The organism is Pseudomonas syringae group sp. J254-4, assembly GCF_032586855.1.
GTDB lineage: Bacteria > Pseudomonadota > Gammaproteobacteria > Pseudomonadales > Pseudomonadaceae > Aquipseudomonas > Aquipseudomonas amygdali.
Map to the genome: position 1 here is coordinate 115,034 of NZ_JAWHOO010000009.1, position 57,413 is coordinate 172,446.

The following is a 57,413-nucleotide window of genomic DNA, read 5'->3' on the forward strand; positions in this document are numbered from 1 at the left end:
CTGGTTGCTGTTCATGCTGGGTATCACACTGGCGACCCTGAGCAAGGGCGTGCTGGGGCTGGCAATGCCGGGCGTGGTGATTTTCGCCTGGCTTGTTTGCGAGTCAGTGCAGAACAAACGCATTGTTATTGCTCACTGGTTGCGCCCGGCAATGCTCACCCTTGTGGCCCTGATTCCGCTGCTCGTGTGGCTGTGTTTCCTGTACGGACAGGGTGGCATGCAGTCAGTGAAGGACGTGCTGTGGACCAACAGCGTTGGACGATTCAGTGGTTCGTTCGAAGAGGCGGGTCATTACGAACCTGCCTATTACTACCTGACAAAACTGCCTGAGGCATTCTTGCCATGGAATATCCTGGTTTATCTGGGGCTGTGGCATTTTCGAAAGCAGTTAATGGCCAATCGTTATCTGCTGTTCTTCGCCCTGTGGCTGGGCGCGCAGTTCCTGTTGTTGTCGCTGGCCTCCAGTAAACGCATGGTTTATCTGATGTCGCTGGCACCTGCGGCGGCAGTGATTGCTGCGGAATATGCTTTTGTTCTGGCTGAGCGATTGCAGGCTCGGTCGGGACGCTCATTTTTTGCGGCGTCTATCGTGAGGAATGGAAAGGCGCTCATGGCCGCAGGCGTTATGCTGGTTGTAGCGAGCTATCTAAGTGCAGCCCTATGGCTCGCGCCACAAGCCGACAGGCAGTTGTCATTTCTGCCGCTGACCGACAAAGTCCATACCTTGCAGGTGCAGGGACGGCAGGTTGCCTTGTTCCAGCCCAGCGAACGGCTGGCGGGGGCCAGCGTGTTCTATAGTCAGAGCCTGCTGAAAACACTCACTAGCAACGCTGAATTGACTGGTTTTCTTACCCGCGCTGACGGCAATGTCGCTGTGATGGAAAGCATGCAGCCACCCGAACCACCCCTGCGGATTGTTGACAGCGTAAAGGTCGGGGATCGTATCTACTATTTCGTCAGTCAGGCACCGCTGGCAGTGGCTGTCAGTCACTGACAGCCACTCTGCACGGCGAGCGTCGCAGGTTTGTTATACGGCCTGACTGCTCGCCACTTGATCATGCGGTATCCACTGCTTCTGCGGGATCGGCAGATCGCACGATTCACCACGACCGATGGGGAAGTAGTGAAAGCCGCGTTTTGCCAGCCGTTCAGTGTCATACAGATTCCGGCCGTCGAAGATGATCGGCGCATTCAGCCGCTGCTGTATCAGATCGAAATCCGGGGCTTTGAACTGCTGCCATTCGGTGCAGATGATCAGTGCATCGGCATCGTTGAGCGCGGACTCAGGTGTTCCCATGAGAATCAGGTCCTTGCGATGACCATAGATACGCTGGGTTTCCTGCATGGCCTCGGGGTCGAATGCCCGCACACTGGCACCGGCTTCCCACAGAGCTTCCATGAGCACGCGGCTGGGAGCGTCGCGCATATCGTCGGTATTGGGTTTGAACGCCAGCCCCCATAAAGCAAACGTCTTGCCGCGCAAGTCGCCTTGGTAGAACGCATTGACCCGTTCGAACAGCTTGCCCTTCTGCCGCTCGTTAATTGCCTCGACCACAGACAGCAGGTCGTTGGAGCAATGCGCCTCTCTGGCGCTGTGAATCAGGGCGCGAATGTCCTTGCCGAAGCATGAGCCGCCATAGCCGCAACCGGGGTAGATGAAGTCGTAACCAATGCGTGAGTCGGCACCGATGCCCAGCCTTACGGACTCGACGTCTGCGCCCAGATGTTCTGCCAGCTCGGCGATCTGGTTGATAAAGCTGATTTTGGTCGCCAGCATGCAGTTGGCGGCATACTTGGTCAGTTCGGCGCTGCGCAGGTCCATGAACATGATCCGGTCATGATTGCGGTTGAACGGCGCATACAGCTCGCGCATGACTTTGCGTACCGCCTCATTTTCGCAGCCGATGACAATCCGGTCCGGGCGCCGGCAATCGTTGACCGCCGAGCCCTCCTTGAGAAACTCGGGGTTGGACACTATATCGAACTGCAACAGCCGACCGGCCTGACGCAATGCCTTGTCGATATGGCTGCGCAAGGCGTCGCCACTGCCGACCGGCACGGTGGACTTCTCGACGATGATCAGCGGCTCGCAGCGATGCCGGGCAATGGCTTCGCCCACCGCGAAAAACCCGCCGAGATCGGCCGAGCCATCTGCTCGGGAAGGCGTGCCGACCGCGATGAAAAGCACCTCGGCATGCTCCACCGCCAGTCGCTCGTCGGTGGTGAAGTGCAGGCGTTCATGGTCCAGGTTGTCACGTACGAGATTGGCCAGTCCAGGCTCGTAAATGTGTACCTGACCCTGACGCAGTTGATCGATTTTGGCCTGGTCAATGTCCATACAGACAACATCATGGCCGACTTCGGCAAGTACGGTCGCTTGTACCAGACCTACATATCCGCTACCGAAAACGCTGATTCTCATGGGGAAGATCCTGAAGTGACGGGCTGGAGATGCGCCGCAGGTTGATGGTCAAGACACCTGCCACGATCAGCGTGACACCCACAGTTTTCGATACCGTGAACGTCTCATGGAAAAATGGCAGGGTTGCAGCCAGCGTATAAACCAGTGCATAGCTGATACTGAGGAGCGAATAGGCACGGCTGAGGGGCAAATCACGTAGCGCCAGCAGCCAGAAAAGCATGGAGAGTGCATAGGCTGTGATCGAGGCGCAGATGACGGCGACGGCACTGGACTGAACCTGCCCGATATCCTGCAGGTCGAGCCATTGCTCAGGCGAGGGCATGCGGCTCATGCCCCAGCGCATGCCCAATTGCGCCGAACTGACCAGCACAACACTGGTCATGGCGTACATCGTTGCGCTACGGCGGGTCATGCCTGGCGTCCCAGCTGAAATACGCCGACAAGGATCAGCGCAATACCAAGCCAGTGCTGTGGGTCAACCGGCTCTTTGAAAACATAGCGTCCCGCCAGGGTGATCAGCACGAAGTTGAGGCCCAGCATGGGGTACGCGATGCCTACATCCATGCGTTGCAGCACCAACAGCCAGACCAGCAGACCCAGCCCGAGGCAGGCAATCGCCAGCCACAGCCATATCGAACGCAGGGCAGCCAATACGCCGGGAAATGTCCCGCGCCAGCCTTCCACAGCGTACTTTTGTGCGATTTGGCCCAGGCACGTCAGCAGGCATGCGCTAAGGAGCATCAGCCACGTCATAGCGCTGACTTCTCATAAATGAGGATGGCCAGGTTGCCTTCGTCGTAACGCTGGCCGTCCTTGGGAAGCATTTCAAGCTCCTCCAGCTCATCATCACTCTTGCCACGCATGATCACGCCGACCCTGCCTTCGCTTCGGGCTTTTGTAATCCAGGCGTCGATGTCCTGCAGACGGACTTGGCGGCCCTGTACATCCGGATAACCCAGGCCGTATTCAAGCTCGCCCCAAGTATTGAAAAGCGCGATGTCCGGTCGTTTCAGGCGCCACGACATGGCAGAAGCAGCGCCCAGATCATTGCTCAGCAAATGTGTACAGGCTGCCAGCTCCGTTTGATGCCTGGCGACAAACTGGTCGGGAGTCTTGTTGTACACCACGTCGTTTGGTAGTGCCGCAGGCAGCAATACGATCAGTAGCCAGCTTCCCACCGCTGGCAGAGCCCAGAAGGTCAAAGGGCGGATGCCTTGCAGGGCGTTGGTGAGCGTCCATCCGGTAAGTACGATGACCGCCAGCAACAAGTGCATCGGTTCGTTTTCGTACACGGGCTGTTTCAACTGCACGTAGATCAGCGCTGAAAGCCCGAGCAAGGTCAATGCTGCGTTAACTATTCCGTTAACACGCAACGCCGTGCCACGGCCTTGATTGAGACGTTCGACCAGAGCGTCAGCCATGAGCAATGCCAGCGGCAGCAGGCAAGGCAGTATGTAGGTCGGCAACTTGCCTTTGCTCAGGCTCAGAAATGCCAGCGGCAGGACCAGCCATAGCAGCAGAAAGGCGGTATCGGGCCTGCTTTTCTGTTGCCAGGCTTGCTTCAATGTCACGGGCAGCAGCAGCGCCCAAGGCAGGCAGGCCGCGATCAGCAGAGGCAGGTAGAACCACCAGGGTTGGGCATGCTGCGCATTGTCCCCGGCAAACCGGCGAATGTGCTCGTGCCAGAAAAAGTAACGCCAGTAGTCGGGCTCTTGCTGGTGTACCGCCAGCGCCCACGGCAGACAGACCGCAATGGCAATCACCACCGCAAGCGGGCCGAACCTGAGCAGTTCGGTCAGGCGTCTTTGCCATAGCATGTAGGGCAGGGTGATGATGACCGGCAACGCCCAGGCGAGAAAGCCCTTGGTCATGAACCCCATGCCGCAGGCTACGCCGACCACCGCCCAGGCTAGCAGGCGGGCTCGGCCGATGCTGTGCACTGCGTACCAGAACGCTACCAGCGTCAAGTTTGTCCAGAGGGTGAATTGCGGGTCGAGATTGCTGTAACCGGCCTGGCCGGCGACGAAACCGAAACTCATGAACAGCAGTGCGCTGGCGAAGCTTTTGCGCGGGTCGCGCCAGATCTTTCCCGCCAGCAGGTAGGCCAGCAAGACACTTAAACCGGTGCTTATCGCCGAAGCAATGCGCACGCCGAACAGGTTCTCGCCAAACACCGCCTGGCCCAAGGCAATCAGCCAGTAACCGGCAGCCGGTTTTTCAAAGTAACGCAAGCCCATGAAGTGCGGCGCGATCCAGTTGCCGCTGTGAAGCATTTCCTGGCTGATCTGGGCATAGCGGGTTTCATCGGGAATCCACAAACCATGGAAACCCAGCGGCAGCAGGTAGGCCAGTAAGAATGCCGCTAACAGGAGTGCGCCATCACGGTATCTGGAGTGCATCACTGTTGCACCCCCAGCCAGCCTTCGCGACCGGGCAGGTGACCGCGAACAACTTGCCCGCAAGGCAGTTGCTCGATGGCTTCCGGCAGCAGCCGGCCCAGCGGTTTGAACTCGATTTCCCGGGCGTTGGCCTGCTGTAACAGCTGCCTGAAACCGTCTGCCATGACAATGCCCTCCACTTCAGCATGAATGGTATAAACGTTGAGCCGCCGCGCAGCGAAGCGGTTGAGAATGTAGTCGTTGAAGGCCCCCGGCTGGAGTTGCGGGCCGACGATCTCATCGAAGGTCGGCAAGTCCACTGGAATCTGTGGCGTGCCGGGGCTGCCATCAGCCAGTAACGGGCGAAACAGGGTGGCACCGCGACAGTCGCTGTTGTAGCGGAAACCAAACGCCTGCTTGGCCTGCACGACGTGCTGGTCGGCACGCCAGCCTGCTGCTGCGGAGCAGATCACCGGGTTGCCTAAAATGTCGCTCAGGCAGTCGACCCCACGGTGTATCTGTGCGGTCAACTGGCGATCGTTCCAGCGTCCGGCATTGGCTTGCCAGCCATGGTGATCCCACGCATGCAGGCCGACCTCATGGCCTGCATCCAGAGCACGACGCATCAACGGACCGAGGTCACGCCCGATCGGCTTGCCCGGCCACGCCGTACCCGCCAGCAAAATATCCCAGCCATACAGGCTCGCGGCTCTGGAGCGAAGCATCTTCCAGAAAAACGTCGGCCGTGCGAGACGCCACAGGTGACGTCCCATGTTGTCGGGGCCGACACTGAAAAAGAACGTCGCCTTGACCTCAGCTTCATCGAGTATGTCCAGCAATCTGGGCACGCCTTCACGGGTGCCCCTATACGTGTCGACATCGATTCTTAAGCCTGCCTGCATCAGCGCATATCCGCCTTTTCAGCCATGGCTTCGCGAAGGAAGAAGTCCAGGGTTTTGCCAATCGTTTCGCTCAGCTCGATACCTGGTGTCCAGCCAATCAACTGTCGGGCGTTGTCGATGCTCGGTTTGCGATGGCTGACATCCTGATAACCCTTGCCATAAAAGGACTGGCTTTCTACTTCGCGAAAGCCTGCGAATGGCGGGAAGTTGTCGCGCAACGGGTGCGCTTCGAACTGGCGCAGCAGCTCTTCACCCAATTGGCGAATGCTGGCCTCATTGTCGGGGTTGCCGATGTTGATGATCTGACCATTACAGCGCCCATCGCGATTTTCGATAATCCGCGCCAGCGCCTCGATGCCGTCGACGACATCGGTGAAACAGCGCTTCTGGGCTCCGCCATCCACCAGCCGAATCGGCGTACCTTCCACCAGGTGCAAAATCAGTTGGGTGATGGCCCGCGAACTGCCGATACGCGCCGAGTCCAGTCGGTCCAGGCGTGGGCCCATCCAGTTGAACGGGCGAAACAGGGTGAATTGCAGGCCTTTCTGACCATAAGCCCAGATCACGCGGTCCAGCAGTTGCTTGGACACCGAGTAGATCCAGCGCTGCTTGTTGATCGGGCCAACGATAAGGTTCGATGTGTCTTCGTTGAAGCTCGCGTCCTGGCACATGCCATAGACTTCTGACGTTGACGGGAAAATCACCCGCTTGTTGTACTTCACGCAGTAACGGACGATCTTCAGGTTTTCTTCGAAATCCAGCTCGAACACCCGCAGTGGGTTGCGGGTGTATTCAATCGGTGTAGCGATGGCCACCAATGGCAGCACTACATCGCATTTCTTGATGTGATACTCGATCCACTCGGTGTGGATGCTGATGTCGCCTTCGATGAAGTGAAAGTTCGGCTTGGTTCGCAGGCGCTCGATAGCGTCTGAACCGATGTCCATGCCGTAGATTTCGTAACGATCGTCCTGCAGCAGACGCTCCGACAGATGATTGCCGATGAAACCGTTGACGCCGAGGATCAGCACGCGGGTACGGCGGGCCGGGCGGCGCTTTTCTGTATCGAGCAGTTGCGAGCCTTCCACCAGACCGAACTCGCGGGCCAGCTGTGCGCCACTGAGGTACAAGCCGGTGTCGCCGCGCTGTCCTGCGTTGATCACCAACGAACCCTCACCGCAGGCGATACGCAACGGGTCGTGGCTGATGACCGTGCCAGGTGCTTCGCCGTTATTGCCTGCCTCGGCACTGGCGGCCCAGACAATCAACTTGTTCTCGCCTACCGGGCAGAATGCGCCGGGGTAGGGCTGCGTGACTGCCCGTATCAGGTTGTACAGTTGCGTGGCCGGAAGCGACCAGTCGATCAAACCGTCGGCCGGGGTGCGGCGACCGAAACAGGTTGCAAGGGATTCGTCCTGCGGCGTGCCTGAAAGTTGCCCGAGGGCAAGCAGGGGTAGCGTTTCACTAAGCAGGTCAGCGGCGGCTTCACGCAGTTTGCCGTGGAGCGTCAAGGCTGTATCGGTGGAACTGATCGAGACGCGTTGCTGAGCAACTATCGGCCCTGCATCGGCGCGCTTGACCATCTGATGCAAGGTCACGCCGGTTTCGCTCTCACCGTTGACCAGCACCCAGTTTGCCGGCGCTCGTCCGCGGTAGCGTGGTAACAGCGAGCCATGCAGATTCAATGCGCCCTTGCTGGCACACGCCAGTAGAGGCTCACCGAGCAACTGGCGGTAATAGAAGGAAAAGATGAAGTCAGGGGCCAATTTGCCGATGCGCTCCACCCACAAAGGGTGGTTAGGGTCCTCAGGAGCATGCACGGGAATGCCGTGTCGCGCACACAGCTGCGCCACGGAACCGAAGAAGGTTTTTTCCTTGGGGTCGTCGGCGTGAGTGAAAACTGCAGCAATTTCATAACCTGCGCCCAACAGCGCTTGCAGGCCGACACAGCCAATATCGTGATAAGCGAAAACGACAGCTTTAGGGCTCATGGCGCAACCTTGTTCATATAGGGAGTTACAGAGGAATCAACGCTTTCGCTGGCAACTTCGGACGAGCTGCGCACGACTTTTTCGATGAAGAAGCGCGGACGCGCACGGACATCGCTGTACATTCGGCCCAGGTATTCACCCAGCAATCCCATGCCGATGAACTGCCCCCCGGTGAATACGAACAGCACCGCAAACAGCACGAACGTGCCATCACCGGCCCATGACGCACCGAAGATCAGGCGCAGAACGATCAGTACCGCAGCGAACAGCACGCCGAGCAGTGCCATGCTGAAGCCGATAATGCTGAGCAGGCGCAAGGGCGTAGTGGTCATGCAGGTGATCAGGTCAAACATGAGGTTGACCAGGCGCATGGGGCTGTATTTCGAGTCGCCATGTTCACGTTCGGCGTGATCGACCAATACCTCGGTCGTGTGCCGCGCGAAACTGTTGGCCAGAATCGGAATGAAAGTGCTGCGCTCGCGGCAGGCCAGCATTGCATCGACAATCGTGCGCCGGTACGCGCGCAGCATGCAGCCGTAATCGTTCATGGCCACGCCTGTGGAGCGCTGTACTGCCAGGTTGATGAGCTTGGATGGCCAACGTCGCCAGGCAGAGTCCTGACGATTGCTGCGCACTGTGCCGACAACGTCATATCCCTGCTCTGCAAGCGCCACCAGCCGGGGAATTTCCTCGGGAGGATTCTGCAGATCAGCGTCGAGGGTGATCACCACATCACCTTTGCACTGCTCGAAACCGGCCATGATCGCTGCGTGCTGACCGTAGTTACGATTCAGAATCACCGCAACGAAGGGGCTGCCAGGCTGATGTGCGGCCTGTTGAAGAATCTCTGCCGATTCATCACGACTACCGTCATCCACCAGCACGATTTCGAAGCGGTGATTCAATTGTTTACAGGCCGCGTCAGTACGCCGTAGCAACTCGGGCAAGCTCTGGCGCTCGTTGTAGACAGGGATGACAATCGACACAAACTTGATTGGGTAGGGTCTCAATGGCTGGATTCCACGGTCGATTCAATGGCACTGACAACCCGCTCGACATCATCCAGCGTCATGTCAGGGAACAGGGGGATAGAGCAAAGCCTTGATGAGTTCCATTCGGTGTCTGGCAGGCAGACGTCAGGGAAACGCTTGCGGTAATAGCTGTGCAGGTGAGTCGCAATGAAGTGGATGCCGGTGCCGATGTTTTGAGCCTGCAAGGCCTTCATGAACGCGTCGCGATCCAGCCCGCAGCGCTCGGGGTCAATGCGCAGAATGAACAGATGCCAGGCGTGGTGCTGGGCGTAGCGGGGCAGGGCGAGGGGAAGGACCGGGCTCGCGGCCAGCCGTTCGAGATAGTGGCTGGCGAGCGCCTGACGCTTTGCATTGATTGCGTCAAGGCGTTGCAACTGCACCAGGGCAATACTCGCATTCAGGTCGGCCAGGTTGTATTTGAAGCCTGGCTCCATGACTTCTGCCTGTGGTTTGCGACCCAGCGTCAGTCGGTCGTAGGCGTCGACACCCAGACCATGGAATTTAAGTTGGCGCACCCGATCAGCCAGTTGCGCGTTGTCGGTGACGAACATTGCACCTTCGGCACAGGTCATGTTCTTGATCGCGTGAAATGAAAATATCGCGGTGCCCTGATTGCCGACCGGACGACCCTTGTAAGCGGTTCCGGTCGCATGGGCAGCGTCTTCTATCACAGTAATGCCATGCCGATCCGCCAGCGCATAAAGCGGATCAAGATCGAATGCGGCGCCAGCGTAATGCACCGGTACTATCGCTTTGGTTCGTGGCGTGATGGCTTGCTCTATCAGCGCTGCGCTGCTCATCAGAGTGCCACGGTCGACGTCGACAAAAACCGGAGTGGCCCCCAGCAGGCAAATCATGTTGGCCGTCGACACCCAGGTCTGCGAAGGCGTAATCACTTCATCGCCAGGCCCCACACCCAGTGCCAGTAGCGCAACATGCATCGCCCCGGTAGCAGACGACAACGCAACCGCATGTTGCGCGCCAACCCGCACCGCAAATTGCTCCTCAAGCTTCTGACATTCCGGCCCGGTTGTGATCCACCCGGAACGCAGCACACGAGTCACCGCAGCAACTTCTTCATCGCCTATGGAAGGCCGTGAAAAAGCAAGAAAAGCCTGGCTCATAGATATTTTTCCAATTTACGTTTCATAGCCAATATAGCCAACACAGAAAAAAACGCATGACACGGGGGCACAAACATAGACGTGCATCAACGGCGAGCTGCCAAGACGGGAATACCGGTAGCGGCTGCAAGTGGCGCAATGTGTATGGGCACATTCGCTGGACACCAGAAACGGCCTGCTGACGAAAGCAAGTGTCGCGAAGATAGGGGCTCAAACATCAAAATATTGTCCAGACGCCGTTGGTTTTTTGTGGCGCATTGCAGCGCTTGTGAGCCATAGGGTAGGGCGGGTTATATGGGGATAACAATGTCGTCATGACAATATGTAGAATTATTAATGTGGTGTTCAGCTTTCATTTAGGTAATCGCAGACAGACAGCTTGAGTTCAGCTTGGTCATGCTAATTGTGGGAGTTTGTAAGTGACGTTACGTATGGCAACGCCATTGGAATTTAATGAAGCTTTCATGACCAGAGTGCGAATTTATATGGCTGGGTGCAGGCAACAGCTTGAGTGCCCGTATGCTTGGGCCGGGGTGATTGTGCCTGTGTGGCGGTAGGCTGCCTTGCGGCTGTCGGCAGCGCGTTTGACAGTTTGCTCAGGTCAGTTGGTGGAGCGAACGAAGGCGTGGAGGACCAGGCGTTATCTGGTTATTAATATAACTCAACTAAATGTCTGTTTAGTTGAGTTATATGAGAGTGTGCCCATTGTATAAGTATAAACAGGCGAGGGTTGCCGTTCCAAGCCTCGGCACTGTCATATTTATCACCTATTAGCTCATCAGGCTACAGGGCGGGTATTGGCAGAGCTGTTAAATGCCTTTCATACACTTGCGTACATCATCGTCTATAACGTTGCCTGGTTTGATGCAGTCCCTTAGCGGCTTTTCATCTTGCATGTCTTCAAACTCAGCTTTGGCCCGGTTTCGGCACTGTTTGTTTACAGCCTTGCCCAGCGGCGATGTGTCGCCTTTGTAGGGCTCGCATGTCGCTGCATTGGCAGCTTTTTGCATCTGCACGACCATTGGCAGGGTCGCGGGATCTACAGCCCATGCAGGTGAGCTTATGCAGGCAATTAAAATCGCTATTGTCCGTTTCATCATCAGTCCTTGATTTCAGGTCTAGCGGGCGCTGGTACCGTCGCGGACACTTTACCGTAAAACGCTTTGAATTCGAGTGGTGACTTGGGTTGCTGATTCGATGTGATCCGCGCGCAATGGCTCGGTCCGTCATTGATCGTCTCAAGCTGGCGATCACGATGTGTTGAAGCTCACGCTGCGATTGGGTCGGATACTGAAGTGTGAGGGGCTTCGATGTTCACGTTGTTGAATAGCCAGGAGGCAGTTCTCGGGCTTCAAATCTGGTGGCCAGGGCTCACAAAGGACGTATGTATAGGTACGCATAATGTGTGGACGTTATGGTACTTGCGGCCAACGGCCAGAATCGATTGTCGGGACCATTGCGCAGCCCCCGGCGATCGATTTACCCATAACGTCAATTATGCGTGGCACCACCTCTCCTGATCGCGTGTGACGCTCTCAGGCCCTCTGCAAGATCACTTCGCGCCATGATCACTCAGCTTTACCGCAACGGACCCATAACGCACAGCACAGTCGGTTGTCGGGTCCCGGAGGTCGTTTCTTGCAGCACCTGGCTATCTCAGGATTACTTTCAAGTCATGAAGGTAGATCTGCCAGGCAACCATCGCTATCAGCGCCTGTATCGTTGCCAGCGTCATGCCGCCAATGATGATGCCAATTGCTATTTCGTATGCCAGACGGCGTTCACGCTTCTTCTGAGTGCGTACCGTGTCGTCCTGATCGCGTTCTGCGCGCATTTTCTGTCCCTGTTGTTTTCGAGCCGAGCGGGTGGGGGTGCTGTTACACCCCCACTTTACCGTGGTATCCCACGGTCTACCGGTCACTCAGAATCGATAATCACATCTCCTGATTCTGAAAGCCTTGCGTAAGGCACTGATTTTTCAAGGATTTTGTGCACCAGTTCGCTGTCGCGTAATGGCTGCTTTCCTTGTTTGATCAGTATCTTATTGAATTCTATAGCTTTTTGCCGAATAGCTTCCTGCTCTGCAGTTGTCAGTCTTACGTTCGTGGCCATGCCATCACCGTTCATCAAATTCCCTCCAATAATACATGTGTGCACGTTGACACGTATTGACGTGTGCAGTTCCACATGTGTACATTCCTCCCCCATGTTACTTGTGTGCATGTGTAAGGACGCTCCGCATGATGATCGACTGGCTCACCGTTTCTCAGGAGCACGACCACGACCTACCTGTGGTCTGTGACGTTTTTACGTTGACCATCGATTCCAACACCAATGAGGTCCTGAGCACTCGCCAGCCTCGTTTCAAGCATGAAGCCAGCCATTCCACTTCCGTGACGATCCATGTACAGGGTCGAAAGGTTCGTGTCGAAGGCAATCCCAGTAGAGTAGGTCGCCTTGATAACCTTTTTGGCTACACCTCAGTTGAACAGTGCATATCTGTCTACAACTCGTTATTGCGTGAATACGGGCTTCCTGCTTTCACCCGTTGCACACGCCTTGAATTGCGCCAAGGCGTATCAGGCGCTAAATCGAGTGATCTCGTTGCCGATGGCGCCAAGATTGAACGAATCGACCTGACAACTAACATCGCTCTAGGCGAGGGTAATGTTCTTGCTTATCTTCGTGGTGTATCTAGTCAGCGTATTGGGCATTCAATAGGTTTCTTATATCCAAATGGCCGAACTGTTTCTTGGACCCCAAAGGGTAATGGTCAGGGCGGTCGTCTCCAGTATCGGAAGGGTTACGATAAGGCATTTGAAATGGATCAGAATCTTTTGCCTAAGATAAAACGTCTTTATGGTGAGGACTCCGAGCAATTCAAGTATGTTCTTGACCTTCGCAATTACTGTTTCCATAACGGTGTTGTCCGTATGGAACAAGAGTTAAAGAGTGAATTCCTCCAGCGTGAGGCCCTGTGCTATTGGGGTATGTTTAATGAGAGCCGATTTGGCGAACTCCACCGCGAGTTTCTTAAAATAGACGAAAGGTTAAAGGTGACAGCTATGGATATAGTTAGCATCAGTGAGCAATTGGTTTCTGAAAAAATCGTTGACTCTACTCGATCTGCGAATACTACAGCTATGTATGCAATCCAGTGGATGCATGGTCAGGTCTTTGACTTTAATAAAAAGCAGGTTCAGACTCACGCCGCTCGTCTTAATCGAATTGGTATCAATATTCGTAATGCTTGCGACACTTCGCGTTTCGCCCCTGTATTTGTTCGTCAGTGTCGCGAGGTATCCAAGTCCGAACTTGCTGTTCCTCTTTGGTATCGTCGTGCTAATCACTTGAAGTTGGCCGCATGAAGACTGTAAGCCTTCAAGGCATCCAGCTTTCACCTGGGCAACGTCGCATGCTTGACCAGCAGCGTCACGTCAAGCAGTTCATGAATCCTGTTCTGACCCAGCAAGTAGCAGAAACACTTGCTGTAATTCAAGTTCGTAAAGAGCAGGGCTTTAAACCCGAAAAGATATGGTTTCATGATCGCGAGTCGAGTTGGCAAGGTACTATTTCTGTTGCTGAATGGATGGGTTACTAATGGACAAGTCCCAATATCAAATTCTCCGTTATTCCGTCGAGGCCGAGATTGCCAATTTTAACTCTGGCAACATTGATGATTCTGCTTTCGCTAGTTCGCTTATGCGTCTGTTTTTACAGGCTTCATCAGCTGAACAAGTACGCTCGCAAATAGCCAAGCGACAGTTTCTTACGTTTCGCCGTGTACCTAATTTAACACCGCCCAGCTGGGCATACTCCAATCCGAGCTTAAGTTCTCGGCTTCCCAAACTTTAAAAGGGCACCATTATGTCTCTCAAATTCCCTACTCTTATGGTCGAAGTTTCTGGCATTTCCCGTAGCGGCATCGCTAAGCAGTCCAAGAATCCCTATACCATGTATCAGGCTTTTGTTCACCTTCCTGGAATCCCTTATCCTCAGAAGGTTGAATTCTATGCACAGCAACAGTCCGAAGTTCCTCAGCCTGGCACTTATGAGTGTGACGTTGTCTGTGATGTTCGCGATGGTCGTCTTCAATTCGATGTTGACCCTCGTCAAGGTCGTCGCAAGAACATTCCTCCGCTTTCTGATGCAATGAAAACTGCTTGATATGACAGCTTATCTTGTCTGTGAGGGCACTATAGCCATCAGTCCTAACAGGGGTGCTGCTACTTGTGCTGGCAACACTATGTCGGTTTATACGCCGTCTCAAGCTGAGCTATCAGATACAAAGATTCAATGGCTGACGCCGGAGATAGTTGTAAGTCTCTTCACGTTAGCTTTGATGTACTGGGCGAGTAACTTCGTCTTTAAGCAAATAAAGAAAGCCATCGAGCAATAATGCTCAACACACTGGAGTAACAAAATGGACGTAGCAGAAGTAATCTCGATCCTCACCACTGGCCTTACCGCTGTTGCTGCAATCGGTGTCGCCTCCCTCGGTCTTGCCGCAACCGTGAAGCTCTATAAGATCGTTCGTGGTGCGCTGTAACTAAAACGGCACGTGTCGTTTTATAAACCCTCGTTTTCTTTCGGGGGTTTTTTTTACCTATAGTTCATCGCCTGTGAAGCCGAAGTATGAGGCTCATTGGCGATGAACTTCTGTTTGTAATCTCTAAGGTTTGAATTATGAACTATTCTCGATATTTGCCGTTTTTATTATTTTTTTCTTCTTTTTTTTCCTTCGCTCAAGACTACTACTGGATTGATCAGTCAACGCAAATTACCGCAAAAACCCCTATTGAGGTTTGCGAGAGGTCTGCTGCTGCTCAATTTCCCGGCCCTACTGCAATTACTTCTGTAGTTATGAACCCATCGGGTTATGACGCAACTTGTCAGGGATCATATAAACATGGCTACTTTCAGGATTTTAATATTTCTCGAAGGGGTGATTCCTGTCCTAGTGGATCACTTTATAACCCAATCAATGGTAAGTGCGATAAGCCTGATTGTGCTGATACCACTGGTACAACTTCAATTTCTTTAAGTTCCGCTTCTAAGCAATCGGGAGGAGTTATACCTGTCAATAATAAGATGTGTAATAACTCCTGTCAGTTTGTTTACACTTCCGGTGGATCCGCTACCTGTGGCCCCTTAAAGGCTAATCCTGATAGTTACTACTGTATATTTAATTATACTGGCAATGGTCAGTCTTGCGATGGTAGTGAGGAGGCTTCTAACTCTGGCGCTCCTGCTACTACAGTTCCTCCGACAAACCCCAATGATCCTACCGATCCTGCTAATAATTGCCCACGTGGTTATGCTTGGTCTGGAACAACCTGTGTTAAGTACTGGGAAGATGAAAAAGATACTTCCACTACTCCTAAGCCCCCTACAGGTGGTGGCGGTTCTGGCGGTTCTGGCGGTGGCAGTAGTGGTGGTGGCGGCGCTGGTGGTGGCACTGGCACTGGTGACGCTCCTTCTCCTGGCACTGAGAATAACGGCGGCGGTGGTGCTGGTGAAGGTAAGGATGACGATAAAGACATTGAAGCTTCATCCTCTCAGGATTGTAAAAAACCTCCTGCATGTGATGGTGATGTTTTCTCATGTGCCATATTGAACCAAAGTTATTTTGACTCTTGTAGGCTTATATCTCTCCCTACTGAGAAAGAAAAAATTGGTCGCGATAAAGAAATAGACATACAGCAAGACCTTATGCAGGAAAGCCAAGATCAACTTGATTCTCAGGTTTCCGGTTTTCTTTCTAAGTTCATGTCTGCTGGTTCTGGCAATTATGGGGGAGGGAAGTGCTATCCAGATAAACAGGTTTCAATAGGCGGTCATACACTTCAATTGCCTTTTTCGCAAATATGCGATCCGCTAGTTATTTTGCGTTATGGATTAATTGCTGCTGCCTATCTTGCTGCCGCACGAATTCTTTCTAAGGAGGTATAACCATGTTTCAGGTACTTTTTGTTGCGGGTCAGGCAATTGCAATGTGGGTCCTCCCTCGACTGTTTGCAGCCTTGGGAGTTATGACCGTTTCTAGCACTGTGATAATGCCCATTTATAATTGGGTTGAGGCCAAGATATTAAGCAATCTTTCATCTGTTGGTGCAGATGCATACGGTTTTTTGCAATTTCTTGGCGTCCCTAATGCAATTGCCATTATCTTTTCAGCGTATGCACTTCGCGTTTCCATATCCGGCGCTAAAGCAGCGATGAGCAAAAAGGCGGTGTCTTAATGTTTAAGTTAGTAACTGGCCTTCCGGGTGAGGGCAAAACATCTAATGAGCTGTGGGATTTTTTGAACAACCCAGCTTATAGCGGACGTCCAAAGTACTGCACTCCCATTAATGGTTTTGATCCTTCCGCACATGGTGTAGTTGCCATTGATCACATTAAAGGATGGCAAGAGTTACCAGAGGGTTCTGTTATCTTCTGTGACGAGGTCCAAGACTTCTGTGGTACTGATATTCCCCGCGAGCCTCCTGAGTGGATCAAGAAGCTTGCACGTCATCGGCATGGTGGTTATGACTTTATCGTAACTACCCAAAGCCCTATGTATTTGCATCCTTTTGCCAGAAAGCTGGCCAAGCCCCATGTTCATTATCATCGTCCTTGGAACATGAAGATGGTCCGTTATGAGTTCGAAAGTGCTCAAGGCGATCCATTAAGCAAGTCTGCAAAGGCAGTAGGCCAGAGAAAGTTTGTCACCCCGAATCCAGAGGTATTCAAACTATATACCTCAACAGTTCTTGATACTCACAAGGCTAAGCCTCCTAAGAAACTCATTGGTCTTATACTTATTGCCTTACTTATGATTTGCGTAGGTGGCTATTTGGGTCTTAGGCAGGTTAATAGTCTTTCTAAACCAAAGGAAGATTCTGTCCTTTCTACTCATGCTGCTAAGCCTGCTGAACAACCTCAGCCTCAAACCTCTATGTCGTTTTCACCCCCCGTAGTTAATTTGCAGGCTGAACCATCAACTTGGAATGCAGAGTCAATAAAGCCACGTATCGCAGGTCTTCCACACACAGCACCGATTTATGATGCCTTAACGGCTCCTACAGATTTCCCCAGGGTTGCTGCCTGTATGTCATCTGCTGAGCGAGGCACTTGCAAGTGTTATAGCCAGCAAGGTACGCCGCTCGATGTTCCTGTCTCAGCGTGTTTTGTTTTCGTTAAGGTTGGTACTTTCGATCCCTGGCTTTCTGGTCGACATCAAGATCAACAGGATCACTCACAGCAATCTGTTGCTCAGGCCGCTCCTCAGACAGTTCCTATTGATGCGTCACAGGTGCCGGTTAAGAACAAGGGTGCGCAGTTCACTGTCGTTGCTGACAGCAGCCGGCCAGCTCCAGCAGCCAAGCAGTGATATAACTCGACTAAACGGTAATTTAGTTGAGTTATGCTTTTTGGTGATTAAAAGGACTGTACATCGAGGCCGGCATGGAATCCAGAGGTACGCATAATGTGTGGACGTTATGGTACTTGCGGCCAACGGCCAGAATCGATTGTCGGGACCATTGCGCAGCCCCCGGCGATCGATTTACCCATAACGTCAATTATGCGTGGCACCACCTCTCCTGATCGCGTGTGACGCTCTCAGGCCCTCTGCAAGATCACTTCGCGCCATGATCACTCAGCTTTACCGCAACGGACCCATAACGCACAGCACAGTCGGTTGTCGGGTCCCGGAGGTCGTTTCTTGCAGCACCTGGCTATCTCAGGATTACTTTCAAGTCATGAAGGTAGATCTGCCAGGCAACCATCGCTATCAGCGCCTGTATCGTTGCCAGCGTCATGCCGCCAATGATGATGCCAATTGCTATTTCGTATGCCAGACGGCGTTCACGCTTCTTCTGAGTGCGTACCGTGTCGTCCTGATCGCGTTCTGCGCGCATTTTCTGTCCCTGTTGTTTTCGAGCCGAGCGGGTGGGGGTGCTGTTACACCCCCACTTTACCGTGGTATCCCACGGTCTACCGGTCACTCAGAATCGATAATCACATCTCCTGATTCTGAAAGCCTTGCGTAAGGCACTGATTTTTCAAGGATTTTGTGCACCAGTTCGCTGTCGCGTAATGGCTGCTTTCCTTGTTTGATCAGTATCTTATTGAATTCTATAGCTTTTTGCCGAATAGCTTCCTGCTCTGCAGTTGTCAGTCTTACGTTCGTGGCCATGCCATCACCGTTCATCAAATTCCCTCCAATAATACATGTGTGCACGTTGACACGTATTGACGTGTGCAGTTCCACATGTGTACATTCCTCCCCCATGTTACTTGTGTGCATGTGTAAGGACGCTCCGCATGATGATCGACTGGCTCACCGTTTCTCAGGAGCACGACCACGACCTACCTGTGGTCTGTGACGTTTTTACGTTGACCATCGATTCCAACACCAATGAGGTCCTGAGCACTCGCCAGCCTCGTTTCAAGCATGAAGCCAGCCATTCCACTTCCGTGACGATCCATGTACAGGGTCGAAAGGTTCGTGTCGAAGGCAATCCCAGTAGAGTAGGTCGCCTTGATAACCTTTTTGGCTACACCTCAGTTGAACAGTGCATATCTGTCTACAACTCGTTATTGCGTGAATACGGGCTTCCTGCTTTCACCCGTTGCACACGCCTTGAATTGCGCCAAGGCGTATCAGGCGCTAAATCGAGTGATCTCGTTGCCGATGGCGCCAAGATTGAACGAATCGACCTGACAACTAACATCGCTCTAGGCGAGGGTAATGTTCTTGCTTATCTTCGTGGTGTATCTAGTCAGCGTATTGGGCATTCAATAGGTTTCTTATATCCAAATGGCCGAACTGTTTCTTGGACCCCAAAGGGTAATGGTCAGGGCGGTCGTCTCCAGTATCGGAAGGGTTACGATAAGGCATTTGAAATGGATCAGAATCTTTTGCCTAAGATAAAACGTCTTTATGGTGAGGACTCCGAGCAATTCAAGTATGTTCTTGACCTTCGCAATTACTGTTTCCATAACGGTGTTGTCCGTATGGAACAAGAGTTAAAGAGTGAATTCCTCCAGCGTGAGGCCCTGTGCTATTGGGGTATGTTTAATGAGAGCCGATTTGGCGAACTCCACCGCGAGTTTCTTAAAATAGACGAAAGGTTAAAGGTGACAGCTATGGATATAGTTAGCATCAGTGAGCAATTGGTTTCTGAAAAAATCGTTGACTCTACTCGATCTGCGAATACTACAGCTATGTATGCAATCCAGTGGATGCATGGTCAGGTCTTTGACTTTAATAAAAAGCAGGTTCAGACTCACGCCGCTCGTCTTAATCGAATTGGTATCAATATTCGTAATGCTTGCGACACTTCGCGTTTCGCCCCTGTATTTGTTCGTCAGTGTCGCGAGGTATCCAAGTCCGAACTTGCTGTTCCTCTTTGGTATCGTCGTGCTAATCACTTGAAGTTGGCCGCATGAAGACTGTAAGCCTTCAAGGCATCCAGCTTTCACCTGGGCAACGTCGCATGCTTGACCAGCAGCGTCACGTCAAGCAGTTCATGAATCCTGTTCTGACCCAGCAAGTAGCAGAAACACTTGCTGTAATTCAAGTTCGTAAAGAGCAGGGCTTTAAACCCGAAAAGATATGGTTTCATGATCGCGAGTCGAGTTGGCAAGGTACTATTTCTGTTGCTGAATGGATGGGTTACTAATGGACAAGTCCCAATATCAAATTCTCCGTTATTCCGTCGAGGCCGAGATTGCCAATTTTAACTCTGGCAACATTGATGATTCTGCTTTCGCTAGTTCGCTTATGCGTCTGTTTTTACAGGCTTCATCAGCTGAACAAGTACGCTCGCAAATAGCCAAGCGACAGTTTCTTACGTTTCGCCGTGTACCTAATTTAACACCGCCCAGCTGGGCATACTCCAATCCGAGCTTAAGTTCTCGGCTTCCCAAACTTTAAAAGGGCACCATTATGTCTCTCAAATTCCCTACTCTTATGGTCGAAGTTTCTGGCATTTCCCGTAGCGGCATCGCTAAGCAGTCCAAGAATCCCTATACCATGTATCAGGCTTTTGTTCACCTTCCTGGAATCCCTTATCCTCAGAAGGTTGAATTCTATGCACAGCAACAGTCCGAAGTTCCTCAGCCTGGCACTTATGAGTGTGACGTTGTCTGTGATGTTCGCGATGGTCGTCTTCAATTCGATGTTGACCCTCGTCAAGGTCGTCGCAAGAACATTCCTCCGCTTTCTGATGCAATGAAAACTGCTTGATATGACAGCTTATCTTGTCTGTGAGGGCACTATAGCCATCAGTCCTAACAGGGGTGCTGCTACTTGTGCTGGCAACACTATGTCGGTTTATACGCCGTCTCAAGCTGAGCTATCAGATACAAAGATTCAATGGCTGACGCCGGAGATAGTTGTAAGTCTCTTCACGTTAGCTTTGATGTACTGGGCGAGTAACTTCGTCTTTAAGCAAATAAAGAAAGCCATCGAGCAATAATGCTCAACACACTGGAGTAACAAAATGGACGTAGCAGAAGTAATCTCGATCCTCACCACTGGCCTTACCGCTGTTGCTGCAATCGGTGTCGCCTCCCTCGGTCTTGCCGCAACCGTGAAGCTCTATAAGATCGTTCGTGGTGCGCTGTAACTAAAACGGCACGTGTCGTTTTATAAACCCTCGTTTTCTTTCGGGGGTTTTTTTTACCTATAGTTCATCGCCTGTGAAGCCGAAGTATGAGGCTCATTGGCGATGAACTTCTGTTTGTAATCTCTAAGGTTTGAATTATGAACTATTCTCGATATTTGCCGTTTTTATTATTTTTTTCTTCTTTTTTTTCCTTCGCTCAAGACTACTACTGGATTGATCAGTCAACGCAAATTACCGCAAAAACCCCTATTGAGGTTTGCGAGAGGTCTGCTGCTGCTCAATTTCCCGGCCCTACTGCAATTACTTCTGTAGTTATGAACCCATCGGGTTATGACGCAACTTGTCAGGGATCATATAAACATGGCTACTTTCAGGATTTTAATATTTCTCGAAGGGGTGATTCCTGTCCTAGTGGATCACTTTATAACCCAATCAATGGTAAGTGCGATAAGCCTGATTGTGCTGATACCACTGGTACAACTTCAATTTCTTTAAGTTCCGCTTCTAAGCAATCGGGAGGAGTTATACCTGTCAATAATAAGATGTGTAATAACTCCTGTCAGTTTGTTTACACTTCCGGTGGATCCGCTACCTGTGGCCCCTTAAAGGCTAATCCTGATAGTTACTACTGTATATTTAATTATACTGGCAATGGTCAGTCTTGCGATGGTAGTGAGGAGGCTTCTAACTCTGGCGCTCCTGCTACTACAGTTCCTCCGACAAACCCCAATGATCCTACCGATCCTGCTAATAATTGCCCACGTGGTTATGCTTGGTCTGGAACAACCTGTGTTAAGTACTGGGAAGATGAAAAAGATACTTCCACTACTCCTAAGCCCCCTACAGGTGGTGGCGGTTCTGGCGGTTCTGGCGGTGGCAGTAGTGGTGGTGGCGGCGCTGGTGGTGGCACTGGCACTGGTGACGCTCCTTCTCCTGGCACTGAGAATAACGGCGGCGGTGGTGCTGGTGAAGGTAAGGATGACGATAAAGACATTGAAGCTTCATCCTCTCAGGATTGTAAAAAACCTCCTGCATGTGATGGTGATGTTTTCTCATGTGCCATATTGAACCAAAGTTATTTTGACTCTTGTAGGCTTATATCTCTCCCTACTGAGAAAGAAAAAATTGGTCGCGATAAAGAAATAGACATACAGCAAGACCTTATGCAGGAAAGCCAAGATCAACTTGATTCTCAGGTTTCCGGTTTTCTTTCTAAGTTCATGTCTGCTGGTTCTGGCAATTATGGGGGAGGGAAGTGCTATCCAGATAAACAGGTTTCAATAGGCGGTCATACACTTCAATTGCCTTTTTCGCAAATATGCGATCCGCTAGTTATTTTGCGTTATGGATTAATTGCTGCTGCCTATCTTGCTGCCGCACGAATTCTTTCTAAGGAGGTATAACCATGTTTCAGGTACTTTTTGTTGCGGGTCAGGCAATTGCAATGTGGGTCCTCCCTCGACTGTTTGCAGCCTTGGGAGTTATGACCGTTTCTAGCACTGTGATAATGCCCATTTATAATTGGGTTGAGGCCAAGATATTAAGCAATCTTTCATCTGTTGGTGCAGATGCATACGGTTTTTTGCAATTTCTTGGCGTCCCTAATGCAATTGCCATTATCTTTTCAGCGTATGCACTTCGCGTTTCCATATCCGGCGCTAAAGCAGCGATGAGCAAAAAGGCGGTGTCTTAATGTTTAAGTTAGTAACTGGCCTTCCGGGTGAGGGCAAAACATCTAATGAGCTGTGGGATTTTTTGAACAACCCAGCTTATAGCGGACGTCCAAAGTACTGCACTCCCATTAATGGTTTTGATCCTTCCGCACATGGTGTAGTTGCCATTGATCACATTAAAGGATGGCAAGAGTTACCAGAGGGTTCTGTTATCTTCTGTGACGAGGTCCAAGACTTCTGTGGTACTGATATTCCCCGCGAGCCTCCTGAGTGGATCAAGAAGCTTGCACGTCATCGGCATGGTGGTTATGACTTTATCGTAACTACCCAAAGCCCTATGTATTTGCATCCTTTTGCCAGAAAGCTGGCCAAGCCCCATGTTCATTATCATCGTCCTTGGAACATGAAGATGGTCCGTTATGAGTTCGAAAGTGCTCAAGGCGATCCATTAAGCAAGTCTGCAAAGGCAGTAGGCCAGAGAAAGTTTGTCACCCCGAATCCAGAGGTATTCAAACTATATACCTCAACAGTTCTTGATACTCACAAGGCTAAGCCTCCTAAGAAACTCATTGGTCTTATACTTATTGCCTTACTTATGATTTGCGTAGGTGGCTATTTGGGTCTTAGGCAGGTTAATAGTCTTTCTAAACCAAAGGAAGATTCTGTCCTTTCTACTCATGCTGCTAAGCCTGCTGAACAACCTCAGCCTCAAACCTCTATGTCGTTTTCACCCCCCGTAGTTAATTTGCAGGCTGAACCATCAACTTGGAATGCAGAGTCAATAAAGCCACGTATCGCAGGTCTTCCACACACAGCACCGATTTATGATGCCTTAACGGCTCCTACAGATTTCCCCAGGGTTGCTGCCTGTATGTCATCTGCTGAGCGAGGCACTTGCAAGTGTTATAGCCAGCAAGGTACGCCGCTCGATGTTCCTGTCTCAGCGTGTTTTGTTTTCGTTAAGGTTGGTACTTTCGATCCCTGGCTTTCTGGTCGACATCAAGATCAACAGGATCACTCACAGCAATCTGTTGCTCAGGCCGCTCCTCAGACAGTTCCTATTGATGCGTCACAGGTGCCGGTTAAGAACAAGGGTGCGCAGTTCACTGTCGTTGCTGACAGCAGCCGGCCAGCTCCAGCAGCCAAGCAGTGATATAACTCGACTAAACGGTAATTTAGTTGAGTTATGCTTTTTGGTGATTAAAAGGACTGTACATCGAGGCCGGCATGGAATCCAGAGGTACGCATAATGTATATTATGTTAAATTGTATCTATTTGTAACTGCTGTCAGTCTGTGTCCATTGTCACTAACCTCCGTTCACGCTTGCACAAATGCGCCAATCGCGATTTGAGTTGAAAACACCCTGATGCAGACTGTGCCCAAATCTCGGGGGGAAAATACTGCTGCGCGCGTCTACTCTGTCGGTACCACAGCATCACCTCAACAAAGAGAAACCGTAATGCTTATGAAGAAAATCGCTGCAACCCCGGTATGGACCATGCTGTTCGGACTCAACACCGCGTTAGCTCAACCAGCAGATATCGATGCACCTATCAAAGCCACACTCCATCAGCCAGTTCCGTATGAGTTGAGTATGGGTACCTTCATCGAAATCACGCTGCAATCTGTCACCCCGGAATTTGTAACGGGAACGGTGTCCGACGATGTCTATGACAATTTTGAGAACGTTGCGATTCCTAGGGGGAGCCTACTCCTCGGCCATGAGCAAAAAGTCGTGAACGGAGCGCATGATGTTCTCTGGACAGAAATCCAGCTCGCAGGCGGTGTTGCAACGTATAAGCTCCAACCTCCTCTACCAGCCACAACCCCGCTGGGGAGCAGAGGACTGAAAGATTTCAGAACGACAGCCAGTGCCGGAACTTTGCTGAGCAGCGACTTGATCATTCCTCACCGATGACTGTTGCCCCTCCTCACCCCATCATCTTGTCAGAGTATTCTTCAAACCCGGTTTTCACGAACACCTGCCTGAATCGCTCCACGCGTCACAGAGAGGCCCTGAGCAAATGAACCGCCAACAGCTGTTTTTCTGCTTCGCCAGCGGTAAGAGGTCTTTCACAGTACTCTCGACTCAGAAAAATAATTGCGTCATTACAGTCAGGATTGTCGGAGTAACCGGGGTGTTTTGATATTTCTGCAAGCAAGTCTTTGGAGACTGGTATGCAACAAATTATCGCAGCGGCGCAAAGTCGTCTGGTCAAGGCGGGTTTGCCATACGCTTACAGCGATCATAGTAAGGCTCAAAGTGTCGAACGCAGATAGGTAGCACGCCGGATAGCTCCTCTACACGCTGTATCCGGCGGCGTAATCAATCATTCCAGGAAAATACCGTCTGTCATTAGCGCGGCCACTCCGACTTCGGTTAGACCCCCTATTAAATGTTGCGTATACGGAAAACCTGGGTCATTCTCAAGAACTCCTTTAGATACAATCAGTCCTTCGGCGACCAGAACATTAACAATAGCCACGCACTCCTTGATTGTCGGAAAATCTGTTTGCGTTCGCACCAACTCCATGTAGATCTGACCGAAAGTCAATGTCCTGGCCTAAAGAGCATTTAAGTTGTTCACCGCCCCAAGAATAGGTAACTCAATCACGCGATTGCTGTCGCTCACCTTGATCACCGCCATAACCAAAAGAACGTTCAGACTTGCTGAAGCCCTGTGCGAGAAAGCCCTGCACCTGCTCGGTGACGCAGTTCAGTCGGACGTTTTTTCTTGGTCACGGTATTTCAAATGTGGCATTGCATAATGTTCATAATGGCCGACACCATTTTTCACAATCGGGTCCTCAGAGGTAAAGGAAGCAATTTCAACGTCTTCTCCGATTTGAAAAAGAGACATTCCGTATCCCATCGGGGGTTCAAGTACAGGCCCGTGGGCGACGATCACTCCTTTTTCGAGAAGAGCGTTCAAATAGTCACCGTGCAACTGCATCAAGCTTTTTTCTTCGGGAGACAAGGTGCTCAGAAAATCAGCGCGCGGCGGTACGAACTTGCAAAGGTAGTATTTCATTTTAAAACCCATTCTGGAGACGTGACTGATCACCTGGCTGTTGCCAAACATTAACCACCATCAGCACGTACGTGAATTTATTTTCTGGCTAAGGACTTGTTTGCTTTTAAACGTCAGAGTTTAAGCTGTTTTCACGCTCTTAAGAATTGAGCCTTCAAACATGCTGGGCAGGTAACTCTGTAAAAACAAAATCATTCCAGTCATTTTGCCGACAGGATTGCTGAAATTAGGATTCTTTGCTTCGATCAAGCTATTGATTTTTTTGATAACAGCATCGGGCTTCTCTGCTGCATCAATACCTTTTTGGGTTGCTGCTTCAACCTGCCTTCTGTAGTTGTTGTAATCGGCAATTCGGGTTCCTTCTGCCGATACAGCATGTGCGCCCAGATTCGTTTTGAACCAGACCGGCTCAACCATGCTGACCTTGATGTTAAATTGATCCAGCTCGAATCGCAGAGACTTGAAATAGCCTTGGACAGCGTGCTTTGAAGCTGTGTAGTAAGAAAGGTTGGGAGGACCGATCAGGCCTACAATAGAACTGACCGTGATGATCTTCCCTCCTTTCTGTGCTCGAAAATAAGGAAGCAAAGCGTTGGTTACCTTCACGGTGCCCCAGAAATTTGTCTCCAACTGTTGGCGGCCCAGTTCAATAGAGGTCTCTTCCGCTATGCCCGTGACCATATAGCCAGCATTATTCACGAGAACGTCGAGCCGCTTGATATGCTTGAACAGGTCTGTGGCAAATGACGCAATTGAAACATCATCATCAATATTCAGTTGCAAGAGTTTGAAAGGTACTTTGCTTGCGTGCTTTTGAGGCTCTCGGCTGGTGCCGATCACCTCATAGCCCTGTTTGTGCAGGCCATTGGCAAGAATCAATCCAAAGCCAGATGATGCGCCGGTAACCAAAACTGTTTTTTTCATCTTAGTATTCTCGTGGGCGTGTTTTAACAGACCGCAAGATCACGGTCGGTGGTTTTTGGGATTGCGTCATACTTTGATGTCGACCCCCTGCCCCAGTTTTTTTAGCGATTTGAGCGTCACTGATCGCGTCTGTTTTCTGAGGTGAGGCTGATGGATGAACGATAGTATCGATTCAGTACCTAGTCAATACCGAAATGATACTGACAGTGAAAAATCTTTTCCCACCTACCTGTCAGCTCAAACCTCTGTTCGTTAGGGGTGCGGTGTTGCGATCCTGACGCGCTTCAGCCTGGGGATCGGGAGCCATTGGATTTCTGCCCTCCCCACGCCTTGAATGGGTGACTTTTCACGAGTCAAAACCCTGTTGGACTCGTGGCTGTACACCTGATAGTATCGTTTCAGTATTGAGTTAATACGGAAATGATATGAACACTAAAGACCCAACTCAAGGCACATGCCCTATTGCTCGGAGCCTGGCCGTTCTGGGCGACACTTGGTCGATGTTGATTTTGCGAGATGCTAATTCAGGATTGACGCGCTTTGATCAGTTCAAGAAGAGCCTCGGTATCGCCCCGACCATGCTGACTAAACGTCTCGAAACCCTCACAGAGGAAAAGTTACTCGAAAAGCGTCGTTATTCAGAGCGCCCACCGCGTGATGAGTACGTGCTGACCGAGGCTGGGCGCGACTATTGGCCGGTGCTTTTTGCGATAGCAGCCTGGGGACGAAAGCACCGCGGAGAAGGCAAGCTGGTCTGGTTCAAAGACGCCGAGACCGGAACTGACGTAAAGCCTGTCGTGATCGATGCCGAGACCGGCGCAGAGATCGGCACCCGCGCCATTCAAATCGATTTACCGGAATAGTGCCCTTGTGCCGCAGCCGATTGGGCAGCACAGCCGTCAATGTCGAGTCGTCGCGAACGTCGTTAGCGTTTGCGCTTGAATCATAATCGGCGCACTCCCGGAACCTAAAGATTTGGTTGGATCGGCCGATGATTCAGTAATGATACGTTTTGCTACATTTCCGTACCAATGGCGTACTGCGGACATCTCATGAGGCATATACGTTGAACATCACCACTCAGTTCTCGAATTTTAGCTACACGCCAACGGTTGTCCCTGCGCCCAGGCCTGACAGTGCCAACGTCAAAGATGAATCGCTTGAGTCGTCTTCTGCAGCTACAACTGCAATTCCTGCCGAAGGGGTAAAGGTCTCATTGTCTGGGGCAAGTATTCAGAAATCAGCCGACGACAAGAAGCCACAGGCAAAGTCGAATGCCGATATTGAATCAAGCGGCTTACCAGACCAGACGCAAAAAACCCTCAAGATGATCCGCGAGCTGAAGCGACAAATTGAGGAGAAACAGCAGGAGTTACAGGCGCTCATGGCGGATCAGAATATGGACCCCGAGATCAAAAAATCCAAAATCGGCGCATTGGTCACGGAGATATCAACCCTCAACGCTGGCCTCGCGACTGCCAACAACGCCCTGGTAAAACAGGCACGCGAGAATAAGATATCACCCGACGAGTTGCAGCAGGCCCAACAACTCGCGGCGAAGTGATGTCGCGAAGTCCTCATAAAAAATAACTTACTTTCTCTGCGCGTTAACCAGCGTGTTACCTACTGCATAGACCGTACAAGGCAACCCCTTTTTTGCGAGTGTCATCTTCTCGCAGCGAGTTAGCGCTTTTTTGCCTGCTTGATCCTGACTGCGATGCCCCCCGCTCCAGGCCCAGACACCTGCTCCATTGGTCGCGAAAGCTTTTTCATACACCTGGCTGTTCAGATATTTTTGAAAAGACGCTTTCCCTGATGTGGCCAAGCCCTCGGGCGGTTCCAGATCCGGGACAGGTGCAGAAATGATCTCATCACTCGGCAGCCTGTTCTTATCCAGAAAATCAGCCACCCTGCCCCACCATATTTCTTCAGGCGCCCATTCAAAGAACGTGTGACCATCCTCACCAAATGCCGGAGCCTGGAAAAACTCTCCACGTCCTCCATGATCGATGTAGCTTGCAAAAAACTCTTCGCCGAGTGGCAGTGGAAATACTTTATCGTTGGTGGCGTACATCCATAAGGTAGGCAGTCGCGAGAGGCTCCCGTAAGTTTTAATAGCCGTTAGAAGTTGCTCCTTGCCGCAAACATTGCCGTCTCCCTTGGCCCCGCGCCCACCGTCGAAATTTATTATCGCCCGTATGCCCGGTGGGTTGGACGCGCCCGCCGCCAGCACCGAGAATCCTCCGGACGATACGCCAATCAATACGGCCTCATCCGGTAACGACCATGACGCCCGCTGAATGGCTTGCAACGCTGCAATGAGATCATCAGCTGCAATTCTGCCGGCCCTGGCATGATGGGGACTGAGGCATGTTCCATCACGCTTTTCGCTGACACCTGACGATTGTCCATATCCCTGACGCATTACCACTACCGCTGCATAACCATGACGGGCAAATACGGTAGCCGCGGACGAAAAAAGATTGGGGCTTTTGGTGCGGTCGCTCGAATCACCGTTAGTGCCATGAGTGATTAGAGCAACTGGCCAGCGCCCGGGCTTCTCCGGTCGCGTGACAAAAGCATCGAGAAGCGCACTTGAACCATCGGGCAAGCGGACGCTGAGCAGCAAAGGCTCCCTGATCAAGCCATCAATGTGCGCATTGGCTATTAATGATAACGCTCCCCCTTGTTGCACTTCATTCACCAGGAGGAAAGTTCCGACGCCAGCCGCCAATACCAGTAACAGCAAAGCGATCGATGCATTTTTTAACGCCATGCCAGAGTCTCCCCGCAGAATGCGCGCCTCACTGGCGCACTATGCCCGCATTGATGCAAAAAAAACGCCCCCTTCGCAAAATTGGTTCACAGACCTGCGAACCAATCCTCTTCCATGCCTGCAACCGATCAGCCGAACCTTTGAACATTGGCGCGCCAGGCTTGATCGCCTGCAATTGGGAGGCGTCCTGCAACTGGAAGTTGGTCGAACCAATTTTCATTGGCATCGCTCTTGCACCGGTCCCTTTGCCCTGAATGTCTGCTTATAAGCAGCTCAGGGCATCTTTTTCTGGTCTGGTGTGAGTACCACGATGCAAAGGTTCGATCCTGACGTCTCTATCGACAACTCTTCGAAACTGGCACTGGATGCCTTGCGGCAGATCGTTGCCCAGCATGCAGCCTTCCCCCAGCGGGCATTGCCTACCGAGCGGGATCTGGCAGCCGATTTCGGGGTTAGCCGACGCGCAGTTCGTCGCGCCCTGTCGGTGCTGGAAGCAGAAGGCCAGGTCTGGCGCCGGCAAGGTAAAGGGACATTTGTCGGACCGACGCCACCCAGTGCCGCCATGAGCTTCGCGCGGCTCTCCGGCCGGACCAATTTTACTGAGGTCATGGAAGCGCGCCTGCACCTGGAGCCAGCACTTGCTTCACTGGCAGCGGTACGGGCCAATGGTGAACAGATGGCGATTCTGCGCCGCCTTGCCGAGCGCACCACTCGCCAGCAGGTCGCCGAGCAGACTGATGCTGAAGGTATTGAACTGTGGGACAGCGCCCTGCACCGCGCCATTGCCGAAGCCGCGGGTAATCGGCTGATGCTGGACATCTTCGAAATGCTCGATGCGATCCGTCTGGACCCCGCTTGGCGCGACTTGCGTCACCGGGCGCGCAATGCCGACCGCCTCGACACTTACAGCCACGATCACGACGACATTGTCAGCGCCATTGAAAGCCGCGATCCGATCAAAGCCGCCACCGCCATGCGCGGCCATTTACGTGCGCTGCAACAGGCCCTGAACACCGTCATCAACCAAGACCTGGAGGCCAGCCTATGAGCGCCACTGCCCACCTCACAGAAAACGGCGACGGCACGGTGCTCAGCATCAGCGACCTGACCGTCCGCTTTGCCGGTGCGCCCGCCAATGTAGTCGACGGCGTGTCGTTTTCCGTCAAGCGCGGCAAGACCCTGGCCATCGTCGGCGAGTCCGGCTGCGGCAAGAGCGTGACCTCAATGGGCCTGATGGGCCTGTTGCCGACGACAGCCAGGGTAGACGCCAGCGACTCGCTGCTGATCGATGAAGCCTTGCTGGGCATGTCCGAAGAGCGCCTGCTCGACGTGCGCGGCAACCGCATGGCGATGATCTTCCAGGAGCCGATGACTTCCCTCAATCCGGTTTTCACCATCGGCGAGCAGATCGCCGAAAGCGTGATGCGTCATCAGGGCCTTTCAGACAAGGCTGCCCGCCAGCGGGCTCTGGACATGCTGGAAAAGGTCCGCGTGCCGGACGCTCGCCAGCGGCTGGACGCTTACCCGCATGAACTCTCGGGTGGCATGCGGCAACGGGCCATGATTGCCATGGCGCTGGCCAATGACCCGGCGCTGATCATTGCGGATGAGCCGACCACAGCACTGGATGTAACCATTCAGGCGCAGATCCTCTCGCTGATCGCCAACCTGCAGGCCGAGACTGGCACAGCGATGATTCTCATCACCCACGACCTGGGCGTAGTGGCCGAGGTCGCTGATGACGTCATGGTCATGTACGCCGGACGTGTCGTGGAAAGCGGGCCGGTGAAAACCCTGTTCGACGATCCGCAGCACCCATACACCATCGGCCTGATGGGCTCGATGCCATCGATTGGTCCTCGTGAGGGACGCCTGGCAACGATTAACGGCCGAGTGCCGACGCCAGCAGAAATGCCGGGCGGTTGCCGCTTTGCCGGGCGCTGCCCGTTCGTGATCCAGCAATGCCGAGACGAACGCCCGCCGCTGCTTGAGTTGTCTCCCGGACACTTCGCCGCGTGCATCCGTGCGCCTTTGGAACAGCATGTGGGAGTCAGTGCGTGAACCTTTCCAGACCAGATATCGCCGGGCGCGTCAGCCCCGACAGCAACGCGCAGAAACCCATTCTGGAAGGCATCGGCCTGAGCAAGCACTTTGCCGTGGAAAGCGGCCTTTTGCAGCCGAAGAAGCCACCGGTACAGGCCGTCAATCAGGTCAACCTGTCAGTCCGCAAGGGCGAGACACTGGCGTTGGTAGGCGAGTCCGGCTCGGGTAAATCCACTCTTGGCCGCTTGCTGCTCAACCTGCTGCAACCGACTGCGGGTGACGTGATTTACGAGGGCCGCAACCTGGCCAACCTGACACCGGAAAAGCTGCGTCAGGTGCGTCGAGACTTACAAATCATCTTTCAGGACCCGTTCGCCTCGCTGAACCCACGCATGACCGTGGAATCCATCGTTGGCGAACCGATCTGGCTGCACAGCCAGGCCAGCCGCAGCGACCGTCAGGCTAAAGTCGCCGAGTTGTTGCGCACGGTAGGTCTTGCTCCGGAACACGGTGGCCGGCATCCCCATGAATTCTCCGGTGGTCAGCGCCAGCGCATCGGCATTGCCCGCGCACTGGCTTCCGAGCCGCGCTTGATCCTCGGTGACGAGCCGGTCTCGGCGCTGGACGTTTCAGTGCAGGCTCAAGTGGTCAACCTGCTCGAAGACCTCAAGCATCAATTCGGCCTGACTCTGGTGATTGTTGCCCATGGCCTGGCCGTGATCCGCCATATGAGCGACCGCGTGGCGGTGATGTACCTGGGTGAAATCGTCGAACTGGCACCGGTCGACGCGCTGTTTGAAAACCCTTTGCACCCGTATACCCAGGCGCTGATGGCCGCTGTGCCAGTCAGCCACCCGGACCTGCGCCAGCCGCGCCCCTTGCTCGGCGGCGATATGCCCAGCCCTAGCCGCCCGCCTTCGGGTTGCCGCTTCCATACCCGTTGCCCGCACGCCCGCGCGCTGTGCAAGGACGCTGCGCCGGTCATGGAAACAGTCGAGGCCGAACGCCAGGTCGCCTGCCACTTCTGGCGTGAAATCGCCAACGCAGGCAGCGCCACGCTGATCCTTCCGACACCCAGCGCTGCCTACACCCAGCGCCTGAATCTGTTCAAGCACCATCAATCCCTTGCAGTGGAGAGCCAGCCATGAAAATCGCACGCATCATGACAGGAACATTGTTATTGCTGGCCGCCAACGCTGCCTTTGCCGAATCGACGTTGCGCATCGGCATTCAGGACGATCCCGATGTGCTTGATCCGCATCGTTCGCGCACCTACTCCGGCCGCCTGGTCTACACCGCGCTGTGCGACAAACTGGTGGACGTCAACCCGGACCTGACCTACTCGCCGCAACTGGCCACCGCCTGGAACTGGAGCGAAGACGGTAAAACCCTGACCATGACGTTGCGCGATGGCGTGACGTACCACGATGGTGAACCTTTTGATGCGGCCTCGGTGAAGTTCAACCTCGACCGCGCCCGCACCCTGCCCGACTCGCTGCGCAAAAGCGAGCTGGCCTCGGTGGACAGCGTCGAGGTAATGGACGCAAAAACCGTCTCCATCAAGCTCAAACAAGCCGATGCCACGCTGGTTTCGCAACTCTCGGACCGTGCCGGGATGATGCTCGCGCCGAAAGCTGCGCAAGGCGAGTTCGCCTCCAACCCGGTCTGCTCCGGCCCTTACAAATTCGTGCAGCGCGTGCAGCAGGATCGAATCGTGCTGGAGCGTTTTGACAAGTACTGGAATAAACAGGCTTATCACTTCGACAAAGTGGTGTTCCTGCCGATTCCGGACACCTCGGTGCGCCTGGCCAACCTGCGCTCCGGCGACCTGGACATTATCGAACGCGTTGCGCCTACCGATGTAAAGACCGTCAAGGGTGACAGCAAGCTGGCGATCTACAACACACCAGGCCTGGGCTACATGCAACTGATGTTCAACATCGGCAACGGTGAAAAAGCCAACTCGCCTATGGGTAAGGACAAGCGCGTACGCAAAGCCTTTGAGCTGTCCATCGACCGCGATGCTATCAACCAGGTGGTGTTCGAGGGTCTGTACGCGCCAAGCGCTCAGCCGTTCCCGAAAAACAGCCCGTATTACGACAAGGACCTGCCGATCCCGGCTCGCGATATCGAGAAAAGCAAGGCGCTGCTGGCTCAGGCCGGTGTGAAGCTGCCATTGGCGGTGGACCTGAAAGTGGCCAACAACCCCATCGCACAGCAGGTCGGGCAGATCATTCAGGCCATGGCTGAAGAAGCAGGCTTCAAGGTCAACCTGATTGCCACTGAATACGCGACGATGCTCAGCGAACAGGCGAGCGGCAACTTCCAGATCGGCATGAGCGCCTGGTCAGGCCGCCCCGATCCGGACGGCGATATCCATCAGTTCGTGACCTGCAAGGGTGGCCAGAACGACGGCAAATACTGCAACGCCAAGCTCGACGAGCTGTTGAACAAGGCGCGCACCGTGAACGACGTTGCACAACGCCAGGCGCTGTACAACGAAGCGCTGCGCTTGCTGGCCGATGAAGTACCGACCGCCTACCTGTATTTCGACCCGCGAATCATTGCCATGCGTAACAACGTGACCGGTTTCGTCCCTAACCCGGACGGCCTTATTCGTCTGGCCAATGTCGCGTTCAAGCCATGACTGACGGGCGCACCTGCGAGGTTCCGGTATGCTGATGTTCATCCTGCGACGCCTGCTCAGCTCAATACCGACGCTGATTCTGGTTTCGCTGTTCGTCTTCACCCTGCAGAAGCTGCTGCCGGGTGACCCGGTGCTGGCCATGGCCGGGGAAGAACGCGATCCAGCGGTCATGGAATACCTGCGCGACAAATACCGGCTCGATGACCCGATCCCGTTGCAGTACCTCAACTGGGTCGGCAACGTATTGACCGGCGACCTGGGCACATCGCTGCGCACCGAGCAACCGGTGACCACGCTGCTGGCGTCGAAATTGCCGGTGACTATCGAACTGGCCGTGCTGGCCCTGCTGATTGCGCTGTTGATCGGCATTCCCACCGGGATCATTTCGGCGGTGCGCAAAGGCACCGCCGTGGATTACGGCGCCAACGTGGTGGCGCTGTCGGGTATTTCCATTCCGCACTTCTGGCTGGGCATTCTGCTGATCATGGTCTTTGCAGTGAAACTGCAGTGGCTGCCCGCCTCCGGCTTCGTGCCTATGGGCGAGGATTTCGGGCAAAACCTGAAGACCTTGATTCTGCCAGCCTTCGTACTGGGCGCCGGGCTTTCCGGGATTCTCATGCGTCACACCCGCAGCGCCATGCTGGAAGTATTGCGCACTGACTACGTCCGCACAGCTCGGGCCAAAGGACTGTTCCCGCGCACAGTGATTCTCAAGCATGCGTTGCGCAACGCGCTGATGCCCATCGTCACCCTCACGACACTGCTGTTTGGTGAATTGCTTGGCGGCGCGGTGCTGACCGAGCAAGTGTTCAGCATTCCGGGTTTCGGCAAGATGATCGTCGACGCTGTGTTCAACCGCGACTACGCCGTGGTGCAAGGCGTGGTGTTGTGTGTCGCGATTGGCTTTCTGCTGTTGAACCTGCTGGCCGACGTGCTCTACCGCTTGATCAACCCACGCCTGAGGAGTGCCTGATGACCGCTATTGCCAGCCTGCCGCATAGCGCGATCCTGCCGCGCAGTCGCTCGCCTTTTCTGAAGAAGTTCCTCGCCAACAAAGGCGCAGTGATTGGCGCGGCGGTGTTGCTGCTGTTTGTCCTCGTGGCCATTCTGGCCCCTTGGGTTGCTCCCCATGATCCGCTAAAGGCCAACTTCCTCGCGGTACGCAAGGCCCCCTCGTTGATCTACTGGATGGGTACCGACGAACTGGGCCGCGATCTGTTTTCACGCTTGCTGTATGGCGCCCGCAGTTCGCTGCTGGCCGGTGGCGTTTCGGTAGCCATCGCCATGCTCATCGGCGTGCCGCTGGGCCTGCTGGCAGGGTACTTTGGCGGCAAGCTGGACATGATCATCTCGCAGGTCATGGAAGCGCTGTTGTCCTGTCCGTTTCTGGTGCTGGCCATCGCTTTGGGCGCCTTTCTCGGCCCCAGCCTGACCAACGCGATGATCGCCATCGGCCTGTCCGCGATGCCGATCTTTGCCCGCCTGACCCGCGGCCAGGTGCTGTCGATCAAGCATGAGGATTACCTGGAAGGTGCCCGCGCCATCGGCCTGCCGGATCGCTGGATTATCCTGCGTTACGTGCTGCCCAACGTGATGTCGCCGCTGGTGGTGCAAGCGACGCTGACCATCGCCTCGGCGATTCTGGCCGAAGCCAGTCTGTCGTTCCTCGGCCTGGGCCAGCAACCGCCGTCGCCGTCCTGGGGCTCGATGCTCAATACTGCAAAAAATTTCATGGAGCAGGCTCCGTGGATGTCGATTGCGCCAGGTGTGGCGATCTACATCACGGTCCTGTGTTTCAACCTGCTGGGTGACGGCCTGCGCGATGCGCTGGACCCCAAGGGCTAAACCTTTCGTCTTCTGCCAAGAGAAACGCTTATGTTCGATGATCTGGATTACAGCCAACCTTACGCTTCGGCGCGCTCGCCGGTAATGGGCAACAACATGGTCGCCTGCTCTCAGCCATTGGCCGCTCAGGCCGGGCTGGACATGCTGCGCCGTGGCGGTAATGCGGTCGACGCCGCTATCGCCGCAGCCATGGTGCTGACCGTGGTAGAGCCCACTGGTTGCGGGATTGGCAGCGACGCCTTCGCCATCGTCTGGGACGGCAGCACGCTGCAAGGCTTGAACGCTTCCGGCCGCGCGCCACAGGCCTGGACGCCTGAGTATTTCGAAGGCCATAGTCAGATGCCACAACGCGGCTGGCCTGCTGTCAGCGTACCGGGGGCAGTGTCGGCCTGGGTGGCGCTGTCCGAGCGTTACGGCAAGCTGCCCTTCGCTACCCTGGCTGAACCGGCGATTGGCTATGCCCGCGATGGTTATCAGGTAACGCCGATTATCGCCGAGCTGTGGAAACGCGGCTCGCACCTGCTCAAGGATCAACCGGGCTTTGCCGAATGCTTCATGCCGGGGGGCAAAGCCCCCTTGGCCGGAGAAAAAATCCAGCTCAAGGACCACGCTCGCACGCTGGAACTGATCGCCCGGACCAAAGGCGAAGCGTTCTATCGCGGCGAACTGGCGCAAACAATCATCGCCCATGCCAACGCCAATGGCAGCGTGATGAGTCTCGACGACCTGGCGACGCACACTGTGGACTGGATCGACACGCTGTCGGTGCCATACGCAGGAGCTGTGGTGCATGAACTCCCGCCGAATGGCCAGGGCATCGCCACCCTCGCCGGCCTGACCATGCTTGAAGCGCTGGGCGTCGGCGAGCACCCGGTGGACAGTCTTGAAACGGTTCACCCGGTGCTGGAAGCAATGAAACTGGCCTTGGCGGACCTCGACGAACATGTCGCCGACAGCGAGCACATGCGCGTCCCTTCAGCGGATTTACTGAGTAAGGCCTACCTGATGGAGCGCGCGGGACTGGTCACTGATCAGGCCGCCAATCCCGGGCACGGCTCGCCGAAACCGGGCGGCACGGTGTACCTGTCAGCGGCGGATGAAAGCGGCATGATGATCTCGTTCATCCAGTCCAACTACATGGGTTTCGGCTCGGGTGTCGTTGTACCCGGCACCGGCATCAGCATGCAGAACCGTGGCGCAGGCTTTTCCCTGGACCCGCAGCACGTTAATTATGTTGCACCGCGCAAGCGTCCGTTTCACACCATCATCCCTGGCTTTGTCATGAACGCCGACGGCACACCGCTGATGTCATTCGGGCTGATGGGCGGCCCGATGCAGGCGCAGGGCCACTTGCAGATGATGATGCGCATCCTGCGCTACAAGCAAAACCCGCAAGCTGCTGCCGATGCGCCGCGCTGGAGGATCGAAACCGGCCTGAAAGTCGCGGTGGAGCGTGCGTTTGACCCTGACGTGGTGAAAGCACTGCGCGCCAAAGGTCACGACATTGATGTCGAAGAGCCAAGCGGCGTATTTGCCTTCGGCGGTGCGCAGATTATCCAGCGCACGGCGCATGGCTATGTGGGCGCGACAGATCCCAGGAAGGATGGAGTGGTCGCGGCTTATTGACCAAACGCAGCGGTTAGGCCAGCGCAGCAGGGCATTGACTGTTCAATCAGCTTCGCTGGCCTCACCTTGCCACTCAAAAGATCGGACCTTTCCAGCGCGCAGGCGTCCAAGCTTGAGATCGCCACTCATCTCACGCCCTATAGCGTTTCGACCCAGGAAAAACCATGACCTTTTTGATCTTCCTTCTAGCCTGCAGCGCCGCCGCAGCAACCGGCATCATCTTTAAACCAGGAGCATGGTACGAATCCCTTCAGAAACCGAGCTTCACCCCGCCAAACTGGGCATTTCCGGTAGCGTGGACCGTGATCTACCTGCTCCTCGCCTGGGCAGGGTATCGCCTGACGCTGCTCCCCGGCAGCCAGATCGTGCTTGCCCTGTGGGCCGCTCAGATTGCACTGAATACTTTGTGGACACCGGTATTTTTTGGTGCGAACCGCATTGTCGCTGCGATGGTGATTCTTGCTTTGCTGTGGATTGTTGTCGCCACAATGATCGTAATGGCCTTGCAGCTGGACATCATTACTGGGCTGATTTTGTTTCCCTATCTGGTGTGGCTCTCGGTGGCAGCGGCGCTGAACTTTTCCATTCTGCGCCACAATAGATAATCGTCCCGGCTTTGCCGTCTATTGGCTCTGCGGCGAAACCGCTACAGCGCGTAACGGCGGCAATGCTCAAGGTAGCCTTGCTCGTGACTACCGACCAGTTGAACGACGCTCGACCATAGCCAGGAGGGAGCGTCCAGGGTATCGGATCGATTGCTTTGCAGGTCCCTGATCCACGCCGCACGTGTGGCCAGATCCATCTGTCTGGCGTGGGCTTTACCCACAACTTTGGCGAGATAAGCTGCGGCCTGCATGGCCTCCTGCTCAGTGAGCTCATCAAGTTCCAGCTTCATGTCCTGAGGAAGTAGCTCACGGATGAAGAACGAATGATCCAGCATTCGCACGGCAACCATTCGGCTACCCAGACCGGGCGACAGGTTCCGAGCGCCCTCCACCACCCGTTTGCCATTGTCTCTGGGCATGCGCGCCCTCGCAGTACGTGGGGCCGCCGCGGCGACGGCTTCCTTGACGTCGAGCAGGCAGAACTCTTCATCTTCTTCATCGCCAACACCCATCAGCACCGCGTAGCGAAGCAGCCCCAGAGAGCTGCAGCCTTTTACCCAGTAGGCGGAGTCGAGTAGACGCACTCGGTCATCCTGGGACCTGCCTTTAAGCGATGTCACCAGTGCATGAATCTCCGGCGTCTCACAAAGCGCCTTGATTGCATCGCGTTCCGCACGTGACAGTTGCCAGAAATGTTTGCCCAGCGGAATGGTCGGTTGCGTACCTTCGAAACGCTCCTTTGCCAGATGCTTCCACGTGCGTTGTACCGCGCTGCGCATCCCCGCTTTCACTTGCGCAGGACGATCCGGCTCTTCATCTTCGTTGCCGATAAAAGCCTCTTCGTAGCCCTGCATCATCTCTTCCAGCATTCTTGCCGTGGTAACGCCGGGCAGGTCCGAGCCACGAGCAGCCGTCGCCAACGACAGCCCCAGCCTCACCAAGTCATGGGCCGGATTACCGATGACGGCTTGATCGAGGTCGCGGATATGCATATCGATGCGCCCTCTCGAATCCCCTGTGGGCCCCAGATTACCGGCATGGCAATCCCCGCAGATCCAGACCGGCGGACCGCTGGGCAGACGCCTGCCCGACTGACTGTGAAGCCACTCATAGAACTGCGCGGTATTGCCGCGAACGAACGCGTGCGCAGACCGCGCCATTTTCAGGTTGCGCAGGTTGATGAGGGATTTGAGACGTGTGTCGGGACGAGGCGTTTTCATCGGAAAACCTTGAAGAGGGTTATTCCATTGACTCGTCATGTGACAGGAATGTTTCAAGATATTTCATATCTGATCGCTGTTTGTCTTCAGCGTTTAAGCCAGACTCAAATTACCTCAAGCGCTTTGCCCCCCCCAAACTGGCGAGGTCAATCCGTAGAAAGGACAAGAACAAGGTATGCAACATGTATTCCCGGTCCAGACGACCAGACCGGAAATACACCTGCACAAGCCCGTTAAAGCTTGAACTGCGCAACCATGGTGTTGAACGAAGTCGCCAGCCGTGACAGTTCCTGACTGGACGCGCTCGTCTGATTGGCGCCTGCTGCCGACTGCGCGCTGAGCTCCTGAATATTGACCAGGTTGCGATCCACTTCGCGTGCGACCTGAGCCTGCTCTTCGGACGCCGAGGCAATCACCATGTTGCGCTCGTTGATCGTACCCACGCCAATGGTGATTTTTTCCAGTGCGCTGCCGGCGCGCTGAGCAAGTCCCTGGGTGTTGGTGGCCGTCGCCAGACTTTTGCTCATTGCCGCAACCGCACCGTCGGCACCGGACTGCACGGTCCCGATCATGCCTTCGATTTCCACAGTAGAAGCCTGGGTGCGGTGCGCAAGGGCGCGCACTTCGTCGGCTACCACGGCAAACCCTCTGCCCTGTTCACCGGCGCGTGCAGCTTCGATGGCGGCGTTCAGCGCGAGCAGGTTGGTTTGCTCGGCGATGCTGCGGATGACCTCAAGCACTTTACTGATATCCCGGACGTGGCCAGCGAGCGTAGTCACAGACCCCGTCGATTCGGTAATCTCGCTGACCATCGTACCGATGCCCTTGACGGTGTCATCGACCTGACCACGGCCGCTGGCGGCGTCGGTTGCCAGTGCTTTCGACTCCTCCGAGGTAGACACTGCATTGCGCGCTACCTCTTCAACCGCAGCCGTCATTTCGTTGACCGCCGTTGCAGCCTGTTGAATCTCGTCATTTTGTCGAGTAAGGCCGCGTGTGCTTTCTTCGGTGACCGCGCCAAGCTCTTCGGCAGCGGACGCAAGCTGATCGGACGCGCTGGAAATCTCCTGAATCGTCCGTTTCAAATTGCCCTGCATCGTGCCGATCGCATTGAGCAAGTGCCCTGCTTCATCGCCGCGAGTGCTGGAAACGCTCTGGGTCAAGTCACCCGATGCAATGCGTTGTGCAACGTCGATAGCGCTTCTCAGCGGTCCGGTAATCATGCGAGTGATCACAATACCCAACATAACCGCGACCACAAACGCGATGACAATACCCGCGCTCAACATGAATACCGAGGTGCTTTGTAACCTGTCAGCGGCCTCTGCACCCTCTTTGATCTGGCGCTTGTTGGAGTCGATCATGATCTGCAGGTAGCCGCGAGCCTTGTTGAACTCCCCGTCGGCCAGCGCGTTGAGGCGATTGCGCGCGTCTTCCAGTTTGCCTGCCTGCTGCAGGTCAAAGATGTTCTGCGAGGCGGAGGTGTAGGTTTGCATCAACGCGTCGAACTGGTCACCCGCTGCGCGTTCATCGTCCTCCAGCGGAGTGGCGCGGTAGACGGCATACACTTTCTGCATACGCTCCAGTTCGGCATTGATACTTTGGCGCATTTTCTCCGCCGTGGCCTTGTCCTTGGCATCGAGCAAACGGTAAAGCCCGCGGTTATGAGTGGTCAGGGCGGTCATCGTCTCGTTGGTGTTGGCCACTGAAACCAGGTTATTCGAGAACGTCAGCTCAAGGGCATCGGAAAGCCGGTTGATACCGAGCATACCCAAACCACCCACAGCCAAGGTGATCATGGCGCAAACGATGAACGCGGCCATGAGTTTTTTAGCGAAACTGGTGCGATTTATCAGGTTCATTGATTATCCATCATCGTTAAGTAAGGGGGCACTTCTGTCCGAGAGCCCTACTGCACTAGAGGCAAGTAGTTGAACGTGGGTTTTGCGCACTTTTGCGATAAGCGATTTTTCGGACTACAGAAGTAGTCATCCAATTTCTGTGCCAGAGCAGGACCTGCTTGTTCACTGCATCCTGACTTTTCGCGATCCCTGTCGTTATCGGCATGAACCGGATTTTATGAATAGACACTGCGGTGTTACTGGATAAAAAGATGGTGACTAAATAAAAAACGGGCACTGCTGCGCAGGGTTTGCCAAGTAGAACCCAGGGAGGAAAACGTCTCGGCATGCCAGGTATTCCAAGGCGTTGGCCCACGTCAGCGAGCCTGCGACGATAGCGGATTACACGGTTTTATCGAGGCCTGCGAAACCATCCTTTAAGTGTCTCGTGGCCATCATCGATGTAAGTAAAAATAACGGGCACTACCAACAGGCTTAGTACGGTCGAGGCCAATAGTCCGCCAATGACGACCACCGCCATCGGTTGGCGGAAGCCCGATTCTCCGCCCCATCCCAATGCTGTCGGCAACATGCCCGCACCCATTGCAATAGTGGTCATCAGAATTGGCCGGGCACGTTTGTGGCAGGCGTCGATCAACGCCTCATAACGGCTCACGGCTGGCTCACGACGAGCCATGATCGCGTACTCCACCAACAGGATCGAGTTCTTGGTCACGATCCCCATCAGCATCAGCAAACCGATGACCGATGCCATGGAAAAGCTCATCCCGCCTATCAACAGTGCCAACAGTGCGCCGCCGAGCGATAAAGGCAGTGCCGAGAGGATGGTCAGCGGCTGCATGAAATCATGGAACAGCAGCACCAGCACCGCGTAGATACAGAACACGCCGACGGCCATCGCCAGGCTGAAGTTGCCAAACAGCTCGCTCATCAACTGCAACTCGCCCTGCTCTACCAGTTTCACTTGTGCTGGCAGGTTCTGCATGACCGGCGCCTGCCTGGCCTGCTCCATCACTTCGCCCAGATTGCGCCCATTGAGCTCGATGGAAAGAGTGATATTGCGCAAGCGATCGATACGATTAATCTGCGCGGGGCCGCTGCCCATGCTGATTTCTCCCAAAGACGCCAGCGCGATCTGGCCATCACGCCCCGTGACCCGTAACTGAGCGAGACTTTGCAGGTCGGTGCGTACTTGCGGCTGCATACGCACCCGCACATTGACCTGGCGCTGGGACAGATTGATCTTGCCCAGGGACGAGCTGTATTCGCCGTAGGTGGCCATGCGCAGTGTGTCGGCGATGTCCTGGCTACTGACGCCAAGCTCTGCCGCGCGGACAACATCCGGGCGCATCTGGATTTCCGGCCTTTGCACCGCAGCACTGGAGGTGATGTTGCCGACGCCTTTTATCTGGCGCAGCTGTGGTTCAAGAGCGGCTGCGGTACGCTCCAGCAAATCACCATCATCGCTGGCGAGGACGATGTCCAGCCGCTCGCCGCTGGCGTCACCACCGACATTTACCCGCACACCGGGCAAACTGCGCAGACTTTCACGCATGCTCGCTTCCACCTGGGACTGTTTCAGTGTGCGCTGGTTACGTGGTAGCAGATCGACGGTCAGCGCCGCCTTGCGATCACCCGCACTGCCCGCATCGCCGCTGCCCGCCGCGATGAAAACGTGGGCCACTTCTGGAATCTCGCGTAAACGCTTCTCAGCCTGCAAGGCAATCTCGCCGGTCTGGGCCAAGCTGCTGCCGGGCGGCAACTCCAAGCTGACGGTGCTGCTGGCAATATCCTGCGCAGGCAAGAAGCTGGTCGGCAGCAAGGGAATAAGTGCCAGCGAGCCTATGAACAAGACACCGACAATGGCCATGGTGGTCTTGCGGCGGCTCAGGCTGGTGTGAATCCAGCTCAGGTAACGTCTCATCAAACCGCTGTCGTGCTCACCATGCGCGCGAGCCTTGAGAAAATACGCCGCCATCATTGGCGTCAACAAACGGGCGACCAACAACGAAAACATCAACGCAGCGCTGGCAGTCACACCGAACTGGCGAAACAGTTTGCCGGAAACCCCGCCCATGAAAGCGGTTGGCAGGAACACCGCGACCAGAGTCACAGTGGTCGCCAATACCGCAAGGCCGATCTCGTCGGACGCCTCAATCGCCGCCTGACGCGGGGTTTTGCCCATACGCAGGTGTCGCGCAATGTTTTCGACCTCAACAATTGCATCATCGACCAGAACGCCGATCACCAGGGCCAGCGCCAGCAGTGAAACTGTATTGAGGCTAAAACCGGCAAAATACATCACGCCAAATGTCGGGATGATCGACAAAGGCAGTGCTGTGGCCACGATAATCGTCGCCCGCCAGTCACGCAGGAACCACCAGACCACCAACACCGCCAGCAACATTCCTTCGTATAGCAGCATCATGGAGCCGCGATAGTTTTCCATCACCGGGTCGACGGCATTACTCGCTTCTTCAATACGCACATCAGGATGTTGCCTGGCGAACTCACTGACTGCCTGGCGCACATCCCTGGTCACTCCGATGTCGGAAAAACCCAGAGAGCGCATGACCTGAAAGCCAATTACCGGTTTGCCGTCGCGATACGCCAGGGTGGTGCGCTGGGCATGGGTATCACGCACGGTGGCCAACTGCTGCACGGCGAGCATTCGCCCTTCGCTGACGGGAATGCGGATAGCGCCCAGCGCCGCCGGGTCGTCAATGCCGCCGAGGACACGCAGCGCCTGCTGACCGCTGCCCAGATCGCCCTGACCGCCGGAATTGTCTTTCTGCATCGTCCGCAAACGATCCGCGATGTCCGTCACGCTCAAACCCAGACCAGCCATCAGCGCGGGATCAAGGTCCACCTGAACTTCGCGGTCCACACCGCCCACGCGGCCGATGTTCGCGACACCACGCACGGTCAGAAGCTTTTTGCTCAGCTCATTGTCGACAAACCAGGACAACGCTTCTTCGTCCATGCGTGGCGCATCGACCACATAGGTCAGCAACGCCGTGGTATTGGTGGTCAGGCGGGTTACCGATGGCGTGTCGAGGTTGGCTGGCAACTCGGCGGCAGCGCTGTCCACCGCATTGCGCACCTCGTTGAGCGCTTCATTGCCATCCTTGTCGATGTCGAATATCACATTGATGATGACGCTGCCTTCGGCAATTTGCGTGCTGACATGCTTGAGCAGGCGCAGCGAGGTCAGCTTGTCTTCGAGCTTGCGCGCGACTTCGGTTTCCAGTTGCTCGGGGGCGGCCCCTTCCAGTGAGGCACTGATGACCACTGCGGGCAGATCGGTGTCGGGAAAGTCCTGGATACCGAGACGATCGAATCCAAGGGCACCAAACAGGGTCAGCAGTAAAAACAGCATGACCGCCGGAACCGGGTAACGAATCGACAGCGCGGAGATATTCATTGCGTGCGCGCCTCGGCGTTGACCAGCGTCACGCTGGCCCCGTCGTTGAGAAAGGCCCCACCGCTACGGACGATCTGTGCCTGCTCTGTCAGACCTCCGAGGATTTCCAGCGCCGATCCACGCCGCCGCCCGACCTCTACGACTTGTTGGCTGACATGCATATCCTTGCCCAGCACGAACACATAAGAGCGTCCGTCACGCAGGATCACACTGGTATCCGGGACAGTCAGCGCTGCAGTGGATGGCAGTTCGATGCGACCGCTGGCGTACATGCCGGCGCGCGCCATCGACCCAGTGGGCAGGGAAACATAGACCAGCGCCCTGCTGGTCTTGCTGTCGAGTATTGGCGAGACCAGCCGCACGCGACCTTCGACCTGAATACCGCCTGGCAACGTCACGCGAGCGAGCTGTCCGACCTGCACACCTGGCAGTTGCTGTGCATCCAGTTCTGCCTGCCACTCGATGCGGCCATCCCGGATCATCCTGAACATTTCGCTGCCCGCCGACACCACATCGCCGAGCAAGGCCTTGCGCCCGGATATGACCCCGTCATCCACCGCGACAATGCGTGTCTGCGTGAGTTTGATCCGGATACTGCGCAGGTCGGCATTTGCCGAGGCCAGGTTGGCTTCAGCGGTCTGCACCTTGACCCGGTATTCTTCCAGTTGCTGCTCGGACAAGGCCCCGCTCTGTCCGACCAACGCCGCACGTCGCGCATTGGAGCGGGCTTCCTGCAATTGCGCCGTGGCCTGGGCTGCCGCTGACTTCTGCTTGTTTTCCTCGGCCAGCACGCTGTCATCGGCCAGGGTCGCCAAGACCTGGCCTTTCTTCACCTGATCGCCGATATCAGCCTTCAGGCTGGCGATCCGCAAGCTTCCGGTTTCGGCACTGATAACAGCTTCCTGCCACGGCGCGAGCGCACCGCTGGCCACCCGTTCCTGTGGCCATTCTTCGTGGCGCGGTTGAACCGCCTCGACGGTAAGGCTGGTTGACGGCGCAGCAGCAGCAGCAGCCGGGGTCGGGGTCGGCTCTGCACGGCCAAACAATAGCCAGCCTGAAACGCCCAACACCACCAGCGTCAACAGCCCATACATGCGTATCTTCGTCATACGCCGCCCCGCTTCGCTGTCTCACTGGCCAAACCTTCGCGACTGTCCTGCCATCCACCGCCCAGGGCCTTGTACAGGGCAATCCAGTAGCGCACTTGATTTTGTTGCACGGTGATCAGTTCGATTTGCGCCGAAAGGGCCGAGCGTCGCGCCACTTCGCGGTCCAGCAGGCTGGCGTTACCGGCCTGCCAGTTGCGGTCTGTGGCCTCGAACGACGCTTCATAACCGTCGCTGGCCCGCTGCGTACTGGCTTGCGAACGCCGCGCCGCGTCCAGACGCACCAGTGCCTGCTCGACTTCCATCACCGACGTGCGCAAGGTCTGCCGATAGGTCGCCAGCGCCGCGTCATAATCTGCCCGTGCCGAGTCCACTGCCGCCCGGCGCTTGCCTGCGTCGAACAGCGGAACACTCAGTTGCGGGCCGAGGCTCCAGTTACGGCTGAATACTCCAGTGGTGGTCCCCACCTCGAACGAGCCGATCAGACTCAGGCTGGGCAGACGATCCGCCTGAGCAGCGCCAATCTTCGCATTCGCTGCGGCCAGTTCACGTTCGCTGGACGCCAGGTCCGGGCGCTGGCGCACCAGGTCGGCGGGTATTTCCCGTACATCCAGCGACGCAGGCTGCGGCAGTCGCGCGGGGTTATGGCCGAGCACTTCCCGCACCTGCTCCTCGTCGCTACCGGTCAGGGCCACCAGGCTTTTGAGCAGCACGTCGCACTCGCTTTGTTGTTTGATGAGGGTCGCATTACTGGCCGCCGCACTGGCGTCGCTCAACGATGAATCAGCGGCTGCGGTAAACCCGGCCTGAAACGACACACGAGTCAGACGTGCGGTCTGTTCCTGGGATTGCGCCTGATCACGGTAAGCGTTCACCAGCATCTGGCAGCCGCGGTACTGCACGAAGTCATCACCGACCTCGGCCGCCAGCGACACACGAGCGTCATGCCAGTCATTGACACGTGCTTCGAGCAGATTGCGCGAAGCTTCGTCGGTGCGTCGTAATTTGCCGAACAGGTCCAATTCCCAGGACGCATCGAGGGTTGCCCCGGAAGTCGTACCGCTCTGGCGCGCCCCGCTCTGCCTGATGCCAGCGCGTGACTTGCTCGCGCCGCCGCTCACTTGTGGCAGCCTGTCGGCAAAGCTGCCGTCCAGCGTCGCGCGTGCCTGGGCGATGCGCGCCAGAGCCTGATCGAGAGACGGGCTGTCTGCTTGCGCCAGACGCAACAGGGTTGCCAGTGCAGGGTCATCGAACTGTTGCCACCAATCCTGCAGCCCCACCATCGACGCGTCATGGGGCAGCGGCGCATGCCACTTGCCGGCAACCGCCACCGCAGGTAACTGGTAGTCCGGCCCTAGCGTGCAGCCGCTGAGCAGTGACACCACAAACATCGACAACAGGAATCGGCCAGCAGGTTTGCCAATAGACATAAAGCTCTCGAAAATTCCGGAACAGTGGTGTCTGGAGAAAAGAAGCAACGGGGCAGGAATCCGGACGATCAGGAGCGTTGTCGCGAGGTTTCCTGCTGCGCCACAAATCCCTTTCGTAGCATGCATTTAACGCTGGAGGCCGCGGTATGTATGTCGTGGAATACGGGGACAGTCCCACGGCGATAAGTTGGCGATCGCCCTGAGGTTCTTACAGAATCGGGCCCTGCTCGAACCGAGTAGCAATGAATCCGTACCTGTGCCAACAAGGGATCGACTATGGAAGAGTTAAGTAATCTCAAGAAACTGGAGTCGAATGCGCGCACCTACGCAGCGACCTTCCAGCAGCTGTTTGTCAGTGGCAAGGGCATGCGGGTCAAGGACGCCAACGGCCAGGAGTACCTCGACTGCCTGTCGAACGCTGGCACGCTGGCACTGGGTCATAACCCTCCGGTGGTCCGCGAGGCGGTGATCGAATTCCTCAACAGTGATCATCTGCAGCAGGCCCTTGACCTGGCCACACCGGCCAAGCACGCCTTCGTCGAAGAGCTGTTCGCGACGTTGCCCGCCAGAATGCGCGACAACAGCAAAATTCTGTTCTGCGGCCCCAGCGGTTCTGACGCGGTCGAAGCCGCAATCAAGCTGGCCCGCCATTACACCCAGCGCTCGCCGCTGATGTCCTTTCACGGTGGTTATCACGGCATGACCGCTGGCGCATTGTCGGCAATGGGCAACCTCAACCCCAAGGCCGGGCTGCTGGCCCAGGGAACCCACTTCCTGCCCTTCCCCTATCGTTTCCGCTGCCCGTTCGGCACCGATGGCGAAAACACCGACCGCCTCTCCATCGAGTACATCCGCACGGTACTCAGCGACCCGGAAAGCGGTGTGTCCAAACCGGCTGCGGTGGTCGTCGAAGTGGTTCAGGGCGAAGGCGGCTGCATCGCGGCGTCGGCAGAATGGCTGCGCGCTGTGCGTGATATCACTCGCGAGTTGGGAATCCTGCTGATTGTCGACGAAGTACAAACCGGACTCGGACGTACCGGCAACCTGTTTGCTATCGAACATTCCGGGATAACGCCGGATATTCTGGTGCTGTCCAAGGCCATCGGTGGCGGCTACCCGATGTCAGTGATCGTCTATGCCGAGCACCTCGATACATGGGGCCCAGGCATGCACGCAGGGACGTTTCGTGGCAATCAGGTGGCGATGGTGGCCGGGGCTGCGACCATGTGTCATATCAAGGAGCACGATCTGGTCGGCAATGCCGTGCTGCGCGGTGAGCAGTTGCACAGCGGGCTGGAGAACATCGCTCGACAGTTCCCGTTTATCGGCGATGTCCGTGGCCGTGGCTTGATGCTCGGGGTAGAAATCGTCAAACCGGCTACAGGATCACGTCCAGGGGTTGGCGATGGCGCACGTGCGCGGGCGATCAAGCTGGAGTGCTTCAACAACGGCATGATCATCGAGACAGGTGGACGCAACAGCGCAGTCGTGCGCTTCCTGCCACCGTTGAATATCACCGAATCGGAAGTGGGCATGGTCCTCGACCGCTTCGAACAGGCCCTGAAGAGCAGCAGCGCAGCACGGGTTTCCAGCGTCAGCGCGGTAGGCTGAGTCCTCGCAACAGCCTGCTCGAGAGGCTGATACAGCCGACAGATAGCCGTGGGCTGCATCAGTCTCTCGTGAGCAGGATCCCTTCCACACTGCCCACGTCAGCGGGCCGTCGATATCGTCATGCAGAACATCCCTGTCCTGCAATCCTCTCGTCAATCCCGTGCCAGCGCCTCGATCGGATCGAGCTGTGCCGCGTTACGTGCCGGTACGAAGCCGAAAACGATGCCGATCAATGTCGAACAGATGAACGCAGTGACAATCGAGCCCACGGAGAACACCATCTGCCATTCCTTGACCAGCAGTGAAAACACATAGCCGATCACGAACGACAGGCCGATGCCGATGACCCCGCCAATCAGGCAAACCATCACCGCCTCCACCAGAAACTGCTGACGGATATCCGACTGGCGCGCCCCGACTGCCATGCGAATGCCGATCTCGCGCGTCCGCTCCGTGACCGACACCAGCATGATGTTCATCACCCCGATACCGCCGACCGCCAGCGAGATCACCGCAATCAATGACAGCAACAGGGCCAGCGACTGGCTGGTCTTCTGCACCGTTTGCATCACGCTGTCGAGGTTGTAGGTGAAGAAGTCCTTGGTCCCGTGACGCTTTTGCAGCAGTTTGTTGACGTTGTCCTCGACCACCTTGCTCGGCTGCCCGTCCTTGACCCGCACGGTGATGCCGTCCAGGTATGTCTGACCCAGCAGGCGGCCAGAGGCGGTTTCGTAGGGCATCCAGATATTCAGGTTCTTGCTGGTGTCGAAGATGTTTTTCTTGTTCTCGGTCACGCCGATTACTGTACAGGGCAGGTTGCCCACCAGGATCACCTGGCCCAGCGGGTCGACCTTGGGGCCGAATAGGCGAATCCGTGTGTTGTAATCGATCACCACCACTTGCGCTTGCCGCCTGGCGTCATCCTTGTTGAACCCCACCCCCAAGCCCATTTTGGTGCCACGCACCTGGAAGTAACTCGGGCTGACCCCGCTCACCGTCGCCGATACGTCGATGTTGCGGTAGCGCACCAGCAGGTTGCGGCCGATATTCGGTGTGGCGCTGTCGATGTAGTACTCACTGCTCAACGCCGCCACATCGGACAGCGCCAGGGTCTGGATATCCATGGACTTGGTGTCGCCAAAGTCACTGCCTGGGAACACCTCGATGGTGTTGCTGCCGATGGCCTCAATGTCCTTGAGCACATAGCGCTTGGCCCCTTCGCCGATCGCAACGATCGACACCACCGAGGTAATGCCGATGATGATCCCGAGCATGGTCAGCAGCGTGCGCATGCGGTGCGAGATCAGCGCCACCCAGGCCATGACGAAGGCCTCCTGGAACAGGCCGAGGTTGGCCATCAGCCGGTTGCCCTGCCTGGGTTTGGTGGGCAGGCGCTCGGTGGTTTTTTCGTTGATGATCGGGCGATCAGGGTTTACCCGGTCGGCGATGATCTCGCCGTCACGCATCTCGATGATGCGCTCGGCGTGCGCTGCAACCTTCTCATCGTGGGTCACCAGAATCACTGTGTGCCCGGCGCTGTTGAGCTCCAGGAGGATGTTCATCACCTCCTTGCCGCTGACGCTGTCGAGGGCCCCGGTAGGTTCGTCGGCCAGAATGATCTCGCCGCCGTTCATCAAGGCCCTGGCAATACTGACCCGCTGTTGCTGGCCGCCTGAAAGCTGGCTTGGCCGATGCTCCAGATGCCCGGGCAGGCCCAGCCGCTCAAGCAGCTTCTGCGCGCGCTCTACGCGCACGCCCTTGCCGGTGCCTGCGTAGATGGCAGGCATTTCGACATTCTGTATCGCTGGCAGGTGCGGCAACAGGTGATAACGTTGAAAAATGAAACCGAAGTGATCGCGGCGCAGCTCTGCCAGCTCATCATCGGTCAGCGTACCGGTTTCACGCCCGTCGACCTTGTAACTGCCGCTGTTGGCGTGATCCAGACAACCCAGCACGTTCATCAGCGTTGACTTGCCGGAACCCGATGCCCCGGTAATGGCAACCAGTTCGCCGGCATTGATCGTGAGGTTGATGTCATTAAGCGCGATGAAGTCCTTCTCGCCAGCGACAAAACGACGGGTTATCCCCTTGAGTTCCAGAAGAGCTCGACTCATGGTCAGGCCCCCGCTGTCGCTGGTGTGGCCGACGGTTCACCGATCACCACCTGGTCGCCCTCGGCAAGGCCGCTCTTGATCTCGACCCGCACGTTGTTGTTGATGCCGGTCTGCACGTTACGGCTCTGGGCCTGGCCCTGATTGTCCATCACGCGCACCGGGAAGGTGCCGTCGCCGTTCTTGTCGCCCAAAGCTGCAACAGGCACAGTCAGTACGTCCTTGGCCTTTTCACGCACGATATGCACCTGGGCGGTCATCGAAATACGCAGACGGTGATCAGGGTTGGGGACGTCGAACAATGCGTTATAGAACACCGCACTGTTTGGCTTGCCGGCGTTGCTGGACTGCGCGTCAAGAAAGTTTTGCGGCGCCGGTTCCGTGCCTTTCAGTTTGGCGTAATAGCGTTTTTCGGCATCGCCGAGGATGGTGAAATACACCTCTTGGCCTGGGGTGATATGAATCACGTCGGCCTCGGAGACCTGCGCCTTGACGGTCATGGTGTCCAGGTCTGCCAGCTTGAGGATCACCGGCGTCAGTTGGCTGGCGATCACGGTCTGGCCTTCCTGGGTCACGATACCCACCACATCACCGCTGATCGGCGCGACGATGCGGGTGTAGCCCAGGTTGATCCTGGCGGTCTCGATCTGGATCCCTGCGTCGCGTACCTGTGCTTCCAGCGAGCGAAGGTTGGCACTCCGGACTTCGAAGTCCGATTGCGCCGTATCGAAGTCCTTTTGCGAGATCGCGTCATCCGCACGCAGTTGCTTGTAGCGTTGGTAAATGGCTTTGGCGTCCTTGAGCTGCGCGGCAGCCGCGTCCTTCTGGGCGATCAGGTTCTGTTCGTTGACCTGCGACTGGCGCAGGGTGTTCTGCAGCACCACAGGATCGATTTCCGCCAGCCACTGACCTTGTTTGACCTTGTCACCCAGATTGACCTTCAGTGACTTGAGCTGGCCTGAGACCTGCGCACCGACATCAACCTGCTTGATGCCTTGCAGCACTCCGCTGGCCAGCACCGAGTTTTCGATATCGGTGCGTTCGACCTTGGCGGTCAGGTACTCCGGTGCCTTTTCCGGGGATTGGATGCCGTAGGCAATACCTGCTGCCAGAACCAACAGCACAACAACAATGAGCACTTTGCGAAACTTCAACTTTTTCATAGAAAGCCACGAATGCGTTGAGGATTGGCCCGGCGATCAACCGCCGGGCTTGAAGAAACGATGTTATTGACGGGGTAGCCACCAGTTCGCCAGATGCTGTACATGCTGCGCCTTGAGAATGGTGAAATGGTTGCCCGGCCCACGCCAGACAGTGAGATCCGGGGCACACCGGCGCCAGCCGCTGACCATCGCCTGTTGTTCGCGCTGATTGCCCGCCGCATCCAGCACCGGGTCATCGGCCAGCACCAGACGCACCGGCCCGGTGTAGATCTGCGACGGTTGATAACGTGTGCGCAACGCGGTACCGAAAGCCCTTGCAGGCCCACGCATCGCGTCCGGCGACGAACGCTGCGGCAACATCCCTGCCCGCACCATCCCGGCATGCAACAAACGCATCTGGCCGACATCGTCCTGGGCCCGGAAGGCCGTACGATCGATGCCCAACGGCTTGCCCGCAGCCAGCTCCATGGTTTCGATCAAACGTTCCAGTACGCCTATCGCGGTGTAAGGTTTGCCCACCACGCCGTTGCCGCCCGGTGACTCACTGTCGATCAGTGTCAGCGAAGCCACCTCCCTGCCGCTTGCCGTCAGGCGCTGAGCCATTTCAAAGGCCACCCAGCCGCCGAACGAATGACCGAGCAGATGCACCGGTCCTTCTGGATGGGTGCTGTCGAGTGCTTGCAGATAAGCCTCGGCGGCGGTTTCCACCAGACTGTAAGGCACCGTGCGGCCATCCAGCCCGCGTGGTTGCAGCCCGTGGATCGGCCAGTGCGGCCCCAGAGCATCGGCCAGGCTGATGAAGCCAGTCACACTGTCCCCTGCCCCCGGTACACAGAACACTGGCGCGTGATCGCGACGTCCACCCTGAATCGTCAACAACGGCCGGTGGGCGCTGTCAGCCCCTCGTGGCCGATTGGGCAGATCAGCCAACGCTTGGCTGATCGCCTGACCCAGGCCCTCGATATGTGGCGGCTTCATCATGCTCAAGTGATCGCCAGCGACCTTGATACTGCGCAACTGACTGACGGGCAGTACGCTATCCCAACCCAGGTAACCGCTGTGTTTCTGCGAGTTGGGTTCCCACTCACTGGCAGTGAACAGGTGCAGCGGCACGCTGTTGGGGTAAACCGTGTAATTGGCCTGCGCATGACCGTGAGCCACCTCTCGGTCGAGGTACTGGCAAAGACCCTCGTTCGTGTAGATGTCCAGCTCCGGCGGCAGCGCACCCTGCTCGCGGCAGTGCTGCAGGAGCCCGGCGAAATCAAAGGCATGCCGGTTTGCACGCACTTGCTCAAGGGCCTCCAGAGCCTGCGTGCATTCGCCTCGGGCCCTCCAGAACTGCTCGCAGTGTTCCAGCAGATGCTGACTGTGGGCGGTCTGCAGGTCCCAGCGCTCGCGACCCAGATCCACCAGACGCGGCATGTAGGTGTCGAGCAGGCCGATAAACTCCACCTCCTCGTCCATGCCCTCCAGCTGGATGGCAATTTCGTAGGCCAGAAGCCCACCGAACGACCAGCCCGCCAGACGATAAGGCCCATGCGGCTGAACACTGCGCATCACATTCAACAAGCGCGTTGCCAGGCATTCCATGGTCAGCAACTGTTCCTGACCGAGCGGGATGCCGCTCAACCCGTAGACCGGAATCTCGCTGTCGATGTGTACCGCCAGCGCCGGGAAATGCGCGTCCTGGCCGGTGAACTCGTGGACCAGGAACAACGGACGCTGGCTACCTGTGGTACGCACCGGCACCAGTTGCTCATGAAGCTTCGGTGCAACCTCTTCGCTGCGGCTGCCCAGCAGACTTGCCAAGGCCGCGACGCTGGCGTGCTGGAACACGTCGGCCAGGGACACCGACAAGCCACTCTGCACCAATTGGCTGACCAGTCGTACCGCCATCAGCGAGTGACCGCCGAGACTGAAGAAGCTGTCATGACGTCCCACCTGCTGCACCTCGAGTACCTCCGTCCAGGCTTTCGCCAGACGAATCTCCAGCTCGCCTGCCGGGGCTTCGAAGGCACTGCTCGCGAACTGATCCGCTGTCGGTGCTGGCAGTGCGTGGACATCCACCTTGCCATTGAGCGTCAGCGGCAAGTCGGGCAGGCAGATGAATACGCTCGGTACCATGTATTCCGGCAAGCCGGCGCTCAGCTGTGCACGCAGGGCCTCCACTTCGGGTGCTTCAGCGCCCGCATGCACGGTGTAGTAAGCCACCAGACGCGTGTCGCCCGGGCTGTCTTCGCGTGCCACCACAACGGAGTTGCGCACGCCATCGCACCCATGCAGGCTGCTTTCGACCTCACCAAGTTCGACGCGGAAGCCGCGGACCTTCACCTGACCATCGTTACGCGCCAGGTATTCGAGGTTACCGTCCGGCAACCAGCGCGCCAGGTCGCCGGTGCGGTAGAGCCGCGCCCCCGCCTGCTGACTGAACGGATCGTCGCTGAAGCGTTCGGCGGTCAGTTCCGGGCGATTCAGGTAGCCAAGCGCGACCCCGACCCCGCCGATGTAGATCTCGCCGACGCTGCCCATCGGCACCGGCTCGCCGCACGCGTCGAGCAGATAGATGCGCACGTTGGCGTTGGGTTTGCCGATCGGCAGGCTCAGGGCTCCCGGCTGCACATCAAACACTTCGTAACGAGTGGCGCACGTGGTGCCCTCGGTCGGGCCGTAGCCGTTGAACAATCGCACTTGAGACGAGTGCTCCCGTACCCGGCGGAACGACGCCGGATCCGCCCGTTCGCCACCGCACTCCAGCATGCGCAAGCCTGCTAGAGCCTCGGGAATCAACCCGGCATACAGGTTGAACAAGGCGGTCGAACTGAACATCACTGTCACTTCGTGGCGTTTGAGCAAGGCGGCAAAGTCTGCTGGCTCAAGCAACACGGAAGGCTCGACAATTACCGACTGGCCACCATTGAGCAAGGCACCCCAGATCTCCGGACTACTGGCGTCGAATGCCGGGTTGGAGGAAAACGCCACGCGGTCATCGGCCCGGAAGCCGTAGTTGTCCCGCACCAGCCGCACAATGCCGTTGTGGGTCACGATCACGCCCTTGGGCATGCCGGTGGAGCCGGAGGTGTAGATGATGCACGCCGGGGTCTGCCCTGCGACTTCATCCGCGAGCGCGACTGGGCCATCGTTAGCCGCTGATAGATCCAGTGTGTCCAGATCCAGTCTTGGCGTCATGTCAGGTGCGTTCAGGTCGCTACGGCTCAGCAACAGGGTTGCTTCGCTGTCCTCGAGCATGAAGCGCACACGCTCTTCGGGGGCCAGGCGATCCAGCGCCAGGTAAGCAGCGCCGCATTTGAGGGTGGCCAGCATACTGGTCAGCAGCTCCACCGAGCGATCCAGCAGGATCGCCACTCGGGTTCCCGCTGCCACGCCGCGTTGGCGCAGTTGCTGAGCCAGGGCGTTGGCGCGGCTGTCGAGTTCGGCGTAGGTCAGCGTCTGCTCACCCTGACGGGCCGCAAGCGCCTGAGGTCGAGACGCTGCATGCGCCTCGAAAAGGCGATGCATCAACTGACCCTGAGGGTAAGCTCGGTCGGTTGCATTAAGACTGCTCAACAGATGCTGACGCTCGGCCGCGTCCACCAACGGCACGTGTTCCAGTATGCGTTGCTCATTGGCGACCATGGCTTCCAGCAAGCGCTGGAAATAGCCCAGGTAACGGTCCATGGTGCTTTCGTCGAAAAGCGCCGTGGCGTATTCCAGCGTACCGATCAATTGATCGCCGACCTCGGTCATGTCCAGCACCAGATCGAACTTGGCCGTGTGGTCGTTTACCGCCACGCCTTGCAGGTTCATGTTGCCCAGCGACAGGTCGGATGTTTCGTTGTTCTGCCACGACAACATGGCCTGGAAGATCGGGCTGTAGGACAGGCTGCGTTGCGGGCGAACCACCTCGACCACTTGTTCGAACGGCAGGTCCTGATGGGTCTGCGCTGCCAGCGTCTGACGCTTGACCTGCTGCATCAACGCTTCGACGCTGGGTGCGCCGGACAGATCGACGCGTATCGCCAGGGTATTGACGAAGAACCCGATCAGGTCCTCCACTTCGGCACGCAGGCGGTTGGCCACCGGTGTACCGATCACCACATCGTCCTGGCCGGCCAGACGCCCCAGCAGCGAGGCCCATGCGACCATTACGGTCATGAACAGGGTGCTGCCATGTCGCTGGCTCAGGGCCTTGAGGCCGCTGGTCAGCTCTGCATCAAGCACCAGGCCGCGAACGTTGCCGCTGTAGTCCTGTTGTGCCGGGCGTGGCCGGTCGGTCGGCAAGGTCAGCAAGGCTGGCGCGCCACCCAGGGTCTGCTGCCAGTACTGACGCTGTTGCTGCAGCACTTCGCCGCTCAGCCAGTTGCGCTGCCACACGGCATAGTCGGCGTATTGCACCGGCAAAGCGGGCAACGGATCCTCGGAACCGGCACTGAACGCCGCATAGAGCGCACTCAGCTCACGGGTCAGTACATCCGCGGACCAGCCGTCGGAGACGATATGGTGCATCGTCACCAGCAACACATGATCGTCCTCGGCCATGCGCACCAGGTGTCCCCGTACCAGCGGACCGTTGAGCAGATCGAAGCCCTCGTTGGCCTCTGCAGCGGTGATGGCGAGCAGTTGCTGTTCAGCATCCGCCTGCCCGGTCAACACGTGCAGTTGCAGGCTGAAACCGATATCGGCAGGAGCGATGCGCTGCACCGGATCCTGGTCCTGCTCTTGCACAAAGGTCGTACGCAGCACTTCGTGGCGGGCGACGATACGGTCCAGCGCTCGCTCCAGCGCAGGGTTATCCAGAGCGCCACGCAGACGCAGCCCTGCCGGAATGTGGTAAGCAGCGCTGCCGCCTTCCAGCTGCGCGAGGAACCACAGACGCTGCTGAGCAAACGACAGCGGCAAGGCCTGATCACGGGACACCGGCACGATAGGCGGCTGGCTGCTGCCTTTGGCGTCGGCGAGTATGCGTGCCATGGCGGCCAGTTCAGGCTGGGCAAAGATATCCGCCAGGCCCAGCTCGACGCTCAGTTGCTGGCGCACCTGGGAAATCAGGCGCATCGCCAGCAAGGAGTGCCCGCCCAGCTCGAAGAACTGGTCATGACGGCCTACCTGTTCCAGATCGAGCAGGTTTTGCCAGATCTGCGCCAGCGCCACCTCGGTGTCACCTTGCGGTTCCACGTGTTCGCGGCTGGCAAAGGCATCGGCCTGCGGAGCCGGCAAGGCATTGCGATCCAGCTTGCGGTTCGGCGTCAGCGGCAAGGCGTCGAGGATCACGAATGCACTCGGCAGCATGTATTCAGCCAGTTGCGGTGCCAGTTCGGTACGCAGGCTGGCGGCCGTGAGGAGCATATCCGGCTGTGCGACTACGTAGGCCACCAGACGTTTATCTCCCGGATTGTCCTCCCGAGCGATCACCACCGCTTCCTTGACCCCGGCGCAATTACCCAGGCGGGCTTCGATTTCGCCCAGTTCGATACGGAAACCACGCACCTTGACCTGGAAGTCGTTACGACCCAGGTATTCAATACGGCCGTCAGCCATGTAGCGCGCCAGGTCGCCGGTTTTATACATCCTCGCGTCAGGGCTGTTGCTGAACGGATCCGCGAGGAAACGCTCGGCGTTGACCGCTTCGAGGTTCAGGTAGCCCCGCGCAACGCCATCACCACCGATGAAGATCTCACCAGCCACGCCATAGGGCACGGGCTGCTGATGGGCATCGAGCAGGTAGATACGGGTGTTGGCCATCGGTTTGCCGATGGTCGCGTTGCCACTGCCTTCGCTGCCGACCACTGCGTCATGGCTGACGTAAGCCGCGGTGCAAGACACTGTCGCTTCGGTCGGGCCATAGGTAT

At 56.1% G+C, this 57,413-nt stretch carries 51 protein-coding genes and 2 pseudogenes (2 of these 53 running past the window's edge); 27 read left to right on the plus strand and 26 right to left on the minus strand.

All coding sequences use genetic code 11. From position 1 onward, the window contains the following. Positions 1-994, plus strand: the 3' portion of a protein-coding gene (locus RYB09_RS13480) for an ArnT family glycosyltransferase (RefSeq protein WP_316888873.1). It extends 494 nt beyond the left edge of the window; 994 of the gene's 1,488 nt are visible here — the last part of the coding sequence; its start codon lies off the left edge, out of view; it ends in the stop codon at positions 992-994. 33 nt (positions 995-1,027) lie between these two features. On the opposite strand, the gene RYB09_RS13485 is transcribed toward RYB09_RS13480, so the two are convergent. The 11 genes from RYB09_RS13485 to RYB09_RS13535 form a co-directional block, all read right to left on the minus strand. Further along, the gene (locus RYB09_RS13485) at positions 1,028-2,422 is read right to left on the minus strand and encodes a UDP-glucose dehydrogenase family protein (protein WP_058402911.1); all 1,395 of its coding nucleotides are present in this window, start codon (positions 2,420-2,422) and stop codon (positions 1,028-1,030) included. Beyond that, on the minus strand, positions 2,400-2,804 hold the full coding sequence (gene arnF, locus RYB09_RS13490) for a 4-amino-4-deoxy-L-arabinose-phosphoundecaprenol flippase subunit ArnF (protein WP_058409562.1): 405 nt from the start codon (positions 2,802-2,804) through the stop codon (positions 2,400-2,402). Before arnF ends, RYB09_RS13485 begins: the two co-directional genes overlap by 23 nt. A 26-nt stretch (positions 2,805-2,830) precedes the next feature. Beyond that, the gene (gene arnE / locus RYB09_RS13495) at positions 2,831-3,175 is read right to left on the minus strand and encodes a 4-amino-4-deoxy-L-arabinose-phosphoundecaprenol flippase subunit ArnE (protein ID WP_316888875.1); all 345 of its coding nucleotides are present in this window, start codon (positions 3,173-3,175) and stop codon (positions 2,831-2,833) included. Next, complete coding sequence (gene arnT, locus RYB09_RS13500) at positions 3,172-4,821, minus strand: lipid IV(A) 4-amino-4-deoxy-L-arabinosyltransferase (RefSeq protein WP_058402913.1); 1,650 nt, start codon at positions 4,819-4,821, stop codon at positions 3,172-3,174. Before arnT ends, arnE begins: the two co-directional genes overlap by 4 nt. Then, entirely contained in the window at positions 4,821-5,705 is an 885-nt protein-coding gene (gene arnD, locus RYB09_RS13505) for a 4-deoxy-4-formamido-L-arabinose-phosphoundecaprenol deformylase (protein ID WP_404944464.1), read from the minus strand. Before arnD ends, arnT begins: the two co-directional genes overlap by 1 nt. Next, positions 5,702-7,693 (minus strand): bifunctional UDP-4-amino-4-deoxy-L-arabinose formyltransferase/UDP-glucuronic acid oxidase ArnA, encoded by a 1,992-nt coding sequence (gene arnA, locus RYB09_RS13510; protein ID WP_058409526.1) that lies wholly within the window; start codon positions 7,691-7,693, stop codon positions 5,702-5,704. The genes arnD and arnA overlap by 4 nt, the downstream gene beginning before the upstream one ends. Next, positions 7,690-8,703: an undecaprenyl-phosphate 4-deoxy-4-formamido-L-arabinose transferase gene (gene arnC, locus RYB09_RS13515; RefSeq protein ID WP_058402916.1), complete on the minus strand. Its 1,014-nt coding sequence runs from the start codon at positions 8,701-8,703 to the stop codon at positions 7,690-7,692. Before arnC ends, arnA begins: the two co-directional genes overlap by 4 nt. After that, entirely contained in the window at positions 8,700-9,848 is a 1,149-nt protein-coding gene (gene arnB, locus RYB09_RS13520; RefSeq protein ID WP_122259920.1) for a UDP-4-amino-4-deoxy-L-arabinose aminotransferase, read from the minus strand. Before arnB ends, arnC begins: the two co-directional genes overlap by 4 nt. An 809-nt stretch (positions 9,849-10,657) precedes the next feature. Continuing rightward, complete coding sequence (locus RYB09_RS13525; RefSeq protein WP_122259919.1) at positions 10,658-10,948, minus strand: hypothetical protein; 291 nt, start codon at positions 10,946-10,948, stop codon at positions 10,658-10,660. 551 nt (positions 10,949-11,499) lie between these two features. Then, positions 11,500-11,682: a hypothetical protein gene (locus RYB09_RS13530; protein WP_316888878.1), complete on the minus strand. Its 183-nt coding sequence runs from the start codon at positions 11,680-11,682 to the stop codon at positions 11,500-11,502. Positions 11,683-11,765: 83 nt separating this feature from the next. Next, complete coding sequence (locus RYB09_RS13535; RefSeq protein ID WP_020313137.1) at positions 11,766-11,975, minus strand: hypothetical protein; 210 nt, start codon at positions 11,973-11,975, stop codon at positions 11,766-11,768. Positions 11,976-12,088: 113 nt separating this feature from the next. Between RYB09_RS13535 and RYB09_RS13540 the strand changes: the two genes are divergently transcribed. The 7 genes from RYB09_RS13540 (at position 12,089) to RYB09_RS13570 (ending at position 17,223) form a co-directional block, all read left to right on the plus strand. Continuing rightward, positions 12,089-13,216 (plus strand): phage/plasmid replication protein, encoded by a 1,128-nt coding sequence (locus tag RYB09_RS13540; RefSeq protein ID WP_316888881.1) that lies wholly within the window; start codon positions 12,089-12,091, stop codon positions 13,214-13,216. After that, positions 13,213-13,449 carry a hypothetical protein gene (locus RYB09_RS13545; RefSeq protein ID WP_020313417.1) on the plus strand — a complete coding sequence of 79 codons (237 nt, stop codon included), beginning with the start codon at positions 13,213-13,215 and terminating at the stop codon, positions 13,447-13,449. Before RYB09_RS13540 ends, RYB09_RS13545 begins: the two co-directional genes overlap by 4 nt. A 266-nt stretch (positions 13,450-13,715) precedes the next feature. Next, positions 13,716-14,015 (plus strand): propanediol utilization protein, encoded by a 300-nt coding sequence (locus RYB09_RS13550; protein WP_081004024.1) that lies wholly within the window; start codon positions 13,716-13,718, stop codon positions 14,013-14,015. 256 nt (positions 14,016-14,271) lie between these two features. Then, positions 14,272-14,397 (plus strand): major capsid protein, encoded by a 126-nt coding sequence (locus RYB09_RS13555; protein WP_004662245.1) that lies wholly within the window; start codon positions 14,272-14,274, stop codon positions 14,395-14,397. A 137-nt stretch (positions 14,398-14,534) separates the two neighbouring features. Beyond that, entirely contained in the window at positions 14,535-15,800 is a 1,266-nt protein-coding gene (locus RYB09_RS13560; RefSeq protein WP_316888888.1) for a virulence factor TspB C-terminal domain-related protein, read from the plus strand. A 2-nt stretch (positions 15,801-15,802) separates the two neighbouring features. After that, positions 15,803-16,090: a DUF2523 family protein gene (locus RYB09_RS13565; RefSeq protein WP_020313420.1), complete on the plus strand. Its 288-nt coding sequence runs from the start codon at positions 15,803-15,805 to the stop codon at positions 16,088-16,090. After that, positions 16,090-17,223: a zonular occludens toxin domain-containing protein gene (locus tag RYB09_RS13570; RefSeq protein WP_316888890.1), complete on the plus strand. Its 1,134-nt coding sequence runs from the start codon at positions 16,090-16,092 to the stop codon at positions 17,221-17,223. The genes RYB09_RS13565 and RYB09_RS13570 overlap by 1 nt, the downstream gene beginning before the upstream one ends. 346 nt (positions 17,224-17,569) lie before the next feature. On the opposite strand, the gene RYB09_RS13575 is transcribed toward RYB09_RS13570, so the two are convergent. Both RYB09_RS13575 and RYB09_RS13580 read right to left on the minus strand, forming a co-directional pair. Beyond that, on the minus strand, positions 17,570-17,752 hold the full coding sequence (locus RYB09_RS13575; protein WP_316888878.1) for a hypothetical protein: 183 nt from the start codon (positions 17,750-17,752) through the stop codon (positions 17,570-17,572). 83 nt (positions 17,753-17,835) lie between these two features. Further along, complete coding sequence (locus RYB09_RS13580; RefSeq protein WP_020313137.1) at positions 17,836-18,045, minus strand: hypothetical protein; 210 nt, start codon at positions 18,043-18,045, stop codon at positions 17,836-17,838. Positions 18,046-18,158: 113 nt separating this feature from the next. On the opposite strand from RYB09_RS13580, the gene RYB09_RS13585 reads away from it, so the two are divergent. The 8 genes from RYB09_RS13585 (at position 18,159) to RYB09_RS13620 (ending at position 24,060) form a co-directional block, all read left to right on the plus strand. Continuing rightward, on the plus strand, positions 18,159-19,286 hold the full coding sequence (locus RYB09_RS13585; protein ID WP_316888881.1) for a phage/plasmid replication protein: 1,128 nt from the start codon (positions 18,159-18,161) through the stop codon (positions 19,284-19,286). Continuing rightward, entirely contained in the window at positions 19,283-19,519 is a 237-nt protein-coding gene (locus RYB09_RS13590) for a hypothetical protein (RefSeq protein ID WP_020313417.1), read from the plus strand. Before RYB09_RS13585 ends, RYB09_RS13590 begins: the two co-directional genes overlap by 4 nt. Positions 19,520-19,785: 266 nt before the next feature. Next, positions 19,786-20,085 carry a propanediol utilization protein gene (locus RYB09_RS13595; RefSeq protein ID WP_081004024.1) on the plus strand — a complete coding sequence of 100 codons (300 nt, stop codon included), beginning with the start codon at positions 19,786-19,788 and terminating at the stop codon, positions 20,083-20,085. Between the two features lie 256 nt (positions 20,086-20,341). Next, positions 20,342-20,467: a major capsid protein gene (locus tag RYB09_RS13600; RefSeq protein ID WP_004662245.1), complete on the plus strand. Its 126-nt coding sequence runs from the start codon at positions 20,342-20,344 to the stop codon at positions 20,465-20,467. A gap of 137 nt (positions 20,468-20,604) precedes the next feature. Further along, entirely contained in the window at positions 20,605-21,870 is a 1,266-nt protein-coding gene (locus tag RYB09_RS13605; protein ID WP_316888888.1) for a virulence factor TspB C-terminal domain-related protein, read from the plus strand. 2 nt (positions 21,871-21,872) lie between these two features. After that, positions 21,873-22,160 (plus strand): DUF2523 family protein, encoded by a 288-nt coding sequence (locus RYB09_RS13610; protein ID WP_020313420.1) that lies wholly within the window; start codon positions 21,873-21,875, stop codon positions 22,158-22,160. Then, positions 22,160-23,293, plus strand: a complete 1,134-nt coding sequence (locus RYB09_RS13615; RefSeq protein ID WP_316888890.1) for a zonular occludens toxin domain-containing protein — start codon at positions 22,160-22,162, stop codon at positions 23,291-23,293. Before RYB09_RS13610 ends, RYB09_RS13615 begins: the two co-directional genes overlap by 1 nt. 308 nt (positions 23,294-23,601) lie before the next feature. After that, positions 23,602-24,060 (plus strand): hypothetical protein, encoded by a 459-nt coding sequence (locus tag RYB09_RS13620; RefSeq protein ID WP_316888892.1) that lies wholly within the window; start codon positions 23,602-23,604, stop codon positions 24,058-24,060. A gap of 412 nt (positions 24,061-24,472) precedes the next feature. Here RYB09_RS13620 and RYB09_RS13625 read toward each other — a convergent pair. The 3 genes and pseudogenes from RYB09_RS13625 to RYB09_RS13635 form a co-directional block, all read right to left on the minus strand. Beyond that, positions 24,473-24,790: pseudogene (locus tag RYB09_RS13625) on the minus strand (hypothetical protein). Positions 24,791-24,859: 69 nt separating this feature from the next. Next, positions 24,860-25,225 (minus strand): YciI family protein, encoded by a 366-nt coding sequence (locus tag RYB09_RS13630; RefSeq protein ID WP_316888894.1) that lies wholly within the window; start codon positions 25,223-25,225, stop codon positions 24,860-24,862. A gap of 69 nt (positions 25,226-25,294) precedes the next feature. After that, on the minus strand, positions 25,295-26,098 hold the full coding sequence (locus RYB09_RS13635) for an SDR family NAD(P)-dependent oxidoreductase (protein ID WP_316888895.1): 804 nt from the start codon (positions 26,096-26,098) through the stop codon (positions 25,295-25,297). Between the two features lie 425 nt (positions 26,099-26,523). Here RYB09_RS13635 and RYB09_RS13640 point away from each other — a divergent pair, with 425 nt between their 5' ends. Next, positions 26,524-26,961, plus strand: coding sequence for a winged helix-turn-helix transcriptional regulator (locus tag RYB09_RS13640; protein WP_058402940.1), 438 nt, complete (start codon positions 26,524-26,526; stop codon positions 26,959-26,961). 203 nt (positions 26,962-27,164) lie between these two features. Next, positions 27,165-27,662, plus strand: a complete 498-nt coding sequence (locus RYB09_RS13645; RefSeq protein WP_316888897.1) for a hypothetical protein — start codon at positions 27,165-27,167, stop codon at positions 27,660-27,662. A 27-nt stretch (positions 27,663-27,689) separates the two neighbouring features. Here the strand turns inward: RYB09_RS13645 and RYB09_RS13650 are convergent, their stop codons facing one another. Together RYB09_RS13650 and RYB09_RS13655 are read right to left on the minus strand one after the other, a co-directional pair. Next, entirely contained in the window at positions 27,690-28,874 is a 1,185-nt protein-coding gene (locus RYB09_RS13650) for a dienelactone hydrolase family protein (protein WP_316888899.1), read from the minus strand. A 28-nt stretch (positions 28,875-28,902) separates the two neighbouring features. Beyond that, positions 28,903-29,094, minus strand: coding sequence for a hypothetical protein (locus tag RYB09_RS13655; protein WP_219168878.1), 192 nt, complete (start codon positions 29,092-29,094; stop codon positions 28,903-28,905). Between the two features lie 90 nt (positions 29,095-29,184). Here RYB09_RS13655 and RYB09_RS13660 point away from each other — a divergent pair, with 90 nt between their 5' ends. The 8 genes from RYB09_RS13660 to tspO all read left to right on the plus strand — a co-directional run bounded on the left by RYB09_RS13660 (position 29,185) and on the right by tspO (position 37,640). Continuing rightward, on the plus strand, positions 29,185-29,922 hold the full coding sequence (locus RYB09_RS13660; protein ID WP_054072536.1) for a FadR/GntR family transcriptional regulator: 738 nt from the start codon (positions 29,185-29,187) through the stop codon (positions 29,920-29,922). Beyond that, a complete protein-coding gene (locus tag RYB09_RS13665; protein ID WP_316888902.1) occupies positions 29,919-30,935 on the plus strand; it encodes an ABC transporter ATP-binding protein in 1,017 nt (338 codons plus the stop codon). Before RYB09_RS13660 ends, RYB09_RS13665 begins: the two co-directional genes overlap by 4 nt. Continuing rightward, positions 30,932-32,065: an ABC transporter ATP-binding protein gene (locus tag RYB09_RS13670; protein ID WP_122259908.1), complete on the plus strand. Its 1,134-nt coding sequence runs from the start codon at positions 30,932-30,934 to the stop codon at positions 32,063-32,065. Before RYB09_RS13665 ends, RYB09_RS13670 begins: the two co-directional genes overlap by 4 nt. Next, a complete protein-coding gene (locus RYB09_RS13675; RefSeq protein WP_122259907.1) occupies positions 32,062-33,564 on the plus strand; it encodes an ABC transporter substrate-binding protein in 1,503 nt (500 codons plus the stop codon). The genes RYB09_RS13670 and RYB09_RS13675 overlap by 4 nt, the downstream gene beginning before the upstream one ends. A gap of 28 nt (positions 33,565-33,592) precedes the next feature. Continuing rightward, on the plus strand, positions 33,593-34,537 hold the full coding sequence (locus RYB09_RS13680) for an ABC transporter permease (protein ID WP_122259906.1): 945 nt from the start codon (positions 33,593-33,595) through the stop codon (positions 34,535-34,537). Beyond that, positions 34,537-35,409 (plus strand): ABC transporter permease, encoded by an 873-nt coding sequence (locus RYB09_RS13685; protein ID WP_122259905.1) that lies wholly within the window; start codon positions 34,537-34,539, stop codon positions 35,407-35,409. Before RYB09_RS13680 ends, RYB09_RS13685 begins: the two co-directional genes overlap by 1 nt. A 30-nt stretch (positions 35,410-35,439) precedes the next feature. Further along, entirely contained in the window at positions 35,440-37,035 is a 1,596-nt protein-coding gene (locus RYB09_RS13690) for a gamma-glutamyltransferase family protein (protein ID WP_316888906.1), read from the plus strand. A gap of 164 nt (positions 37,036-37,199) precedes the next feature. After that, on the plus strand, positions 37,200-37,640 hold the full coding sequence (gene tspO, locus RYB09_RS13695) for a tryptophan-rich sensory protein TspO (RefSeq protein WP_005777309.1): 441 nt from the start codon (positions 37,200-37,202) through the stop codon (positions 37,638-37,640). 41 nt (positions 37,641-37,681) lie between these two features. Here the strand turns inward: tspO and RYB09_RS13700 are convergent, their stop codons facing one another. The 5 genes from RYB09_RS13700 to RYB09_RS13720 all read right to left on the minus strand — a co-directional run bounded on the left by RYB09_RS13700 (position 37,682) and on the right by RYB09_RS13720 (position 46,682). Next, positions 37,682-38,860, minus strand: a complete 1,179-nt coding sequence (locus RYB09_RS13700) for a DUF2252 domain-containing protein (protein WP_316888908.1) — start codon at positions 38,858-38,860, stop codon at positions 37,682-37,684. 233 nt (positions 38,861-39,093) lie between these two features. After that, a complete protein-coding gene (locus tag RYB09_RS13705; RefSeq protein WP_316888911.1) occupies positions 39,094-40,722 on the minus strand; it encodes a methyl-accepting chemotaxis protein in 1,629 nt (542 codons plus the stop codon). 391 nt (positions 40,723-41,113) lie between these two features. Then, entirely contained in the window at positions 41,114-44,146 is a 3,033-nt protein-coding gene (locus tag RYB09_RS13710) for an efflux RND transporter permease subunit (protein WP_316888913.1), read from the minus strand. Further along, on the minus strand, positions 44,143-45,255 hold the full coding sequence (locus RYB09_RS13715) for an efflux RND transporter periplasmic adaptor subunit (protein WP_316888915.1): 1,113 nt from the start codon (positions 45,253-45,255) through the stop codon (positions 44,143-44,145). The genes RYB09_RS13710 and RYB09_RS13715 overlap by 4 nt, the downstream gene beginning before the upstream one ends. Continuing rightward, a complete protein-coding gene (locus tag RYB09_RS13720; protein ID WP_058402954.1) occupies positions 45,252-46,682 on the minus strand; it encodes an efflux transporter outer membrane subunit in 1,431 nt (476 codons plus the stop codon). Before RYB09_RS13720 ends, RYB09_RS13715 begins: the two co-directional genes overlap by 4 nt. A gap of 276 nt (positions 46,683-46,958) precedes the next feature. Between RYB09_RS13720 and RYB09_RS13725 the strand changes: the two genes are divergently transcribed. Next, positions 46,959-48,293, plus strand: a complete 1,335-nt coding sequence (locus tag RYB09_RS13725; RefSeq protein ID WP_058402955.1) for a diaminobutyrate--2-oxoglutarate transaminase family protein — start codon at positions 46,959-46,961, stop codon at positions 48,291-48,293. Positions 48,294-48,445: 152 nt separating this feature from the next. Here the strand turns inward: RYB09_RS13725 and RYB09_RS13730 are convergent, their stop codons facing one another. From RYB09_RS13730 to sypC, 3 genes and pseudogenes are all read right to left on the minus strand, one after another. Beyond that, positions 48,446-50,407 (minus strand): MacB family efflux pump subunit, encoded by a 1,962-nt coding sequence (locus tag RYB09_RS13730; protein ID WP_058402956.1) that lies wholly within the window; start codon positions 50,405-50,407, stop codon positions 48,446-48,448. Between the two features lie 2 nt (positions 50,408-50,409). Next, a complete protein-coding gene (macA, locus tag RYB09_RS13735) occupies positions 50,410-51,567 on the minus strand; it encodes a macrolide transporter subunit MacA (RefSeq protein WP_058402957.1) in 1,158 nt (385 codons plus the stop codon). A gap of 63 nt (positions 51,568-51,630) precedes the next feature. Next, a pseudogene (gene sypC, locus RYB09_RS13740) lies at positions 51,631-57,413 on the minus strand (syringopeptin non-ribosomal peptide synthetase SypC) (its annotated part continues 17,575 nt past the right edge of the window); the annotation flags it as partial.

What these genes read in the sequence shown, in the direction of transcription:
- RYB09_RS13485 (WP_058402911.1), bottom strand. Translation starts at nt 2,422, where the DNA reads ATGAGAATCAGCGTTTTCGGTAGCGGATATGTAGGTCTGGTACAAGCG.
- arnF (WP_058409562.1), bottom strand. Translation starts at nt 2,804, where the DNA reads ATGACCAGTGTTGTGCTGGTCAGTTCGGCGCAATTGGGCATGCGCTGG.
- arnE (WP_316888875.1), bottom strand. Translation starts at nt 3,175, where the DNA reads ATGACGTGGCTGATGCTCCTTAGCGCATGCCTGCTGACGTGCCTGGGC.
- arnT (WP_058402913.1), bottom strand. Translation starts at nt 4,821, where the DNA reads ATGCACTCCAGATACCGTGATGGCGCACTCCTGTTAGCGGCATTCTTA.
- arnA (WP_058409526.1), bottom strand. Translation starts at nt 7,693, where the DNA reads ATGAGCCCTAAAGCTGTCGTTTTCGCTTATCACGATATTGGCTGTGTC.
- arnB (WP_122259920.1), bottom strand. Translation starts at nt 9,848, where the DNA reads ATGAGCCAGGCTTTTCTTGCTTTTTCACGGCCTTCCATAGGCGATGAA.
- RYB09_RS13525 (WP_122259919.1), bottom strand. Translation starts at nt 10,948, where the DNA reads ATGATGAAACGGACAATAGCGATTTTAATTGCCTGCATAAGCTCACCT.
- RYB09_RS13530 (WP_316888878.1), bottom strand. Translation starts at nt 11,682, where the DNA reads ATGCGCGCAGAACGCGATCAGGACGACACGGTACGCACTCAGAAGAAG.
- RYB09_RS13535 (WP_020313137.1), bottom strand. Translation starts at nt 11,975, where the DNA reads ATGAACGGTGATGGCATGGCCACGAACGTAAGACTGACAACTGCAGAG.
- RYB09_RS13540 (WP_316888881.1), top strand. Translation starts at nt 12,089, where the DNA reads ATGATGATCGACTGGCTCACCGTTTCTCAGGAGCACGACCACGACCTA.
- RYB09_RS13545 (WP_020313417.1), top strand. Translation starts at nt 13,213, where the DNA reads ATGAAGACTGTAAGCCTTCAAGGCATCCAGCTTTCACCTGGGCAACGT.
- RYB09_RS13550 (WP_081004024.1), top strand. Translation starts at nt 13,716, where the DNA reads ATGTCTCTCAAATTCCCTACTCTTATGGTCGAAGTTTCTGGCATTTCC.
- RYB09_RS13555 (WP_004662245.1), top strand. Translation starts at nt 14,272, where the DNA reads ATGGACGTAGCAGAAGTAATCTCGATCCTCACCACTGGCCTTACCGCT.
- RYB09_RS13560 (WP_316888888.1), top strand. Translation starts at nt 14,535, where the DNA reads ATGAACTATTCTCGATATTTGCCGTTTTTATTATTTTTTTCTTCTTTT.
- RYB09_RS13565 (WP_020313420.1), top strand. Translation starts at nt 15,803, where the DNA reads ATGTTTCAGGTACTTTTTGTTGCGGGTCAGGCAATTGCAATGTGGGTC.
- RYB09_RS13570 (WP_316888890.1), top strand. Translation starts at nt 16,090, where the DNA reads ATGTTTAAGTTAGTAACTGGCCTTCCGGGTGAGGGCAAAACATCTAAT.
- RYB09_RS13575 (WP_316888878.1), bottom strand. Translation starts at nt 17,752, where the DNA reads ATGCGCGCAGAACGCGATCAGGACGACACGGTACGCACTCAGAAGAAG.
- RYB09_RS13580 (WP_020313137.1), bottom strand. Translation starts at nt 18,045, where the DNA reads ATGAACGGTGATGGCATGGCCACGAACGTAAGACTGACAACTGCAGAG.
- RYB09_RS13585 (WP_316888881.1), top strand. Translation starts at nt 18,159, where the DNA reads ATGATGATCGACTGGCTCACCGTTTCTCAGGAGCACGACCACGACCTA.
- RYB09_RS13590 (WP_020313417.1), top strand. Translation starts at nt 19,283, where the DNA reads ATGAAGACTGTAAGCCTTCAAGGCATCCAGCTTTCACCTGGGCAACGT.
- RYB09_RS13595 (WP_081004024.1), top strand. Translation starts at nt 19,786, where the DNA reads ATGTCTCTCAAATTCCCTACTCTTATGGTCGAAGTTTCTGGCATTTCC.
- RYB09_RS13600 (WP_004662245.1), top strand. Translation starts at nt 20,342, where the DNA reads ATGGACGTAGCAGAAGTAATCTCGATCCTCACCACTGGCCTTACCGCT.
- RYB09_RS13605 (WP_316888888.1), top strand. Translation starts at nt 20,605, where the DNA reads ATGAACTATTCTCGATATTTGCCGTTTTTATTATTTTTTTCTTCTTTT.
- RYB09_RS13610 (WP_020313420.1), top strand. Translation starts at nt 21,873, where the DNA reads ATGTTTCAGGTACTTTTTGTTGCGGGTCAGGCAATTGCAATGTGGGTC.
- RYB09_RS13615 (WP_316888890.1), top strand. Translation starts at nt 22,160, where the DNA reads ATGTTTAAGTTAGTAACTGGCCTTCCGGGTGAGGGCAAAACATCTAAT.
- RYB09_RS13620 (WP_316888892.1), top strand. Translation starts at nt 23,602, where the DNA reads ATGCTTATGAAGAAAATCGCTGCAACCCCGGTATGGACCATGCTGTTC.
- RYB09_RS13630 (WP_316888894.1), bottom strand. Translation starts at nt 25,225, where the DNA reads ATGTTTGGCAACAGCCAGGTGATCAGTCACGTCTCCAGAATGGGTTTT.
- RYB09_RS13635 (WP_316888895.1), bottom strand. Translation starts at nt 26,098, where the DNA reads ATGAAAAAAACAGTTTTGGTTACCGGCGCATCATCTGGCTTTGGATTG.
- RYB09_RS13640 (WP_058402940.1), top strand. Translation starts at nt 26,524, where the DNA reads ATGAACACTAAAGACCCAACTCAAGGCACATGCCCTATTGCTCGGAGC.
- RYB09_RS13650 (WP_316888899.1), bottom strand. Translation starts at nt 28,874, where the DNA reads ATGGCGTTAAAAAATGCATCGATCGCTTTGCTGTTACTGGTATTGGCG.
- RYB09_RS13655 (WP_219168878.1), bottom strand. Translation starts at nt 29,094, where the DNA reads ATGAAAATTGGTTCGACCAACTTCCAGTTGCAGGACGCCTCCCAATTG.
- RYB09_RS13660 (WP_054072536.1), top strand. Translation starts at nt 29,185, where the DNA reads ATGCAAAGGTTCGATCCTGACGTCTCTATCGACAACTCTTCGAAACTG.
- RYB09_RS13665 (WP_316888902.1), top strand. Translation starts at nt 29,919, where the DNA reads ATGAGCGCCACTGCCCACCTCACAGAAAACGGCGACGGCACGGTGCTC.
- RYB09_RS13675 (WP_122259907.1), top strand. Translation starts at nt 32,062, where the DNA reads ATGAAAATCGCACGCATCATGACAGGAACATTGTTATTGCTGGCCGCC.
- RYB09_RS13680 (WP_122259906.1), top strand. Translation starts at nt 33,593, where the DNA reads ATGCTGATGTTCATCCTGCGACGCCTGCTCAGCTCAATACCGACGCTG.
- RYB09_RS13685 (WP_122259905.1), top strand. Translation starts at nt 34,537, where the DNA reads ATGACCGCTATTGCCAGCCTGCCGCATAGCGCGATCCTGCCGCGCAGT.
- RYB09_RS13690 (WP_316888906.1), top strand. Translation starts at nt 35,440, where the DNA reads ATGTTCGATGATCTGGATTACAGCCAACCTTACGCTTCGGCGCGCTCG.
- tspO (WP_005777309.1), top strand. Translation starts at nt 37,200, where the DNA reads ATGACCTTTTTGATCTTCCTTCTAGCCTGCAGCGCCGCCGCAGCAACC.
- RYB09_RS13700 (WP_316888908.1), bottom strand. Translation starts at nt 38,860, where the DNA reads ATGAAAACGCCTCGTCCCGACACACGTCTCAAATCCCTCATCAACCTG.
- RYB09_RS13705 (WP_316888911.1), bottom strand. Translation starts at nt 40,722, where the DNA reads ATGAACCTGATAAATCGCACCAGTTTCGCTAAAAAACTCATGGCCGCG.
- RYB09_RS13710 (WP_316888913.1), bottom strand. Translation starts at nt 44,146, where the DNA reads ATGAATATCTCCGCGCTGTCGATTCGTTACCCGGTTCCGGCGGTCATG.
- RYB09_RS13715 (WP_316888915.1), bottom strand. Translation starts at nt 45,255, where the DNA reads ATGACGAAGATACGCATGTATGGGCTGTTGACGCTGGTGGTGTTGGGC.
- RYB09_RS13720 (WP_058402954.1), bottom strand. Translation starts at nt 46,682, where the DNA reads ATGTCTATTGGCAAACCTGCTGGCCGATTCCTGTTGTCGATGTTTGTG.
- RYB09_RS13725 (WP_058402955.1), top strand. Translation starts at nt 46,959, where the DNA reads ATGGAAGAGTTAAGTAATCTCAAGAAACTGGAGTCGAATGCGCGCACC.
- RYB09_RS13730 (WP_058402956.1), bottom strand. Translation starts at nt 50,407, where the DNA reads ATGAGTCGAGCTCTTCTGGAACTCAAGGGGATAACCCGTCGTTTTGTC.
- macA (WP_058402957.1), bottom strand. Translation starts at nt 51,567, where the DNA reads ATGAAAAAGTTGAAGTTTCGCAAAGTGCTCATTGTTGTTGTGCTGTTG.